The sequence below is a fragment of the Acinetobacter sp. LipI_23 genome (assembly GCF_058243045.1).
In genome coordinates this window covers 288,358-346,028 of record NZ_JBZAYJ010000001.1, presented here as the reverse complement: position 1 = coordinate 346,028, position 57,671 = coordinate 288,358, and the positions used below count along the sequence as shown (strand labels likewise).

46 protein-coding genes and 5 tRNA genes (2 of these 51 only partly in view) are annotated in these 57,671 nt (G+C 43.9%); 30 read left to right on the top strand and 21 right to left on the bottom strand.

The features are described from left to right. From AC4CVD_RS01690 to AC4CVD_RS01660, 7 genes are all read left to right on the top strand, one after another. A protein-coding gene (locus AC4CVD_RS01690) for a primosomal protein N' (protein ID WP_490751847.1) crosses the window boundary here: on the top strand, positions 1 to 874 show its final stretch. The gene continues 1,349 nt to the left of window position 1, outside the view; only the last 874 of its 2,223 coding nucleotides appear in the window; its start codon lies beyond the left edge, outside the window; it ends in the stop codon at positions 872 to 874. Positions 875 to 956: 82 nt separating this feature from the next. Then, positions 957 to 2,798, top strand: coding sequence for a monovalent cation:proton antiporter-2 (CPA2) family protein (locus tag AC4CVD_RS01685; protein ID WP_490751845.1), 1,842 nt, complete (start codon positions 957 to 959; stop codon positions 2,796 to 2,798). A gap of 50 nt (positions 2,799 to 2,848) precedes the next feature. Continuing rightward, a complete protein-coding gene (hslO, locus tag AC4CVD_RS01680) occupies positions 2,849 to 3,724 on the top strand; it encodes an Hsp33 family molecular chaperone HslO (protein ID WP_004978815.1) in 876 nt (291 codons plus the stop codon). Between the two features lie 198 nt (positions 3,725 to 3,922). Further along, positions 3,923 to 4,375 carry a DUF2147 domain-containing protein gene (locus tag AC4CVD_RS01675; protein WP_490751843.1) on the top strand — a complete coding sequence of 151 codons (453 nt, stop codon included), beginning with the start codon at positions 3,923 to 3,925 and terminating at the stop codon, positions 4,373 to 4,375. 144 nt (positions 4,376 to 4,519) lie between these two features. Next, positions 4,520 to 5,473 (top strand): DnaJ C-terminal domain-containing protein, encoded by a 954-nt coding sequence (locus tag AC4CVD_RS01670; RefSeq protein WP_490751841.1) that lies wholly within the window; start codon positions 4,520 to 4,522, stop codon positions 5,471 to 5,473. A 10-nt stretch (positions 5,474 to 5,483) separates the two neighbouring features. Further along, complete coding sequence (locus AC4CVD_RS01665; protein ID WP_004978810.1) at positions 5,484 to 5,840, top strand: chaperone modulator CbpM; 357 nt, start codon at positions 5,484 to 5,486, stop codon at positions 5,838 to 5,840. Between the two features lie 73 nt (positions 5,841 to 5,913). Further along, entirely contained in the window at positions 5,914 to 6,174 is a 261-nt protein-coding gene (locus AC4CVD_RS01660) for an HP1242/YdcH family protein (RefSeq protein ID WP_004692664.1), read from the top strand. A 120-nt stretch (positions 6,175 to 6,294) separates the two neighbouring features. Here the strand turns inward: AC4CVD_RS01660 and AC4CVD_RS01655 are convergent, their stop codons facing one another. The 3 genes from AC4CVD_RS01655 to rpsO all read right to left on the bottom strand — a co-directional run bounded on the left by AC4CVD_RS01655 (position 6,295) and on the right by rpsO (position 10,290). Beyond that, positions 6,295 to 7,530, bottom strand: coding sequence for a magnesium transporter CorA family protein (locus tag AC4CVD_RS01655; protein ID WP_004978806.1), 1,236 nt, complete (start codon positions 7,528 to 7,530; stop codon positions 6,295 to 6,297). A 142-nt stretch (positions 7,531 to 7,672) separates the two neighbouring features. After that, entirely contained in the window at positions 7,673 to 9,760 is a 2,088-nt protein-coding gene (gene pnp / locus AC4CVD_RS01650; RefSeq protein WP_171054252.1) for a polyribonucleotide nucleotidyltransferase, read from the bottom strand. A gap of 260 nt (positions 9,761 to 10,020) precedes the next feature. After that, positions 10,021 to 10,290: a 30S ribosomal protein S15 gene (gene rpsO / locus AC4CVD_RS01645; RefSeq protein WP_004692669.1), complete on the bottom strand. Its 270-nt coding sequence runs from the start codon at positions 10,288 to 10,290 to the stop codon at positions 10,021 to 10,023. Between the two features lie 251 nt (positions 10,291 to 10,541). Here rpsO and AC4CVD_RS01640 point away from each other — a divergent pair, with 251 nt between their 5' ends. Further along, positions 10,542 to 11,840 (top strand): serine hydrolase domain-containing protein, encoded by a 1,299-nt coding sequence (locus tag AC4CVD_RS01640; protein ID WP_490751838.1) that lies wholly within the window; start codon positions 10,542 to 10,544, stop codon positions 11,838 to 11,840. A 688-nt stretch (positions 11,841 to 12,528) separates the two neighbouring features. On the opposite strand, the gene recD is transcribed toward AC4CVD_RS01640, so the two are convergent. The 3 genes from recD to AC4CVD_RS01625 are packed head-to-tail and all read right to left on the bottom strand — an operon-like array spanning position 12,529 to position 21,789. After that, positions 12,529 to 14,313, bottom strand: a complete 1,785-nt coding sequence (gene recD, locus AC4CVD_RS01635) for an exodeoxyribonuclease V subunit alpha (protein WP_490751836.1) — start codon at positions 14,311 to 14,313, stop codon at positions 12,529 to 12,531. A 39-nt stretch (positions 14,314 to 14,352) separates the two neighbouring features. Further along, on the bottom strand, positions 14,353 to 18,105 hold the full coding sequence (locus AC4CVD_RS01630; protein ID WP_490751834.1) for a UvrD-helicase domain-containing protein: 3,753 nt from the start codon (positions 18,103 to 18,105) through the stop codon (positions 14,353 to 14,355). Positions 18,106 to 18,108: 3 nt separating this feature from the next. Next, positions 18,109 to 21,789, bottom strand: a complete 3,681-nt coding sequence (locus AC4CVD_RS01625; protein WP_490751832.1) for an exodeoxyribonuclease V subunit gamma — start codon at positions 21,787 to 21,789, stop codon at positions 18,109 to 18,111. A 178-nt stretch (positions 21,790 to 21,967) separates the two neighbouring features. On the opposite strand from AC4CVD_RS01625, the gene AC4CVD_RS01620 reads away from it, so the two are divergent. Beyond that, complete coding sequence (locus AC4CVD_RS01620; RefSeq protein ID WP_004978793.1) at positions 21,968 to 22,510, top strand: hypothetical protein; 543 nt, start codon at positions 21,968 to 21,970, stop codon at positions 22,508 to 22,510. A gap of 622 nt (positions 22,511 to 23,132) precedes the next feature. Here AC4CVD_RS01620 and pap read toward each other — a convergent pair. Continuing rightward, entirely contained in the window at positions 23,133 to 24,560 is a 1,428-nt protein-coding gene (pap, locus tag AC4CVD_RS01615; protein ID WP_279746360.1) for a polyphosphate:AMP phosphotransferase, read from the bottom strand. 196 nt (positions 24,561 to 24,756) lie between these two features. Here pap and AC4CVD_RS01610 point away from each other — a divergent pair, with 196 nt between their 5' ends. The 16 genes from AC4CVD_RS01610 to AC4CVD_RS01535 all read left to right on the top strand — a co-directional run bounded on the left by AC4CVD_RS01610 (position 24,757) and on the right by AC4CVD_RS01535 (position 42,160). Further along, positions 24,757 to 25,461 (top strand): DUF8198 family protein, encoded by a 705-nt coding sequence (locus AC4CVD_RS01610; protein ID WP_114836923.1) that lies wholly within the window; start codon positions 24,757 to 24,759, stop codon positions 25,459 to 25,461. 167 nt (positions 25,462 to 25,628) lie between these two features. Further along, the gene (gene ubiE, locus AC4CVD_RS01605) at positions 25,629 to 26,573 is read left to right on the top strand and encodes a bifunctional demethylmenaquinone methyltransferase/2-methoxy-6-polyprenyl-1,4-benzoquinol methylase UbiE (protein ID WP_058868807.1); all 945 of its coding nucleotides are present in this window, start codon (positions 25,629 to 25,631) and stop codon (positions 26,571 to 26,573) included. 23 nt (positions 26,574 to 26,596) lie between these two features. Continuing rightward, a complete protein-coding gene (locus AC4CVD_RS01600) occupies positions 26,597 to 27,268 on the top strand; it encodes a ubiquinone biosynthesis accessory factor UbiJ (protein WP_005400926.1) in 672 nt (223 codons plus the stop codon). Positions 27,269 to 27,280: 12 nt separating this feature from the next. Then, positions 27,281 to 28,900: an ABC1 kinase family protein gene (locus tag AC4CVD_RS01595; protein ID WP_490751829.1), complete on the top strand. Its 1,620-nt coding sequence runs from the start codon at positions 27,281 to 27,283 to the stop codon at positions 28,898 to 28,900. 162 nt (positions 28,901 to 29,062) lie between these two features. After that, complete coding sequence (locus AC4CVD_RS01590; RefSeq protein WP_490751827.1) at positions 29,063 to 30,139, top strand: patatin-like phospholipase family protein; 1,077 nt, start codon at positions 29,063 to 29,065, stop codon at positions 30,137 to 30,139. A gap of 72 nt (positions 30,140 to 30,211) precedes the next feature. Further along, positions 30,212 to 30,388, top strand: coding sequence for a hypothetical protein (locus AC4CVD_RS01585; RefSeq protein WP_490751825.1), 177 nt, complete (start codon positions 30,212 to 30,214; stop codon positions 30,386 to 30,388). A 12-nt stretch (positions 30,389 to 30,400) separates the two neighbouring features. Beyond that, positions 30,401 to 31,621, top strand: coding sequence for an FAD-dependent oxidoreductase (locus AC4CVD_RS01580; protein ID WP_490751823.1), 1,221 nt, complete (start codon positions 30,401 to 30,403; stop codon positions 31,619 to 31,621). 256 nt (positions 31,622 to 31,877) lie between these two features. Continuing rightward, positions 31,878 to 32,660, top strand: coding sequence for a bifunctional phosphoribosyl-AMP cyclohydrolase/phosphoribosyl-ATP diphosphatase HisIE (gene hisIE / locus AC4CVD_RS01575; protein WP_348928595.1), 783 nt, complete (start codon positions 31,878 to 31,880; stop codon positions 32,658 to 32,660). 11 nt (positions 32,661 to 32,671) lie between these two features. Further along, a complete protein-coding gene (locus tag AC4CVD_RS01570) occupies positions 32,672 to 34,174 on the top strand; it encodes an AAA family ATPase (protein ID WP_490751821.1) in 1,503 nt (500 codons plus the stop codon). Positions 34,175 to 34,212: 38 nt separating this feature from the next. Continuing rightward, positions 34,213 to 35,577, top strand: coding sequence for an ATP-binding protein (locus AC4CVD_RS01565; protein WP_490751819.1), 1,365 nt, complete (start codon positions 34,213 to 34,215; stop codon positions 35,575 to 35,577). Between the two features lie 361 nt (positions 35,578 to 35,938). Next, a complete protein-coding gene (locus tag AC4CVD_RS01560) occupies positions 35,939 to 38,779 on the top strand; it encodes a monovalent cation/H+ antiporter subunit A (protein ID WP_490751817.1) in 2,841 nt (946 codons plus the stop codon). A 1-nt stretch (position 38,780) separates the two neighbouring features. Beyond that, on the top strand, positions 38,781 to 39,146 hold the full coding sequence (locus AC4CVD_RS01555) for a Na+/H+ antiporter subunit C (RefSeq protein WP_004692695.1): 366 nt from the start codon (positions 38,781 to 38,783) through the stop codon (positions 39,144 to 39,146). Continuing rightward, a complete protein-coding gene (locus AC4CVD_RS01550; protein ID WP_490751815.1) occupies positions 39,146 to 40,954 on the top strand; it encodes a monovalent cation/H+ antiporter subunit D in 1,809 nt (602 codons plus the stop codon). Before AC4CVD_RS01555 ends, AC4CVD_RS01550 begins: the two co-directional genes overlap by 1 nt. 2 nt (positions 40,955 to 40,956) lie before the next feature. Continuing rightward, the gene (locus AC4CVD_RS01545; RefSeq protein ID WP_004692699.1) at positions 40,957 to 41,478 is read left to right on the top strand and encodes a Na+/H+ antiporter subunit E; all 522 of its coding nucleotides are present in this window, start codon (positions 40,957 to 40,959) and stop codon (positions 41,476 to 41,478) included. Next, a complete protein-coding gene (locus tag AC4CVD_RS01540) occupies positions 41,475 to 41,750 on the top strand; it encodes a monovalent cation/H+ antiporter subunit F (RefSeq protein WP_004692700.1) in 276 nt (91 codons plus the stop codon). The genes AC4CVD_RS01545 and AC4CVD_RS01540 overlap by 4 nt, the downstream gene beginning before the upstream one ends. Before the next feature lie 11 nt (positions 41,751 to 41,761). After that, positions 41,762 to 42,160: a Na+/H+ antiporter subunit G gene (locus tag AC4CVD_RS01535; protein WP_004692702.1), complete on the top strand. Its 399-nt coding sequence runs from the start codon at positions 41,762 to 41,764 to the stop codon at positions 42,158 to 42,160. Positions 42,161 to 42,559: 399 nt separating this feature from the next. On the opposite strand, the gene AC4CVD_RS01530 is transcribed toward AC4CVD_RS01535, so the two are convergent. The 11 genes from AC4CVD_RS01530 to tpiA all read right to left on the bottom strand — a co-directional run bounded on the left by AC4CVD_RS01530 (position 42,560) and on the right by tpiA (position 49,809). Then, complete coding sequence (locus tag AC4CVD_RS01530) at positions 42,560 to 42,964, bottom strand: ribosome-binding factor A (protein ID WP_004978763.1); 405 nt, start codon at positions 42,962 to 42,964, stop codon at positions 42,560 to 42,562. Then, complete coding sequence (infB, locus tag AC4CVD_RS01525) at positions 42,964 to 45,663, bottom strand: translation initiation factor IF-2 (RefSeq protein ID WP_078425743.1); 2,700 nt, start codon at positions 45,661 to 45,663, stop codon at positions 42,964 to 42,966. The genes AC4CVD_RS01530 and infB overlap by 1 nt, the downstream gene beginning before the upstream one ends. Before the next feature lie 9 nt (positions 45,664 to 45,672). Then, positions 45,673 to 47,157: a transcription termination factor NusA gene (gene nusA, locus AC4CVD_RS01520; RefSeq protein WP_078425744.1), complete on the bottom strand. Its 1,485-nt coding sequence runs from the start codon at positions 47,155 to 47,157 to the stop codon at positions 45,673 to 45,675. A gap of 39 nt (positions 47,158 to 47,196) precedes the next feature. Further along, the gene (gene rimP, locus AC4CVD_RS01515; RefSeq protein WP_004692708.1) at positions 47,197 to 47,721 is read right to left on the bottom strand and encodes a ribosome maturation factor RimP; all 525 of its coding nucleotides are present in this window, start codon (positions 47,719 to 47,721) and stop codon (positions 47,197 to 47,199) included. Positions 47,722 to 47,949: 228 nt separating this feature from the next. Next, a tRNA-Met gene (locus AC4CVD_RS01510) sits at positions 47,950 to 48,026 on the bottom strand. Positions 48,027 to 48,115: 89 nt separating this feature from the next. Then, positions 48,116 to 48,192, bottom strand: a tRNA-Met gene (locus tag AC4CVD_RS01505). A 68-nt stretch (positions 48,193 to 48,260) separates the two neighbouring features. Continuing rightward, positions 48,261 to 48,337, bottom strand: a tRNA-Met gene (locus AC4CVD_RS01500). Between the two features lie 73 nt (positions 48,338 to 48,410). Further along, positions 48,411 to 48,487, bottom strand: a tRNA-Met gene (locus tag AC4CVD_RS01495). A gap of 49 nt (positions 48,488 to 48,536) precedes the next feature. Beyond that, a tRNA-Leu gene (locus tag AC4CVD_RS01490) sits at positions 48,537 to 48,621 on the bottom strand. 53 nt (positions 48,622 to 48,674) lie between these two features. Then, positions 48,675 to 49,004, bottom strand: coding sequence for a preprotein translocase subunit SecG (secG, locus tag AC4CVD_RS01485; RefSeq protein ID WP_004692710.1), 330 nt, complete (start codon positions 49,002 to 49,004; stop codon positions 48,675 to 48,677). A gap of 13 nt (positions 49,005 to 49,017) precedes the next feature. Beyond that, positions 49,018 to 49,809, bottom strand: a complete 792-nt coding sequence (gene tpiA, locus AC4CVD_RS01480) for a triose-phosphate isomerase (RefSeq protein WP_490751811.1) — start codon at positions 49,807 to 49,809, stop codon at positions 49,018 to 49,020. A 279-nt stretch (positions 49,810 to 50,088) separates the two neighbouring features. Between tpiA and pilB the strand changes: the two genes are divergently transcribed. From pilB to coaE, 4 genes are read left to right on the top strand one after another with little or no spacing between them, the layout of a single operon-like run. Further along, complete coding sequence (pilB, locus tag AC4CVD_RS01475; protein WP_087011197.1) at positions 50,089 to 51,801, top strand: type IV-A pilus assembly ATPase PilB; 1,713 nt, start codon at positions 50,089 to 50,091, stop codon at positions 51,799 to 51,801. Positions 51,802 to 51,831: 30 nt separating this feature from the next. Next, a complete protein-coding gene (locus tag AC4CVD_RS01470; protein WP_004692713.1) occupies positions 51,832 to 53,058 on the top strand; it encodes a type II secretion system F family protein in 1,227 nt (408 codons plus the stop codon). Next, positions 53,058 to 53,918, top strand: a complete 861-nt coding sequence (locus tag AC4CVD_RS01465; RefSeq protein ID WP_279677138.1) for a prepilin peptidase — start codon at positions 53,058 to 53,060, stop codon at positions 53,916 to 53,918. The genes AC4CVD_RS01470 and AC4CVD_RS01465 overlap by 1 nt, the downstream gene beginning before the upstream one ends. An 8-nt stretch (positions 53,919 to 53,926) precedes the next feature. Continuing rightward, positions 53,927 to 54,526, top strand: a complete 600-nt coding sequence (gene coaE / locus AC4CVD_RS01460; protein WP_490751808.1) for a dephospho-CoA kinase — start codon at positions 53,927 to 53,929, stop codon at positions 54,524 to 54,526. Between the two features lie 13 nt (positions 54,527 to 54,539). On the opposite strand, the gene AC4CVD_RS01455 is transcribed toward coaE, so the two are convergent. The 3 genes from AC4CVD_RS01455 to ppnP all read right to left on the bottom strand — a co-directional run bounded on the left by AC4CVD_RS01455 (position 54,540) and on the right by ppnP (position 56,705). Next, a complete protein-coding gene (locus tag AC4CVD_RS01455; protein ID WP_490751806.1) occupies positions 54,540 to 55,457 on the bottom strand; it encodes a DMT family transporter in 918 nt (305 codons plus the stop codon). Between the two features lie 32 nt (positions 55,458 to 55,489). After that, on the bottom strand, positions 55,490 to 56,239 hold the full coding sequence (gene rlmB, locus AC4CVD_RS01450; RefSeq protein WP_004692717.1) for a 23S rRNA (guanosine(2251)-2'-O)-methyltransferase RlmB: 750 nt from the start codon (positions 56,237 to 56,239) through the stop codon (positions 55,490 to 55,492). Between the two features lie 142 nt (positions 56,240 to 56,381). Beyond that, positions 56,382 to 56,705 (bottom strand): pyrimidine/purine nucleoside phosphorylase, encoded by a 324-nt coding sequence (ppnP, locus tag AC4CVD_RS01445; protein ID WP_004692718.1) that lies wholly within the window; start codon positions 56,703 to 56,705, stop codon positions 56,382 to 56,384. A 392-nt stretch (positions 56,706 to 57,097) separates the two neighbouring features. On the opposite strand from ppnP, the gene recN reads away from it, so the two are divergent. After that, positions 57,098 to 57,671: the 5' end (the start) of a DNA repair protein RecN gene (recN, locus tag AC4CVD_RS01440; protein WP_490751803.1), read on the top strand. It continues 1,088 nt past the right edge of the window; only the first 574 of its 1,662 coding nucleotides appear in the window; it begins with the start codon at positions 57,098 to 57,100; its stop codon lies off the right edge, out of view.

The following is a 57,671-nucleotide window of genomic DNA, read 5'->3' as shown; positions in this document are numbered from 1 at the left end:
GCAGGCGAAGTGCCCACATTGCGATGCCAATTTTACCGTGCATCGACAGCCCTATCAGCATTTGCACTGTCACCACTGCGGCACCATCCACCGCATGCCTGAACACTGCCCGCAATGTCAGCATAGCGAACTGAAACCGATTGGTTTAGGCACCGCAAAAGTTGAAGAAAACCTACAAGAACTGTTCCCGAATTTTGACGTGATTCGGGTTGATCGTGACTCGACCAGTCGGGTCGGCAGCTGGCAAAAAATCTATAACAAGATCCAGAAAAGTGAACCCATCATTTTGCTCGGCACCCAAATGCTGGCCAAAGGACATCACTTTCCTTATGTGACTTTGGTGGCGATTTTAGACATCGACTCAGGCTTACTCAGTGTTGACTTTCGTGCCACAGAACGTACTGCACAACTCATCATCCAAGTCGCTGGACGTGCTGGGCGCGGCGAGAAAAAAGGCGAAGTCTATTTACAAACTCTACGTCCAGACCATCCTTTGCTGAATACCCTGCTGGAATCGGGCTATCGCAGCTTTGCCAAGCAAACCTTGAAAGAGCGTAAAGCTGCATGGATGCCACCTTATCGCTATGCGGCTTTATTGCGCTGTGAATCCAAAGACCAAGAATTGAACCAAAACTTTTTACAAGAGCATGCACAAGCACTGCGCCAAGCCTCAGAAAACAGTATTGATATTTGGGGGCCCATTCCTGCGCCGATGGAGCGTAAAGCAGGCCGCTATCAAGCGCATATGGTACTACTGTCCAAAGACCGTGCACGAATGCATTTTTACATTCGTCAGTGGTGGCAAACTGTCTGGCACAATAAACCGCATGGTATGAAATTGAGCCTTGATATTGATCCACAAGAGTTAAGTTAAGACTTGACGTGAATAAGGTTTAGACCTGAGTCGCGTTCTCCCTTAAACTTCCAACATAAAGAAAAAAATTTAGGACAGGGCAATGTCTCTACTGCTTCAAATCACCCTCTTTTTGGCTGCGGCACTGATGATCGTTCCGTTGGCTAAACGGCTGGGGATTGCCACGGTACTCGGCTATTTATTCACGGGTATCTTACTCGGTCCCACTGTATTAAATGTCGTCCATGACCCTGAAGACATTCATAAACTCGCTGAGTACGGCGTGATTTTCTTGATGTTCATTATTGGACTAGAACTTCGCCCGCAACGTTTATGGGAAATGCGTAAATCCATTTTTGTGATGGGCAGTTTACAAGTGATGCTCTGTGGCGTGCTACTGGCGTGCATCGTCTTTTTTGCCCTGCAACAACAGATTGCAGCCAGTGTCGTGATTGGTTTTGCCCTTGCCCTCTCCTCTACTGCGTTTGTGTTGCAACTGCTCAGTGAAAAACAGCAGCTCAATACCACTTTTGGTCAGCAGTCCTTTTCCATTTTACTCTTTCAAGATATTGCCGCGATTCCGCTGATTGCAGTCATTCCACTCCTTGCGGGAACAAACTCAACCCATCATGGCGTGGCCTACTTTGCAGCGATTGTTGCTACCTTTACAGGCTTGTTTTTATTTAGCCGCTACCTCATGCGCCCTTTTTTCCGCTTTGTGGCCAAAAGTGGCGCGCACGAACTGATTACTGCAGTCGGTTTGTTTATTGTCTTAGGCGTGGTCGCGCTGATGGATGTCTTAGGTATCAGTACCACCTTGGGCGCATTTTTAACTGGAGTGTTACTTGCTGACTCTGAATTCCGTCATGAACTGGAAGCCAGTATTGCACCATTTAAAGGTCTACTTCTCGGTCTATTTTTCATGACCGTCGGGATGAGCACGCAAGTTTCGCTGCTGTGGGAAAGCCCAAGTCTGATTGTTGGCGGTGCGTTATTGCTGATGTTGGTCAAACTGCTAGCCTTAACCGCCATCGCTCGCTACTTCGAGTTTTCATGGCGCAATAGTTTGATGCTGGCCACCTGTTTGGCACAAGGCGGTGAATTTGCTTTTGTGGTGCTCAATGTTGCCATGAGTGAACACGTGATTACGCAGGCCATTTTAGAGCCGATCAATTTGATCGTGACCTTGTCGATGATTCTGACGCCTATTCTATACTGGCTGATGAGTTCGTGGGTGGTGCCAATATTCGAAAAAGAAACTACACCTGTCTATGATGAGATTCCTGAACAGCATAACCCGATGATCATTGCTGGCTTTGGCCGTGTCGGACAAATTGTGGCACGACTGGTTCACTTACAGCACCAAACCTTCACGGCGATTGACAGCAATATCGACAAGGTCGATTTCGTTCGCAACTATGGCGGCAAACTCTACTATGGTGATGCCACTCAACCCGATATCCTGCGTGCAGCCGGTATCGAACATGCCAAAGTGTTTGTATTAGCCATCGATGATATTGAAGACTCCATGAATGTGGCACGCCATATCCGACTCAATTATCCAGATTTAAACTTGCTGGTCCGTGCCCGTGACCGACATCATGTGCATTTGTTACGTGACTTGGGGGTAGAGCATATTTGGCGTGAAACCTATTTATCGTCTTTAGGGATGGCCTATTTTGCTCTGCGTAATCTCGGAATTGCAGAACAAGATGCTTATAAGAGCATTGAGTTATTTCGCGATTATGATGAAAAACTGCTCGCACAGCAGCAGAGTATTTATAACGACGAACAGAAGGTCTATGAAACACATCGTAATGCTTTGGCCGAATTAGAACACTTATTTGAAAGTGATACGCAGCTCCGTCAAAGTCCTGTTGGCGTTGACCTACAACGCGAGTTACAACATGACCGAATAGATGTCACACGGGATGAAGTAAAATGACTTGTGTTTTACAATATCGTCACCATTAAGACAGGATATTGGAGAAATTTATGTCTGATTTGCGTCAACGCTTTTATATTGAAGATAGTCCTGTTCGTGGTGAAGTGGTTCATCTAGAAGAAACCCTACAAACCATCTTGGCGCAGCGTGATTATGCACCTGCAGTCCAAGTGCTGTTAGGTGAAATGCTTAGTGCCACGGCATTACTTGCCAGTACTTTAAAAATTAAAGGCCGTATTAGTTTACAAATTCAGGCTTCAGGTAGTTTCAAATGGGCCATGGCTGAATGTAATCACCTTGGTGAAGTACGTGCCTTGGCGGATTATGAAGCAGATCCTCGCTTTAATGCTGCCGACAGCAGCAGTACGGTATTGAGCACCCTCATTAGCCCTGTACTCTTTATTAATATTGAGCCCGAATTTGGTGAGCGTTATCAAGGGATTGTGGCTTTAGACAAGCCAAATCTTGCAGGTTGTTTAATGCAGTACTATGACCTGTCTGCCCAAATTCCAACGCGTATCGTTTTGGCCAGTTCAGCCCAGCGTGCTGGCGGTTTACTTATTCAACTGTTACCACGTAACAGTGAAGAGGAACAAGAACGTGTCGACCAAGACTTATGGCCACGTCTGACCATGTTGACTGAAACGCTCAAAATCGAAGAGTTAACCGATTTAGAGTCCAGTGAAATTCTTTACCGTTTATACAACGAAGAAGAAGTACGCTTACCTGAAGTTGAAGTACTGAAATTTGGCTGTACCTGTTCTAAAGAACGTTGTGCTCAAGCGCTTGAACAAATTGGCGCTGAAGCCGTTCGTGAAACGCTAGAACATCAAAACCCGATTACCATGGATTGCCAGTTCTGTAACACGCAATACAGCTTTAGTGCAGAAGAAGCCTTGGGTTTATTTGGTGAACACTTAAGTTAAGCGCGTCATGTGCAATAAAAAAAGAGCAGCTGAACTGCTCTTTTTTATGCCTTTGTTCTCATAAAAACAAGATAATTCAAATGATTCATCACTTTTATTCATAGATATTTCACTGGTAACACAACTTAAATTTCGTTATAAATAAACCCATAATTTTTATATGTCTTTATTTTTCTCTTCCATTGGGGTTTTATCATCATGAAATTTTCGTGCAGTCTTTTCGTACTCAGCAGTTTATGCGCCTTCTCCTGTTTTGCAGCCACCGATCCCTTGGTTGGCAAATGGAAAACTATCGATGATAAAACAGGATACTCTCTCAGTGATGTCATGATTGAAAAAGACAAAAACAATAGCTATAAAGCAGTCATCGTAAGTACGCGTGAAATTCCAGGTGCGGTAAAAATAGAAAACTGTAGCAAGTGTGATGGTATCCATAAAAATCAGCCCATTGTCGGCATGACAACGCTCAGCCATTTGCAGTTAGACAATGCCAAAGATTCGACCTATAGCCATGGACAGTTCCTCGACCCTTTCACAGGGTTACGTTATGACGCATATGCACGACTCAGTAATAATGGTAAGCACTTACGAATTCGAGGAACGTCGACCGAAAATGGCGGTGGGCGCAACATCACATGGGTCAAATATTAAGTATTCCTCATCCATCAAAGCCCCTTTCATCGGGGGCTTTTTTCTTGTCATGTTTTGAAACAATAAGGAACATATCTTTACTGTTGAAATCTGCTGAAAGGCTGGATAATGATTAAAACTTAATCAATTTATTTAATCTTATTTATGCCGAAGAACCATTATGAAATACTCGGTTTAACGCGAGATGCGACCGCCGAACAAATTAAAAAAGCCTATCGAAAATTGGCACGTAAGTATCATCCCGATGTCAGTAAGGAGCCTGATGCTGAGGCACGGATGCAAGAATTAAATGTCGCCTATGACACCTTAAGTGATGAAACAAAAAAAGCTGAATATGACTTTGAACTCGATCATCCGCAAGGCTCACACCAATTCAACCCCAATGCAGGCTTTGGCGGTTTTGAAGATGCATTTCGGAATGCCCAAGGTGGGCAACAGGCACATGATTTTTCAGGATTTGAAGACTTATTTGGCCGTTTTGGTTCAGGTTTTGGAGGTTCAAACTATCAATATCAACGCCAAAATAGCACACGCCATAAAGGCGAAGACCAACATGCGCGTTTAGAGGTCGATCTTGAGGTTGGATTCCACGGTACCACCCAAACTATTACCTTACAAATTCCTACTTTAAATGCCTATGGTGAAGCGGAAATTCAGCGCAAAACGCTGGAAGTTAAAATTCCCAAAGGCATGAAAGAAGGGCAACAAATTCGCTTAAGTGGTCAAGGACAGTCAGGTATTCAGGGTGGTGAAAATGGCGACCTGTATATCGAAATTTATTACAAAGATACGGAGACCACACGCGTTGAAGGAGTTGATGTCTATCACCAACTGAATATCAGTCCTTGGGAAGCCGCTTTGGGGCAAAGCATCACCGCCGCGCTACCCAATGGTCGGACATTACAAATTCAAATTCCGAAAAATGCCAAAACGGGGCAGCAACTCCGTTTAAAAGATCAGGGGATTCCAGCCAAAACGGCAGGACATTTATATTTAATTTTAAACATTGTTCAACCTCCTGCGCAGAGTGAGCAAGAACAGCAAGCTTACCAAGCCTTTGCTGAAGCCTTCCCTCACTTTAAGCCGCGTCAGTCTTAAGGAGAAAATTATGACGACTATTCAATATCGTGAAATTATTTTAGACGGATGTCGACACGCTGAAATTGTTGATGAACAACATAGCTTTGATTTAAAGCATTTTGCTGAAGCCTGCGGACAAAGTCCTGAATGGGTTTTACAGCTGTTGGAATATGACATTCTGCCTAACCGACCCGATAACCGCATTCACCAATTTTTTGGTGATGATGTCTCACGTGCACGGCGAGCCTATCGCTTACAACGTGACTTTGATGCCAGCTTTACTGCAGTCGCAATGATGCTGGATTTGATTGAGGAAGTTCAAAAACTTCGTCGTGAAGTAAAACATTTACATCTCACTGACCCAGTTCAAACGACTCAACACTAGTTCTATAAAGAAAGATTGGCGCATGCCTTTCTTTCTTTTTTTTATTTTTGAATAAGAGGATTAGACGGCAACCATGAAACTCAAAGTTTGTAATAAAAAGACTAAGCTCATGTTTCCTGAATACCGCGACATGATTCAACAGCTTAGAGAAGACAATCCGCATTTTTCTAAAATGTTTGACGACCATGAAGCTCTCGATCAGGAAATTTGTTTACTCGAACAAGACCCTGTCAGGATTCATCGTGGAGAGATTGAGCCCCTCAAACGGAAAAAGTTGTTCATTAAAGATCAGCTTTACCGGATTTTAAAAGGAGCCCAGTTAAAAACCTCTTAAATTAAATCTCCCTGCGACGCCCACATATCCGAATAATAAATTGAACAAGGATAGCGTCAGCATGTAAAGAAACACCTTAAAGTCCATTGGCTTTAATGGTCTGTGCAGAAAATCACCGAATTATTTTAATTTGGTGATTTTCTCTAAATCTTTAATGGTGCCTTTCACGGTTTGCTTGATCGGCTCATAATCGATAAACCAAAACAAATTCATATGTTGATCCGCATGCTGCTGTGCCAACATATCAATGACACTTTTTTCGCCACGCCCGACCAAATGACGTCGATAAAAATAATACAGTAAGATCAATGTCGTCATTAACATGATGCCCAACATGATCCAAAACCCTGTGGGAGACTTCAGCCCCGGAATAAACTCGAAGTTCATACCATACACCCCTGTCAGCAAGGTCAGTGGCGCAAAGATCGCGGTAATAATGGCTAAAATTCGCATGTTTTCATTGGTTTGATTAGCAATGGCAGAAAAATGTAGATCAATGGCTGCTTGCACTGCATTTCTCAAGCGAATGGTATGCTTTTGAATACGTTCAATATGACTGGTTAAATCATCGACACGTACCAGCATGATGTCTTGTTTTTCACTACGTTTTTTCCCTTTCAAGTGCGAATAATTATCGACAATTTCATCGCGTAATTCCTGCAAAGTCTCGATTTGTTCTTCGCACAAATTTTCCACTTGTTGGAAAGCCATATTCTCTTGCAATAGTTGATGCCACTTGGTAAAGCGACGATGGCCTTGTAAAAGCTCTTGCTGCCAAAACTCCACTCGACGCGTCAGCGGAACACGTAAATCGAGATAACCATCCACCATGTTATTGAGCAGTCTCAAGGTCAAATCTAAAGGTGTTGCGGGTAGTTTTCGTGGCTTATTATGTTCTTCAATCGGACGGCTCAACACCGTTTCCATACGCTGAATATAGCTTTCAACTTCTTTATTGCCCTGCTCTCTAACCGTAATCAAAACTTGCGGCGTAAGCATAAAGCTAATCGGGGTCGTCGCCAGACCAAAGACCCGTTCATGTTTTTCAGCCGCTTGAGTATCAAGCTTGATTTGATCATCAGGTGTGATCAGCTTACGAAAGATCAGCAAGTCGTAATCTTCCAAAGTGTCAAAGGCACAAGGATGTTCTAAATTGAGAATGTCACGCAGATGATATTCATTCATCCACAGTCCCGTTGCCGCATAAATGTCCTGCTGCCAATGTTCTGCCCGATTGACCACATCGTCACGGCTACACTCCACCCAAATAAACTCAGCTTCCTGCTCTGCAATCGGCTGTTTCTGCACATAAGTATGCTGTGCGGTGGGATGTTGATAGAAATAATAGCTTTGCATATCTCATTTATTATTGTTTGTCTTAGCCAGCATGATGCCATAAAAAAAGCCCTGAGCAAGCCAAAGTTTAAATTGGCCAAGCTCAAGGCTTTTCTAAGACAACTCAATTCACATGGCAAAAACCATGTGAATTGACAAGAGATTAAACTTGTTCGATATCTTTCATCGTCAATTTGATACGACCACGGTTGTCTACATCCGCAACTTGTACCTTAATTTCTTGGCCTTCTTTCAACACATCTGCCACGTTTGCAATACGCTCGTTCGAGATTTGTGAAATGTGAAGTAAGCCATCAGTACCTGGAAGAATGTTTACAAACGCACCGAATTCAACGATACGAATGACCTTACCGACGTAAATTGTACCCGGCTCAATTTCAGCAGTCAGTGCTTGGATTTTTGCAACAGCAGCAGCAGCAGCAGCTTTGGTTTCACCAAATACACGAACAGTACCGTTGTCTTCAATATCAATTGCAGCTTTGGTTTCTTCAGTAATAGCACGGATGGTCGCGCCACCTTTACCAATCACGTCACGGATCTTGTCTGGGTTGATGTTGATCACTTGGAATGTCGGTGCATGCATTGAAATTTCAGGGCGAGCACGTGAAATCACTTGGTTCATTTCATTCAAGATATGCATACGACCCGCATACGCTTGGTTCAATGCCGCTTCCATGATTTCTTCAGTGATACCTTCAATCTTGATATCCATTTGAAGTGCAGTAATACCGTTCGCAGAACCGGCTACTTTAAAGTCCATGTCACCTAAGTGATCTTCGTCACCTAAGATGTCAGAAAGAACTGCGAAACGCTCGCCTTCTTTCACTAGACCCATTGCAATACCTGCAACTGGCGCTTTCAATGGAACACCTGCATCCATAAGTGATAATGAAGCACCACATACAGAAGCCATTGAAGATGAACCGTTTGATTCAGTAATATCCGATACGATACGAATCACGTACGGGAAGCGGTCAGCTGCAGGAAGAACCGCTTGAACACCACGACGCGCCAAACGACCGTGACCGATTTCACGACGCTTAGGACCAGATTCACGACCTGTTTCACCGACAGAGTATGCAGGGAAGTTGTAGTGCAACATGAAGTTGTCAGTTTTAGTACCAGCTAGGGTATCAACCATCAACGCATCACGGGTATTACCTAAAGTGGTAGTTACCAATGCTTGAGTTTCACCACGTGTGAATAATGCAGAACCGTGTGCACGGCCTAATACGCCCACTTGAACATCAATGGCACGAACAGTTTTCGTGTCACGACCATCAATACGTGGTTTACCAGACAAGATGTTGTCACGTACCGTACGGTATTTCAAATCTTCGAATAATTCGTCAACTTCAGCAGCAATGCCAGTTTCATCATTTTCAGGAACGAACTGAGCAACAGCTTCTACGTGAAGTGCATCTAATGCTGCGTAACGGTCTTGCTTAACAGCAATGGTATACGCTTCAGAGATTTTCGCTTCAAATGCATCTTTCAATTTGCCAAGAAGCTCTTCATTTTTAACTGGCGCAACCCAAGTTGATTCAACCGCACCCGCAGCAGCAGCAAATTCTTTAATCGCTTGAATTGCGATTTGCATTTCGTCATGACCGAAAAGTACAGCGCCTAACATTTGGTCTTCAGAAAGTTCTTTCGCTTCAGATTCAACCATCAATACAGCAGCTTCAGTACCTGCAACCACAAGGTCAAGATCAGATTCTTTAAGCTGTTCTAAAGTTGGGTTAAGGATGTATTCACCGTTGATTAAACCAACACGTGCGCCTGCGATTGGGCCTGCAAATGGAACACCAGCAATAGACATCGCAGCTGAAGCACCCAACATTGCAGCGATATCACCTTCCATGGTTTTGTCAGAAGAAATAACAGTCGCTGTTACTTGGATTTCGTTGTAGAAACCTTCTGGGAACAATGGACGGATTGGACGGTCAATAAGACGTGAAATTAAAGTTTCAGCTTCAGACTGACGACCTTCACGCTTACCGTAACCACCTGGGATACGACCTGCAGCATATTGTTTTTCTTGGTAGTTAACAGTCAACGGGAAGAAGTCTTGGCCTGCTTTTGCTTTTGGTTGAGCAACGATTGCAACAAGAACCTGTACACCACCCATGGTGATCACAACAGTGTTTGCTTGACGAGCAACACGACCAGTTTCTAAAACAACCGTGTGTTGACCATACTGGAATTCTTTACGAATAATATTAAACATAGACATGTATTTTTCTTTCCTGATTTTTATTCTAGTGGAGACCCCTAAGGTTTGGCATTCACATCGCCATTTCAGGCAACTGTATAAATGACAAAGCTTAGAAGCCGACCTCACCAGAGACTAAAAATATGATTTTAAGACACAAAGAAGGAGCGAAACATTCGCCCCTTCCCCATTACCTCACAGAAGCAAGGTAGACTTTCTTTTTCAGTAATAAAGCATTCAAAATGCGATAGTCCGAAAATAAAAGTTTAATCGAATTAACGACGTAAACCTAAAGCAGCAATCAAGTCGCTGTAACGAGTAGCGTCTTTACCTTTAAGGTAATCAAGAAGCTTACGACGTTGGTTAACCATACGGATAAGACCGCGACGGCTATGGTGGTCGTGTTTATGCTCTTTGAAGTGACCTTGTAAATCATTTATTTGAGCAGTTAAAAGAGCTACTTGAACTTCTGGTGAACCAGTGTCGTTTTCAGCGCGAGCAAATTTAGCAATGATCTCTGCGCGATCTGCGTTTGTTAAAGCCATTCGATTTCTCCGAGATGCTTATAAGTTACATTTGATACAAATCAAATTGATTCTTCAAAACCAAGTTGACTGCCGTGCATCACTACAGCAAGGCATTATTTTAAGGGATCTAGCGCTATATTGCAAAAATGTTTTATGTTCGCAGTCAATTCGGCAACTGACGGCTTTGCACAAATCATGCACAATCATGACAATCCTGATTTTCAATATCAGACTCAGACCTAATAAAAACGAAAAATAGAGAGAAATTTGTGAAAATTTTATCTGCCAATACCTGTTATGTCCCCCATGACCTCAACCACGTGATTCGCTCTAAGGATGAGGTCTCCGCTACCTTGGGTGGCATGAATGACGCACAAATTCAAAGCATTTGGGCCAGTGTAGAGTCCCTATATAAAACAGGAAACTACCCTTTCATCAGTCTCTGTTTACGTCGTCAGGGACAAATATTGTTAAACCGCAGCATTGGTTATGCGCAAGGCAACTCAGCCGATGGTTTAGCGGCAGATGCGAAAATTGGCACACCCGACACCCCAGTTTGCTTATTTTCCGCCTCTAAAATCGTTACAGCCATGCTGATTCATATGTTGGATGAACGCGGCGATCTGAATTTACTCGATCCGATTAGCCACTATATTCCTGAATATGGCTTAAACGGTAAGCGTCGTGCCACCATTTTCCATTTACTCGCTCATCGTGGTGGCATTCCGCGCATTAACAGTAAAGTCACGCCTGAACTGTTGTTTAATCAAGATCAAATTTTAGAACGTCTTTATGCTGCACAACCCGTTTCAGCCTCAGGTACACATCTGGCGTATCACGCCGTGACGTCAGGTTATATTTTAGGGGAAATTATCAAGCGGGTAACAGGTCAAACGGCCCGTGAATTTCTTGCCGAAAATATCGAAAAACCCATGGGCTTAGATTACTTTAACTATGGTTTAAAACCTGAGTATCGAGCGGATGCCGCTTTAAACTATGCCACAGGTCTACATCCACGTTTAGGCACAGACCATTATCTTAATCGGGTACTGGGCGGTGGTTTAGAGTTGGCGGTCGATGTGACCAATGATGTGCGTTTTATGGACACGATTTGCCCAGCGGGCAACATTTATACCAGTGCAGAACAAGCTGGACGTTTCTTTGAAATGCTCTTGAGTGGTGGCGAATACCAAGACAAACAAATCATGAGTGCCCAAACAGTATTTCGCTCGACCTTGGCCACGTCAGGAGTCAGTTTAGATCGGACATTATTAGTCCCGATGCGTTATGCCTTAGGCCCAATGTTAGGGAGTAATCCTATTGGGTTATTTGGACCCATGACTGGGCAAGCCTTTGGACATCTCGGGTTTTCCAATATTCTCTGCTGGGCCGATCCAGAACGTGATATTAGTGTATCGCTATTAACCACAGGAAAATCTGTCGTCGGGACTCACTTACCGGCTTTAGCGAAAACACTTTATCAAATCTCAAAGCATTGTCCCAAAATATTAAAGCATCAACGTCGCTCCTTATTTGCAACAGATAGAACCGAAACAGATGTAGTCTGAGCATAAAAAAAAGCCCAAGTAAACTTGGGCTTTTTTGCGCTGTAGTGTTCTTTTATTTTTGTTCTTGTTGTTTTGGTTATCATTATAATAATGCGCTTTTCCGCGTCTTGTATTAAACATTCCATGTTTAATTATTTACGTCCTTATGTGACACATTTTGCCACACAGAGCTAAAGAGAAAAGTCGCATTTTGCTCATCTCCATGTAAGCGATTGCTTACATTAAACCCTCAATTTCTCCACAATTGAACCTAAATCACATTCTAAAATTCAATAAATTACACTTAAATAAATAAAAAACAGATACTTAATAAATTAATTAAAAGTTACAAACCACAATATATTGCGCCAATATCTACCCAACCGTTCATATATTAATGTATTTGTGTTTCGATAAATGATTGGCTATTTTTTGTCATATTATGCCAATTCAGCAGATATAAAAAAGCCTTGTAGTCTCTCCCAAAACTACAAGGCTTAGCGGCTGTAAGTTTCCTCTTTCACCTACTTCACTGTAAGTTCGCTGTCTACTGACGTTATTATTATCTTTTTGCGATTATACTCAACATTCCGTGTTGAGCTCTTTATGTGAAGCCATCTTCTCAAAATCCTCAGCAAAGCTCTATGCGCAAATCTCCTGAATCCCTGTAAGCCATTTCGTACAAAGCTCCTATTTGTTTATTAAATCTTCACAATTGAATTTGTTGATTAATTTTTCTTGATAGACCACTTTCTCGGGTGGTTCGAGTCACCATAGCATGTACGAATGCATCGGCATCGACCAGTAAACTAACAACTTTTTTCGCCCGCGTAATTGCGGTATAAATCAACTCTTTACTGAGTAATTTTTCAGCCTGCCGATCTAAAACCACCGCGGTATGGGTGAACTCAGAGCCTTGAGATTTGTGAATGGTCAGTGCAAAAGCCGTTTCAATATTTTTGGGTAACCGTGTCGCGGCCACCCATTTATCCAAACTAGGGAAATACACCTCAAACTGCAACTTACCTTGTTGAACGCGCTGTAAACACAGGCCAATATCACCATTTGACAAGCCCAACTGATAGTCGTTATAGGTCATCATCACCGGACGGCCCAAGTACCATTCGCCTTGTTTGATTTGTTTTAATTGTTCCAATAGGCGCTGCTCGATTTGCAGATTGAGCTGTTTTAAGCCGAAATGGCCATGGCGTATGGCGGCTAAAATACGGTAATCATCAAAATGTTGAATCACTTTGGGCACGAGAGACTCATTAGGATTTTGCTGATATTGCTTTAAAGCCTCGACATAGCCCTGAAAGCCGAGCATCAACAGATCATAATAATGTTGTAACTGCTCTGCAGATAAAGCCTGCTCAGGCAACAATTCGAGCTGTAAATAATCGACCTTGACCTGATCCAACTCAACTGCCTTCAACGTCGTGGCATTTACTACTTGCTGTTGAAAAGTATGCAATACGCTCTGTTTTTGGACAGGATGTATCGTTAAGTCAAAACAAGATTGCTGTTGAATAAATTGTGCCAACTTTCCAATCCGCGCATCTGATTTGAAACGACGGCTATTGACTAAATTGACTCTATTTTCAGCCAAAGCTGGAACCTGTTGTAGATCGGCAAGTACAGAACCGACATCGACCGAAGCCAACTGATCGGCGTCTCCCAATAAAATTAAACGGGCTTGATTCGGCATGGCAGCAAAAAGCATCTGCGCCAAATTTAAATCCAGCATGGATGCTTCATCAACGACAACCACATCATAAGGTAAAGGTTGTCTGCTATGAAAACGCGGTTGCTGCGTATTCCCTAAACCCAAAAGTCGATGTAGCGTCACAGGATTTAAGTTTTTCAAATCTGGACTAACTAGGTCTTGTAACTTTTCATCCTGAAAAGAGTTCTGCAGGGCTTCTTTCATCCGCTGCGCCGCCTTACCTGTCGGTGCAGCCATCGCAATACGAATATCAGGCAGACTTTGCTTGAGCACCGCAATAATACGCGCCAAGGTATAGGTTTTCCCTGTGCCTGGACCACCTGTAATGATCGAGAGCGCCTGCTCGGCCACCATCGCCAAAGCCTGTTTTTGGTGTGGATCTTCAAGTAAATGAGCATAAGCTGAAATATCCACTTGCGTTAAGTTTTGCAGTTTTAACCGCGCCACTTGCTGGGCCAAGGACTGCTCTAAAGCCCAATAACGATACAGATATAATTGTTGCTGATCATAAACAAACGGTGATTTTTGCTGCTGTGCCTGCTGTTCATCCATCACCAAATCATCTAAGACTGTGAAGGCTTCAGCTGCAACCGAGATACAACTCTCACCGCGTAGCATTGCTTCAAGGACCTGTTGAATCATTTCACTTCGGGTTTCGGTGAACCCTGTTTTACTTAGCGGTGACTGTTGAATAAACTGACTCCAACGCGTTAACCATGTGTCTACCACGGCAGCCTGATCAATACTGGCTTTACGAACATTTTCCACACGGTTATCCTCAAAGTTATCCACAGCTTAATTGTTTGTTTATGAGTGACTAATTTCACTTAATTCAGAAGTTTTGCCTACATGATTTTCAGTAGAAGTATCCTCAGCAAAATAACCCAAGATGGCATCTAGTCTTAAAATAAACTCTGGGCTAGCACGCCAACTTAAAACCCCTTGATCGGACTGCCCATTCATTCCTCTCAAATAAAGATAACTCGCCTGACCCAGATGTTCTTCAATGTCATAGTCCAACAAATTCACTGTTAAATAGCGATGTAAAGCCACCAAATATAAGCCCGCCTGCAACCAATAACTGGCATGTGACATATTCAATTGGATTGCATCATGATTGTAGCTCTGCTGATCCACCCCTAAGAAGTTACTTTTATAATCGGCGATGTGATAACGCTGACCATCAAAATAAACCAAGTCAATCGAACCAGTCAGATAACGAGCAGAATTGGCTTCATTTAAGTCGAGCAGATCAATGCCGTATTCTTGAAATAATGCCTGTATGCGTTTAATCGCGAGCACATGATCGGACAATGACAAATAAAAAGGAAACTCAGCCAAGTGTTCATCGGCTTTGAGTTGCTTCAACTGAAAACCAGCATGCAAAGGCGTTTCTAGCACATCTACTAACCACGCTTGCATCCACTGTACCAATTGGATTTCATCATCCTGTCCAAACTCGTTTTGATATTTGCCCAATAACTCTTGCCACAGTAAGGGACTATCATTTTTAAAACGACGATGAATTTCCAGTCCCCAGTCACGCGAGTCCTGGAAATCAATGTGCTCGAAAATTTCGTGCAGGAAGGTTCCCGCAGTCGTCCCCATTGGAAACTGCCGTTTAATCCACGCCAAAGGCTGACTCAGCTCCACATCTTCAAGCACAGGATGATTAATCTCGTCATCCGCACTACCCACTTTCTCGCTCAAAACCGCTAAGGCATCCATTGCCTCTTTGCGACTCAAATGCTGTGCCAACGCACTAAAACTGGTTTTGGAACGTGGATAAAAACGCTGTTCAGGAAAGGCCAAGGCTTGCAGTTGAATGATCTCTTGCTGCTGGGCTGGCTGTAAACGGATCGGCTTTTCAGTCAGCAGCACCTCATTACCACTAGCAGGATGTTCAAACAGATTACCTGCTTGACCACGCCAAAACGCCAATGCCGTATTTGATTTATATTCCTGATCTTGCAGTAAGGCATACACGCGGTGGCTGGCGCGGGTCAGTGCGACATACCATAAGCGATGCTGTTCTGCTTCGGCTCGCTCATTGTGTTGCTCAATCGCGGCTGGGTCTAATAGGTTGGCATCATTTACTGCCACGATGCGCTGTAACTCGCTCTGCCCTGTCGTCGGATTGATCTGTTCCAGTGTTGAAAAGTTTAAGGTTTTATTCATTTCCTTAAAGTCTTTGTCGGCACCCAGCAAGAACACAATTTTAAACTCTAGACCTTTGGACTGATGAATAGTCATCAGCTGTACGCCTGTGGCATTGGAGAGTTTGCGTTCCAACTCCCACTCACGTTCCGCAGGCAAATGTAACTGTTTGAGATACCAATGATACAGTTTCTGCGCGCCTTGGAACTGCTCACTATGTTGGCTCAACAACTCAGTCAAATGTCGAAGATTGACCACAGTCCGTTCGTTGTCTCGGCTTTGGTAAGCCACCAAGTTTTTCCACACTTTAAAAAGGTTTAAAACGTATTGCCATGCACTTAAAAAGCCTTTATTGATCCACATGTCGCGGATGTCATCAAAATCCGCCATAAACTGGCTCAGACCGTTGGCTTGTTTTTCCAGTTCTAGTAACTGTTTTAAATCAATCGCCAACAGCCGGCTCAAAAGCGCACGGCGAACCTTGGCTTCATCAAAAGGATGCATCATTGCGGTCAATAACGCACCGACATCTTTCGCGACCTGACTTTCAAACACACTGCGTTTAGACGGACGATTGACCAAAATTCCCAAACGCTCTAGTTCAAACTGAACTTTGTCCAAGCCATCATGGTTTTTCGACAACACCGCGATATCATTTGCCCCCATAAACTGTGGCGGATCATCTGCCACATACAGTTGCTGTTGAATGCCTTGGTTGATTAAATCACGAATTTTCCATGCCACTTGTTGAGCTTCATTTTTTTTATCTTCAAGTAACAGCCAACGCAGCGGTACATGGTTTTCACCCTGTGCATCGACCAAAGCAGGATGTGGTCGAGTCCCTGCTTCGACAGGTTGGTAATAGACCTGCTCACCAAAGTCCTGTTGGCGTTGAAATAAAGCATCCACCACCTGTACCAGCTTTTGCACAGAACGATGATTATATTTCAAACTATACTGCCGACCTTGCTTTGCCAAAACATCTAAACGTGCCTTGTTATACGTCAGCATGTCCCCCCCACGAAAGCCATAAATGGCTTGTTTCGGGTCACCGACCATAATCATACAGCCTTGATGATAACGCTGTGCATCACGCCAAATCCGCGCCAACATATCATCTTGGTCTTGGTTGGTGTCTTGAAACTCATCCACTAAAATGAGCGGATAACGTGCCTGTACAAACTGGGCAAAGCGCCGGCCTTGTTCGCCCTGTAAGGCTTCTGACAAGGTACGGATTTGCTGGGCAAAAGTCGTTTCACTCTTTTGCTGCAAGACTTGTGGTAATCGCTTTTTCACCTCAGAACTTAAGTGATATTTTAAATACGCATCCAACACATCCAAATTGAGCTCTAGCTCTGCCAACGCGTCTAAGAAACTGCGGACCTGTCGCCACACAGGATGCTGCTCAAACTGTTCTAGTACATCTACAGCACATTTGTTTAAGACTTTTTTCGTCGCAAGGTCAGTCAGATGTTTTAAGGTTTTTTCAAAATGTGGCGCGAATAAAGCATAAGCTCGTTGCTCTTTCAGGGCGGTCAAAAAAGCAGGTAAGTCCTGACATAAAATACGCTCCATCAAAGCATCGGTGCGCCACTTCTTCCCCAACACCGCATGGTATTGGCCCTCAGGGGCATAATAGTCTTTCAAGCTTTCAATCTGCGCCACATCCAGCGCGGTAAATTGATCAATGGCCTGCTCAAATTGCGTCAAATCAAGCACAGGTTTTTCCACCTGTTGAAACTGTGCCGATGCAAAGTTCAAACTATTTTCAACAATCGGCACATAAGCCTGTTCAGTCTTTAATTTTTGTTTTAACAGTAAATAATTCACCACAGGCTGTGGCTGTGCCTGAATCCACTCACGTAACACATCATGAATGAGCTGCTGAGTATAACTCTGCGCATCATCGGTAATATCCGCACGCTCAATCTTGCCACTTTCAAAAGAAAACTCACGCAGTAACTTTTGGCTAAAACTGTCCAGTGTGCCGACGAACAGCTCATCTAACTGATCAATCACCAACTTCAAACGCTCTTGGGCAAAACCGACCCGTTGTGCATAGTCTGTGAGCACCTTGGTAAAAAGCGGATCTTGTTCAGCGGCAATTTTGGCCTGTATCTCTCGCTCAGTCAGACTCTGACAACCTTCAAAATAACGTAAAGTTTCGATCAAACGAGCCCGAACGCGACTTTTCAGCTCCGCAGCGGCAGCACGGGTGAAGGTGGTTGCAATGACCTGATTCGGCAAATAGGCCCCAAGAAAAATACGCACCATCAAACTGGATAAAGTAAAAGTCTTGCCTGTGCCTGCTGAAGCTTCAATCCAATGCAAGCCCTGAAAGCTCATATCGGCAATGGGTTGATAAGACATGTTCGATGTAGAGACCTGAGACTGTGCTGTCATGACTTAGTCCTCAAGGCTTTGCTGATGCAAAAATATCGGATGATATAGTTCATAAGAAAACTGCTCGCAGGCATGGGCAAGTAATGCCTTGGCATCCTGCTCTTGTAGAATAAACTGCCAGTCGCGGTGTGCTTTATTGGCTTCGTTTTCAGTCATTGAAAAACCACTAAAGCGACCATCTTCTTCCCAAACTTTATAAATGGCGTCCATGTCGGCAATCACCATCTGTCCCTGATCATTCAATTGCCATTCATGGGTTTTATCTTTTTCTGCAATTTTCAGTAACAAGGCCGCAGGTAAAACCAAAGGCTGAGTTTGTGCATACTCCCATGCTTTCAACCAAGGTTTGAGCCATTCACGCGCCTGATTTGAACTCACACCAGTACATAAAATGGTTCGGTCACTAAACACCACGATGCGTTGATATTGCTGTCCGCCCTCACCCAAATTGACATAAGCCAACCACAGTAAATACTCTAACCAAACTTTGGCACGGCGCTTTGCCCGAGCACTGGATGCTTCTACACTGACCCATTTTTCAGCACTAAATTTGGCTAGGGTGACATTGATCTGTAAATGTTCATTCACCTTCCAGACTTGTTGGGTCGTGGCTGTAGCCTCAGGCGCATAACGTTGTAAACGTGTCAGCAAGCGCTGCTGTTCAAGCACGCTCATTTGCCAGACCCCATCTTGGACTTTACCAATCGGCAGTTGATCCATCAGAAGATTGGCATCTGCCGCTGCCTCATGTTGTTGTAAAAAATGACGAATGGCATAACGTCCTAAACCATCGAGCAGTAACGGTTCTTGCGTTGCAGGAATCTCTTCTGGTTTTAAGTTTTCCACGCCTAAAGTCTTGAGATACAGCCTTGCAGGGAAAGTGATGTCCTGAATCCACTGCTGACTATCAAGAACTTGAATATCTTGCTCTAATTTTGGATAAGGCGTGTTAACCCAACTACTCCGTTGCCCCGATGCATACTGTAGTTGTTTCGCGACCTGAAACCATTGATCCTGAAAACGAATACTGTGCTCAGACTCAAAACCACGCGGATCAAAAGGCAATAAAGGATGGACATGATACAGCGATGCCAACTGTGCAGGGACAGTCACACCATGCTTATCAACCGTTGCATTGACCCTCTTGCTTTGTATGTCAGGCTGCACAATAAAGGCCATATGCTGAATCAGTTCTTGCAATACCGTAGACGGATCACGGACTTCACCATCGTTGATATCAAAGCCATTATAAAATAACCATATGTTCTCTTGTGCCAACAACAAGGCATCTAGAAAAGCCCCTTGATCATCTTCCAAACGGGAACGATCCCCCAGTTGTGGCTTCAGCAAGTCCATCAGGTCAAAAGGCAAATGCGCACTGCGGTTGGGAAACTTGCCACTGTCCAAGCCCAACATCACGATCAACTTATACGGCACAGGTCGAATCTGGCCAATTTGACTAAACGTGATCTGCCCCGTGGGTTCTGCATAGTCCAGTTGCGCTTCTAAGGTCTTTTGGATTTCTTCTAATACATAAGGCAAAGGTAAACTTAAACTGCGCAGTGCATGATGGTCGTGTTCGTCATAGAAACTCGCCAAGGTCAGCATACGTTCTTGTTTTTTGACCATCTTATACACTGCGGCCAAAGACTCGACACCTGCGGCTTCAAACTCGCGAATATCTTCCATCAAACTATTCAGCCAAGTTTCCGCAGTTGTCCGTTGTCCAGTTTCATGCGCGATCATCCACTCGGAACGGTGTTTAAAATCTTGATAAATTTCAATCAAAACACCAATCAGCTCAAAATCACTCGACTGTACTTGGGCATAGCTCAAGGTCTCATGAAACAGCACATGTTCTGGTACAGCGACGCCTAACGCCAAACGATCTAAGGCAAACTTCAGACTATAACGATAGTCATCATCACCTTCGGCCAGACTACGTTTTAAATGCTCGGCATCCAATCCACGTTTAAAGCCCGCGTTGATCAACAGCTCCGTCATTCGCTCGATCATATTCATGTCTAAGCCGTAACGTTGTTGCGTTGCATTTAAACTGAGCCAATCAGCAAAGTCCTCAATACTGAAACGCCCCCGCACCAAGACCATCCGTCCCAGCACAGCACGCCAGGCATTTAAGGCATCGAGTTGAGTCACGCCTGCCAGCTTAATCGGCAGATAAATACTGTCTTTACTGAGTTGGTGACCCTTTTGCAAAGCTTCACGCTCATGCGGAGGAGGCGCAAAAACACTGCGAATAAAAGGTTCTAGCTCAGTCAAACTGGGCGTCAACACTAAAATATCGCTTGGACGTCGCGGTGCATCAGCCGTGCCCTGAGCCAACCAATGCGTCAGTTGATCTTTGAGGACTTCAAGCTGTCTAAGGCTGGAGTGACAGACATGAATCTGTATCGAATCATCTTGTTCAGCCAAGGCATACTGATGCTGCGTAGGTTCTACCAAATACAGGACATCAGACTGAATTTTACCAAGTAAAGTTTCTGGATATTCATCGACAAAGATATCGGCCCAGACGCCGTCTTCACCTGAAGAAAGGCTGGAAAGTAAAGAGAAATGGTCGCGCGCTTGTTTACCAAATCGGGTCAGTAAAGGATGGCGAGACTCTCGGGTTTCTGCATTAAAATTGAGGGTAAACTCATCAAAAAACTGCTGAATCTCGGCATCATTGGCATTTGGATTTTTTTCAATAAAACGCTGCTTCACCCGTGCGTCATAACGCGCTTTCCAATTGGGATCGACACTGTCCGCCCAATATTCTTGCGATGGGTTATAGTGAAAAATAAAGATCTCGAGGTATTGTCCCAATCGATGTAAAAACTCCAATTGCCTTGGCGGTAAATCTAAAACCGTAAATACCACCAACTGTGCAGGCAACTTTTTAAGTGCAGCGTCTCGGGTCTCTGCTTGATCGAGTAAGCCCCAAAATGCAGTATCAATACGCTGAATTTGTTCAAAGTCAGCATGGAACACCACTTGCCAGAGCCAACGTTGCCATGCTTCCAATTCATAAGCTTGATTGAGTTGAAAAGCACTGAGTTCTTGCTGAGTTTTAAAGAACATCTGCTCCAAATCGAGCGGCTGGTTTTTGCCCCACGCTTGTAACCAATTGGTCTGGCAACGGCAACTTTGCGGTGGGCAGCCTTTGGTGCAATGCCCACGATAATCCATATAAAAACTAAACAGCCGTGAAACCTGCTCCGCGACCCAATACAGCATGCTTTGCTTTTTGAGCTGTTTATCGATGCCTTGTTGCAAACGGTCAGCGCTGGCATAGATCCGCTGAATAATCGGATACAACGGATGAGCAACCTCTAAAGGATTCAGCTCGGCTTGTATAAATTCTTTTAAGGCTTGAAAGACACGCCATTTAATAATCAATCGCGGAATATTGGCTTTACGGACTTCATCTTTTTGGTCGACCAAAACCCACTGATAAGCCGACCATTGAAAACCACGAATACGATGATGAAACTGCGTGTTGGCACTGATGCCCTGCTGTTCTGCCAACTTTTGTGTTAGCCAAGCCTCAACCGCAGGTGAAGGTACAATAAAATGCTGTGCTTGCAGCACTTGAAAGGCATTTTTGGCCGGTTTAAAGACGGTTTTTTGCATGGCTTGCAACAGAACATCAATACGCTGACTTTGTATTACGTGTATCGCCATGTTTCCTCTCAAATAACCATCTTATGAAAAATCTACAAAAGTACACAGATTATTGACTATACTTCTGGTTCTGTCTATGTCACTTTGATGACATATTTCTATTTAAAATTTGCTTTAAAATACGTACTTTAAGCAAAACTAGAATCAATGTGAATCAGGATATTTTAGGATTTAGAAAATGAAATTAGAGCATATTCCAGAAAAAATTGATCCCTCTTTAAATTTAGAACAAATCCGTGAAGAGTGTTTGGATTTAGTCAAAAAGCGCGCCTATTTTTCCGCAGGTGCAGCGGTTATTCCAGTCCCTTTCCTTGATGTGGTGATTGATGTGGGCATATTGTCGCAGTTGATTCCCGAAATTAACGCCCGCTTTGGTTTAACCCCAGAGCAAGTCAGTGTCTACGACCCAGAAACCAAGCAAATACATTGGTCAGAACTGCGTAAACGTGGCGTGGAGTTCTCTGGACTGGTGGTGGCACGTACAGCCGTGAAGAAATCCCTCAATAACATGGCAGCCAAATACATCACCAAACAAGTCACCAAATTCATTCCCTTAGGTGGACAAATGATTGCGGCCAGCTTGGGTTATGTCGTGATGAAAAAAATTGCGGAAACCCATGTGGAAGAGTCGTATAAGCTCGCCAAAGGCATTCAACTGAAACAAGCCGCTGAACAAGGAATTCCTGTTGCAGCGCCAGTGACTCAAATTCCCTTAAGTTAAAGAACTAAATCCGCCTCTAAAAAACGGTCAAATGACCATAATGCCAGTCCACTAAAAAGCCGACTGGCATGTCTTTTTAAACTCTAAATTCTCATCGATACACAACAACGTCATTCGCAACCTGCTCAGCCTTTAAAATGGACTGTTTTTGCAATAAAAGTTGTTTTATATACAAAAATTGAACAGGTTTTGCGAATGACAAATGTTTTTGGTTCTTTTGGCTAAACAAAAGAACCAAACGAACTCCAAAAATTAGACTTTAAGCGGTAAGACTCCGCAATAAAGAGCTAAAAATGCAACCTGAAATCGACTTAAATATTCCACCAACTTATTGAAAAATAACTATCTTGGCAGAGTCTTATCAGGCTCTTATCCAATTTCATCACTATCCAGAGGCTCGCCCTACTTTTCTTTCGGGAAAAGTAGGCAAAACCATTTTCATCTGCAAAACCTGTTCTCTTTTTGGATTTATTAAAATAAATCGCAGACATTATTTTACTTACACCATGCAGGTTGCAAATGACATTTCCGTGTATCGTATTTTTGTCGAGCTCAGGTTAAAAGGTTAATACGAAACTACTTAACCAACTCACATTAGCTCAAATGACCGTTTTTAAGCTTTTTAATCTGTATCGCGATCCGCTTTGAGCTGTTTTAAAATTGCCCTTAAGACTTCAATTCGGGCCTGTTGTTTATCATTGGTGGAAATAATATACCAAGGCGCATAACCCGTATCGGTATGTGCAAACATATCCGCGGCTGCCTTTAAATAGTCATCCCATTTGTCGCGATTGCGCCAATCTTCTTCGGTAATTTTAAAACGTTTATGCGGAGTACTTTCGCGGGCTTTAAACCGCGCTGCTTGTTCATCTTTATCTATCGCCAGCCAAAACTTAATCAGCACGGTTTGACTGTTACTGAGGTTTTTTTCAAAACGATTGATTTCCGCATAAGCGCGTTGCCATTCCACCTCGGTTGCGAAGCCTTCTACCCGTTCTACCAAAACGCGTCCATACCATGTCCGATCAAAAATAGTGATGTCATCCGACTGCAATTTGCTCCAAAAACGCCACAGATAAGGACGACGTAACTCATATTTTTCAGGTGCGGCAATGGTATGAATTTCATATTCTCGTGGGTCGAGCTTTTTCACAATGCGCTTAATCGCCCCCCCTTTACCCGCAGCATCCATACCTTCAAAAGCGATCACCACTTTACGGTCATCACAGCGGATGGCATCGGCCACTTGTTTGGTGAGTTTTTTCAATTCTACTTTATAGTTCGCATCCTCAGCTTGAGGGACTTCAAACTGAGTCAGAATATCTGGTATTGGTGCTTGCTGCCATTTTAGCGCGGCCTTTTTTTCATGCTCTGGACAGTGTCGCAGCGCTGTTAAAATCGCTTGTGCAAAATTGTGATTACGCAAATCTTCATCTTCACCATCAATGATTTGCCAGTCATCGGTGAAGCGCGTACGTAGCTTTTGTAAGGTGTCATATTGTTTTTTATTGCGCCAGTCTAGCCCATGCAACTTATGCCAATGCACTTCGCTCTGGTCCATATCATCCAGACGCTTTTGCAGAGACTTCCACGACAAATCGAACCAAACTTTTAAGACATCTACGTTGTTGTTTTTTAAGTCCTGTTCAAAAGCCCGCATATTGCTGACGTATTCATCAAACAAAGTGTCGTCCAAAGGCTTTGAAGCATGCATGGCCGTAGCCAACAAGTCCCCATACCAATTACCAAACCACACCATAATTTGCCCTTCGGCAGGTACAAATCGAGTATAGGGCTGCCAAAAAGGCTGTTTTAGATTAAACAGATGCGGTGGATCGGCTTTGACATATAAAAAACGCGGATCGACCCATTCGCGCAGCTGTTTCACCGCTTCGCCTTTACCCGCAAGTTCAATTCCACTGACCAAAATCACTAAACTTTTTGCATTGCTCTGATCACGGGTATTCATCAACGCATATTGCGCTTCAATTAAGTCCAGTGAAAGCTGTTCTTCATTCAGCACTGTACTGACGATCGTTTCTGTATCCATTGCCCCCTCCTTTTTTCTATTTAATCAGATCACTAGATCCTAAAAAATGATGGTCTAGATGATTTTCATATGTATCTTTTGACTACTTCTACATCAAACTGACCACAAATAAATAGTTTTTTTGTCACTTTGTCATAGCGAGTTCCGTCATCACGCACTAAGATTTAGCTATCTTTAAATAGAACTGAGACAGCAAATGTCCAAACTCGCCGCCCTCGATGAGCTTTTAGAACAGTATTACCAATTGCATTATCATCAAGATTCGGTGCTCTTCCAACGTTTACAAGATGTGCAAACTTGGCAAAAACAGCGAATGCAGCGTACCCACAACAAAACTTTCACAGAAAAGCAAAATCTGTTGATGGCCGAGTATTTTATCAACCGTTTATATGGTGGCCCAGATTTTGATGCTTTGGCGGGACAAATTGCCCGCTTGAGCAAATATGCGCACAAAGCAGAGAAATTAATTCCTGAAAATGCCATTAAAACCGGTACCTCTGGGGTTGAGTTGGCGATTTTGGCGGTGCGACTGGATGAACAAGTAGCAATGCAATTGCTGAAAGATCACCATCCCTATGAAGCCTTAACCGATGATTTGATGCGCCAAGCCTACTTAAAACTAGAACAAGGCGAAGAACGCTTGAAACAGCTATATTTACTCGATCAATTGGGTAAGAACCTCGATAAATACATGCGCTCTTTTATGGTCTATACCGCTTTTAAGATGTGTAAAGGGACGGCCAACAAATATAACTTCAATATCATGTATGATTTTATGCAAGATGGCTTTTTGGCCATGAAACCGCTAAAGTCGGCGGAGAAATTTGTGAAAGACTTTACTGCGGTGGAACGTCAAATTATTGATAAAGTACATTCGGGTCATCTATACCCATTTCAGTAAATTTCAGATTATTCCTTGATAAAAATAAGGCAGTGGCTGCATAGCTCTGCTGTTTTTCTGTATATTATTCAGCACAATTGCATGATGGTTACTGTACAACGTCCTAGAATCTGTCATCATGCATGCACTGCAACATTTACCCTATTGCTATGTTAGGAGTGACTCCCATGTCGAATGAAAATCAAACGCCTACCGCTACTCAAGAGTCGGCACAAAACACAGACAAAGTGAGTCCATTTTTAACTGAACCATTACCCCAAGGTACGGCGCAAGGTCAACAAAAATCATTACAACAACAGTTGACTGATACCCCAGTGACGGGTTCTGTACCTAAATACAATCTTCCTCGCGGTGCCAACACAGGTAACGTCGGCAGTACCACACACTTTGGTTACCAAACTGTCAGCAGTGAAGATAAAGCGCAAAAAGTGGCGGAAGTTTTCCACTCGGTTGCCAGCAAATACGACATTATGAATGACTTGATGTCTTTTGGTATTCACCGTCTATGGAAACGCTTTGCGATCAATATGTCAGGGGTACGTCGTGGTCAACGCGTATTAGATATTGCTGGCGGGACAGGCGACTTGGCTAAAGTGTTTAGCCGCGAAGTTGGCCCTACAGGTCATGTAGTACTTTCAGACATTAACGAATCCATGCTCAATGTTGGCCGTGACCGCCTGATTGATGCTGGATGTACCAATGTTGATTTCGTATTAGCCAATGCTGAAACCTTAGAGCCATTTGAAGACAACAGCTTTGACCTACTCACGATCTCATTTGGTCTACGTAATGTGACCGATAAAGATGCAGCACTTGCTGCGATGTACCGCGTGCTTAAGCCAGGTGGTCGCCTACTGGTATTAGAGTTCTCTAAACCTGTATTTGAACCGTTTTCAAAACTGTACGACCTATACTCGTTCACCGCACTGCCGATCATGGGTAAAATTATTGCCAATGACTCAGAAAGCTATAAATATTTAGCCGAGTCCATTCGTATGCACCCAGACCAACGCACGCTAAAAGGCATGATGGAAAATGCAGGCTTCCAAAACTGTGACTATCACAACCTGACAGGCGGTATCGTTGCTGTACACCGTGGTTTTAAACTTTAAAATTAAACGTTTAAGGGCAAATTATGTGGTCGATTCTGGCACTCGGTGCAGTTGAACGATTAATTCATCATGTGATTAATTTGGATGCGATCACTCGCATCCAGCTCAATGAACTACAAGGCAAGATGTTACGTGTGGTGATCGCATCCCCGCAACTGTCTGTAGATGTGTTCTTTGACCAAGCCAAAGTGCGCTTAGAACCTACCGTTACAGGGCATAGTGAAACAGCGTCCATTTTCGAACAACGCCCGTTTGACCAAGCTCAATCTCACACCCCAGCAACCGCAACTTTAACGGTGGCCAATGTGGTTGAGCTGCTCAAGCTATTACTGGCGGATGATATCGGCAATATCCCGCTCCAAGGTGATTATCACCTTCTACAGGATATTCAACGGATTATGCAACACGCTGAGCCTGACTTGGCTGCGTATTTAAGCCCATGGATTGGCCCAAGTTTGGCGCATGAATTGGCTAAAATTCAGCTGGCCCCAAAACACATCAAACAGGCCTTACAAAGTCATTTTTTCTTTGCTGAAGATGCCTTGAAAGAAGACAGTGGTCTATTTGCCCCACGTTGGCAAATGGATGATCTGCATCAAGACACCCGCATTTTTAATCAAAACTTAGATCGTGCCGAAGCCAAAATTCAACAGCTTCAAGCACAGATTGACACTCAAGACTCAACTCAAAACTAGGTATTTACATATATGATTCCGCACGTTTCACGTTTACTCGAACTTTGGCGCATTGCCGCGCACTATAGACTCGACACGTTGTTTCCTGCGGAAGAATTGCCTGAAAAAGCGCGCCATGCGCTGGGTGTAATTCGTATGCACCCTGCGGCATGGTCCAGTCGTGAACGAAAAAATCCACTGAAGCTCAAACAAGCTTTAGAGGAAATGGGACCACTGGCGATTAAAATGGGACAACTACTGTCTACTCGTCGTGACCTAATTCCACCTGAAGTGTTACAACAAATGGTTTTGCTCCAAGACCGTGTCAAACCGTTTGGTTCTGATGTGGCGAAAATGCGCATTCAAGACTCACTGAAAGCCGATGTAAACACGCTGTTTGCTCGCTTCGACGAACAACCCTTGGCAGCAGCCTCGATTGCTCAAGTACATACGGCCGCTTTACATGATGGTCGCGAAGTGGTGGTGAAAGTCACCCGTCCCGCTATTCGTAGTCAAATTTTACAAGACTTTGAAATTTTAGAATGGCTAGGTGATTTTCTAGAAAAACGCCTAGAAGCCGCGCGTGCACTGCACTTATCTGAAATTATTCAGGACTATCGTCAGGTCATTTTAAATGAACTGGATTTGACATTAGAAGCCGACAATACCCGTCGTATGCGCCATTATTTTACAGGCTCAAGCATGATGTATGTGCCTGAAGTCTATATGGATAGCAAGGACGTGATGGTGGCCGAACGCATTACAGGCGTTCCCATTTCAGACATTGAAACCTTTGAAAAACTGGGGATGGATCGTAAAGATTTGGCGGAAAAAGGCTTAACCATTTTCTTTACCCAAGTCTTCCGTGACAACTTTTTCCATGCCGACATGCATCCGGGCAATGTCTTCGTTGAAACCCTAAACCCAAGCCAACCCCGCTATATTGCGCTGGACTGTGCCATTATGGGTGAGTTATCGAAGCACGACCAAATGACCGTGGCACGTATGCTACTTGCGGTCATGAACAGCGACTTTATGCAACTGATTCAAATCGTGCATCAAGCTGGTTGGATTCCCCCGGGTACAGACCAAGATGCACTAGCACGTGAAATGCGTCGCACGGTCGGGCCAATGGTGTCCAAACCCATGCATGAATTGGACTTCGCGGGCATTTTGATTCAAGTGATGGATATTGCACGACGCTTCCATTTGGAAATTCCACCACAGCTGATGCTGCTGCTTAAAACCCTCGTGCATGTTGAGGGTTTAGGGACTGACCTTTACCCAGAGCTGGACATTTGGAGTTTGGCAAAGCCAATCCTGACCGATTGGATCAAAGCGCAAATGAATCCACAAAAGAACCTAAAAGAGCTGGGACAAAAAATTCCAGATTTACTTTTAGGGGCACAAGACTTCCCAACGCTGTTGGTCGATAGCTTAAATGGTCTCAAAAACCAATCAGCTTGGCATGCTAAACAGCTCAATGAACTGCAAAGTATGCGCCTACAAATGGAGCATCAGCAAAAACGCAGTTGGATTTTTGGTAGTCTCATGGCCATTTTGCTGTCGATTGCGATTATCTCGCCTTGGTTTATTTCAGTGATTTTAATTGTACTCACCAGCTTACTGGCGGTGTGGCGCGTGTTTAAATAGACACTTTCTGCTGTATTAAAAGCCTGAGTCTCTCAGGCTTTTTTATGTTTAGGTTTTATGTCGGAAGTGACTCCCAAGTCATTCTTGGATCACTTTTGCCAATGCGCTCATTCTCTCACCAGTTAAAATGACAATACATATTGTCTATTTTGAATGATCACGATGACTCAAATCCTGCATAAACACCCTCCAGCTTTAAGCATTCGTGCAGGTAAATTAGCACGTCAACTCATTCAAAGCGAAGGCTTACAAGCTGAGCAGGTCGATATTGTACCCGGTGCCGCAGGTGGGCCCAAAGGCATCGGGATTCAAGGTTTAGACCAAGCTATTTTTGGTGAATTCTTTGCTCGTGCGCCGCAAAGACGGACTTTGATTGGTTCGTCCATTGGCAGTTGGCGCTTTGCCAGCATCTTAGCGCACGGTGCAAAAGCAGGTACCGAACGTTTAGGTGAACTCTATACCAATCTCTATTTTGACAAAAAAATGCAGCGTCAAGAAGTCAGTGATATTTGCCGTGGCATGCTGCTCGACTTGGTGCAAGGCAAAGAAGCGGAATTGGTCAATCATCCCGATTACCACCTCGCGGTACTGTCGATTAAGGCTCAACACATCTTCCAAAGTGACCAAGTTCTCCCGCTCTTGGCCTCTGTGGCAGGTATCATCGGCACAACCGCTGTTGCGCGAAAGCATAGTCGCCACTTTATGCAACGAGTGATTAGTCAGCCCAGCAATAGCAAACAATTTAAAGTAGAAGATGATTTCCTCACTCATTATCACAGTCTCACCGCTAGAAACGTTCTGCCTTGGTTGATTGCTTCAGCCTCTATTCCAGGCGTGATGGCCGCGATTCGCGATATTCCAGATGCACCACAAGGCAGTTATCGTGATGGTGGTCTGATTGATTATCACATCGATCTGCCTTTTGAGAGTCAAGGCATTGTGCTTTATCCGCACTTTACGGACAGCATTACGCCGGGGTGGTTTGATAAACTGTTTAAACGTCGCGCCAATCCTGAAAACCAAGCCCGTACGCTACTCTTGTCTCCGTCCCAAGACTATTTACAGAGCTTACCTTTAGGACGCCTGCCCGATCGTAAAGATTTCACACTCAAAGGGCTCGAACAAAAACAGCGCATTCAAATGTGGAACCAATGTATTTCTGAAAGTCAGCGCTTAGGCGATGAGTTCTTGGAAATGGTGGAAAAACAGCATTTTGCACAGGGCATACAAGATTTATAAACAAAATTTGCGCATGAATGTAATCTTGTTTAATCTGACCAAATAAAGAAAAATCGAGATTACATTTTTTCTATGCTAACAATAATTTCAAGTGAACAAGAAAAGTATGCTCAAATTATTGAATTACAAAATGAATCTTGGGAACGAAATGTGATTTCAAGCTCTTTAGAGGATTTCATTCAAATCAACATCGACCAATTAAAAAAATCGGATGATATTCGTTATGAATTCATTTTAGACAATGGTTAAATCATTCGATCTATGATTTCTAATCACCCACCCCACTTCGCCATTATTGGTGCAGGAACCGCAGGATTAGCCACTGCGATTTTACTGGCTCGACAAAATATTCAAGTCAGTATTTTAGAGAAAGCCTCAGAACTTGAACCTGTCGGAGCAGGACTGTTACTACAGCCCTCTGGTTTAGCTGTTTTTGAGCATTTAGGCCTTTTAGATGAAGTTTTAAGACTCGGTGCAAAAGTCACTGGGCTCAAAGGCCAGTTGCCGAGTGGAAATTTACTGGTCAATAGTCATTATCAACAAGCGCATCCTGATTTTTATGGTGTAGGGATTCATCGAGCAACGTTATGTCATGTTTTAGAAAATAAATGCCGTGAATATCCAGAACTCATTACGTGGTATATGAATACCGACATTCAAACATTAGAACAAACATCCGATCAAGTTCGAGTTTTGGGTACAAAAGATGGCGAAGCATTTGATCAGGCTTTTGATGCTGTAATCGTTGCCAATGGCGCACGTAGCCTTTTAAGACCCAAAAAATGGGTAAAGGTTGATCAAGCTTATCCTTGGGGAGCAAAATGGACAATTGTTCCTGAATGTCTTGAATTAGATGCAGAAATTTTACATCAGTTTCATGATCGCTCTAAAATCATGATGGGAATCTTACCGACAGGTACAGTGCCACATGAACCCAAGCAAAGACTGTCGAGTGTGTTTTGGAGTCTTCCAAGCCATCAGCTAAATAACTTTCTACACAATTCACAAGCTCACTCAGACTGGTTAAACCAAGTGTCTAAGCGTTGGAAACCTGCTGCGGATTGGTTAGAACAAGTCATTGCCCAGCCTGAACAAAAATCACAATGGTTAACTGCAAATTATCGTGATGTGGTGCTGTCTAAGTTTGGTGAGGGTCGTATTGGTGTGATTGGTGATGCAGCACATGCCATGAGCCCGCAACTGGGGCAAGGCGCAAATATGGCCCTTTTAGATGCATGGGCTTTGGGGCAAGCGGTTCAAAGCGCAAGAAAAAATGAAGCCCTTGATTATGTCCAACTCTGGCAAACTTACCATCAACACCGTCAAAGTTCGACGGCGTTCTATCAATTTTTAAGTCGTTTACTCACACCACTTTACCAATCTGACCTATGGTGGGCAGGTGGTTTACGTGATTTAAGCTTTGCTTGGATGTATCGAATTCCCTATTTCCGTAAAGAAATGGCGGTGACGATTTCAGGTTAAAAATTAGGCATGTTCAGGCAAATGAACTATCAAGATATTGCAAAACAAAACAATCATTCTGTGTAGAATGCGACGACAATCATCTTCATCCGCTTTGGATGGGTGACGGATAGATGAATTCCTAAAATACATCAATTAAGCCACTGTGAGATAACTGTAGAAAGTTTCTCCTTTATTCTGTTTAAATCACGTAGACTATAGACCGCTACGTTGACATCGTAACACTCTCAATATTTATTCGCTTGGTGAAAGAAACATGAACAATTTGCAATGGCTCGATGAAGTAAAATTTAACGAACAAGGTTTAGTCCCTGCCATTGCACAGCATCACCAAACAGGGCGTGTCTTGATGGTTGCATGGATGAACCGCGAAGCTTTAGCGTTGACGGCCGAGAAAAACCAAGCCGTATATTTCTCTCGTTCACGCAACAAGTTATGGCACAAAGGCGAAGAATCTGGGCATTTCCAAACCGTACATGAAATTCGTCTTGACTGCGATGCCGACGTAATCGTGCTGCAAATTGAACAGCACGGTGGGATTGCCTGTCATACAGGTCGTGAATCATGCTTCTACCGTAAACTCACGCCAAATGGCTGGGAAATTATGGATGCACAGCTCAAAGACCCGAACGCGATTTATGGTGAAAAATCGACCAATCCACATACATTGGCGATGAATGCCTCAACGGCGCAGTCTGAGCAAGTTGAAGTTTTGTCTTACCTCGGCCAAATGATGGCTGAGCGTAAAGCAGCGGATCCAGACTCGTCTTATGTTGCAAAGCTGTACCACAAAGGTCTCAACAAAATTTTAGAAAAAGTCGGTGAAGAAGCCATCGAGACTGTGATTGCCGCGAAAGACTTTAAGTCTGAAGCCAATGAAGATCATAAAAATGATTTGATCTATGAAGTGGCGGATCTTTGGTTCCATACGATTGTGGTTTTAGGTTATTTCGACTTAGACCCTCAAGTGGTTCTTAATGAATTGGCACGTCGTCAAGGGCTTTCTGGTTTGCTTGAAAAAGCCAACCGCAGCCACTAAGTTTATTGCCTGTGTCGAATATCATCAAACCGAGCGCGACTTATGAGCAAGCCATTGCCATTGATAACGCGCGTCTGGGCAAATCGTTTAAAGTGATTGCCTATGCAGGCACAGGTAAAACCACCACACTGCAAATGATTAGCGATGCCATGCCACAAAGACGTGGCATGTATTTAGCGTTCAACAAAGCCATTGCCAGCGAAGCGCAAACGAAGTTTCATGGCAATGTCGACTGCCGAACCTTTCACTCGCTTGCTTTTCGCAGTGTTCCACGTGGAGTGACGGACAAACTTCGTCTGCCTCGTTTAAGTCCGAGTTTTATTGCCAAAGAATACCGCCTTGAACCCATCACCCTAAGACGGATGATGGGCGGACGTTATGAAAAATATGTGTTGATGCCATCACGCTTGGCCAGCCTTGTGGCCAATGCAGTGAGTCACTTCTGTTCAACCAGTTCTCAGTACCCAGCGCCGCGACATTTACAAGCACCGAGCTGGTTACACCCTGATGATATCGATTCACTACAAAAGCACCTCTACCCTGCCATTGAACGTCGTTGGTTAGAGTCCATCAATCCCAATCATCAGGCTGGGATTGGTCACGATATTTATTTAAAACTGTGGGCACTGTCTGAACCGAATATCCCAAGTGACTATGTGTTGTTTGATGAGGCACAAGATGCCGATCCGCTGATGTTGGGCATCTTACTGAAGCAGCGTAATACACAAGTGATCTATGTCGGAGATGCACACCAACAGATTTATGCATGGCGCGGCGCAGTCAATGCCATGCAACAACTGCCTTTGCCTGAGTCACGCCTTACCACCTCGTTTCGTTTTGGTGAAGAGATTGCATTGCATGCCAATGCCATTTTAGGCGCCTTGAATGAAACCGTGCCACTCATGGGCAACCCTCTGCTCAACTCCAAAGTGGTCAACAAACCTCATACCAAAATGCGCGATGCGATTTTATGTCGCACCAATGCGCGCGCCATGGAACTGCTGCTTTCAGGATTAGTTCATGGCGACAAAGTCAGCCTACAAGCCGACCATGTCAAACTGAACCGCTTTGTCGATGCCGCAGCGATGTTGAAACAAGGCAAGCGCGTCACCGATGTGCCTGAACTGGCCTGGTTTAATTCTTGGCATGATGTACATGAATACTGCGAAACCAATGACGGCAGTGACATCAAGCCTTTAGTGAAATTGGTGGATGATCATGGCACCGATCCACTCAAAAAAGCCCTTGCAAAGATTACGCCGATTGAACAAGCGGATTATATTATTTCCACCGCACACAAAGCCAAAGGCTTAGAGTGGAACCGCGTTCACATCGAAGATGATTATCAGTTTAAGGTCAACGACAAAGACCATAAAATTAGTGATGAAGAGTTAAGACTGCTTTACGTGGCCTGTACACGTGCTAAAGTAAGTCTAAATATCCATCACATTTACGACCTGATGCAACAGCTGAAAAAACAAATGCCAAGCTCATTACGTAAAGTTGTTGGATAGTCGAATGTAAAAATAGTCACAACCGCTGCGGGTGTTCTATGAAAATTCAATCGATTCACCTGAAACACATCCTGCATTTTGCTGACCTTAAAGTCGATTTTTCTTATCACGATAAACCCGTCACTTTAATTTTAGGCGATCAAGCCTCAGGCAAGACCTCGATCTTACGTTTTAGCTATCAGGCTCTGACTTGGTTTGCGGCCCGTTATAAAGATTTACGCTCTGCAGGTGTGGTGATGTTAGATCACGATATTATGCTGAACCGCCTACAGTCCAAAATTGATATTCAAGTTGCTGTGCCCGCTGAGCTGTATGATCTCAAACCTACGGCAGCCGATACTGCGCCCGAACCCTATACATGGCAACTCTACAAAACCTTAAACCAACAAGGCATTGGCATCAGCCGAGTTGAAACCTTGGAACTCGAACAACTGGTCAATCTATATCAGCAGGCAACGCTACAAGATCCACTGCAAGGTTTGCCGTTGATTGAGTATTATCCTGCGGAACGTTTTGTCAATGAAATGAATATTCTCAGCAAGAACAATCCCCTGATTTTCCAACATGCACATGCCTATGAAATTTCAGCTATTCCCTATACCACCTTTGCGCGCTTCTTTGAGTGGTTTCGTGAAATCAGCGATATTGAAAATGCGCAAACTGCACAGTTTTTACAAACGATATTGCATCAGCCCAAAAGCATGCCACCCGATATTCCCTTAAGCTATAAACTGGCTCAGGCTCAAGCACATATCCAGTCGCTCAGCCTACAAGCACTCAAGCAAGCGTTAGCAACCGTTCTGCCCGAAATAGAAGATATTTATCTGCAATATCATCCCAAGTTACAACTGATGGTGCGCTACCATGGCAACAGCATGCTCTATCAACAGCTTTCCAATAGTATTCGCAACTGGGTGGCGCTCGTTGGCGATATTGTGCGACGTTTATGCCTACTCAATCCTGAAAGCCTGTTCCCCTGTTTAGAAGGTGACGGCGTACTGTTGATTGACGCGATTGATCATCAATTGGATCAAAATATGGCGCAAGTCATTTTAAAACGTTTAAATCATGCTTTTCCTCGACTACAAATTATTGCCTCAGGCAACCGAAGTGAGTTGCTGGAACAAGCCAGTGAGTTTCAATGCCTCAAACTGGAAAATAAGCAATTAAGTCCTATCCAACTCGAACCACTGCAACATCAGTTCGATGTGATTTACCAAAACCTTGCCAATCATGAAGCGATGAGTGGAAGCACCGAACCGATTGCGGCTGAACCCCATGATTTAAGTGTGGCTGAATTATTCACACAGATTCAACAGCAACTCTCTCCCGAACAGCAACAGCATTTGATTGCTTTACTCAGTGCTGAAGATGATGCTTCATCGGCAAATCCATTAACTTAGCCTGCTTCATAAGCATATCTATTTCAACCCTCAAAAACAGGCGACCAATGGTCGCTTTTTTACATTTCTTGCACTGAGAAAGTACCTGTCATCCACCAAGAAATGACCATCACGCGTATAATGTTTTGCGTCAGCGCAAAAAAGATTGATGTTGTTTTAGTCATGTTATATGATCGGTTTTACTTGCAAATTTCTAACTGAAATCGGATTTTGCTATAACGCTTCATGAGTTGCGCAACACAACTTCATTATTTTTAAATTTCACATTGGCTTTCAAGATTGAGACTCTTGGGCTGCTCTTTGCAGTCCTGTAATCCTTGAAAGATGAGATTCACCAATAGGTTTTGACCTATTCACGACAATGGAAACGAGTGTGCTACCGATTATTATATTGTTACCGTTAATACTTGGCACAACCCTTGTCTCATTACTGAAGCAGAGCTCACGTAGGCTAACCGCCTTCGCAGCTGTTGGGGTCAGTATGACAAGTTTAGGCTTATTACTGACCCAAGCACGAGAGGTGTTTAATGGCGCTGTCATTACGCAGTCATGGTCATGGTTGCCGCAGCTTGGAATTGACTTCAGCTTCCGTCTAGACGCATTAGGCCTCCTCTTTGCCTTACTCATTAGTGGCATCGGGACGCTCATTTATATTTATGCCTATTTTTATTTAGGCCCAAAAAACTCTCTCAATAAACTCTATCTACTGCTCATGCTGTTCATGGCAGCCATGCTCGGGATTTCTCTCTCCAATAATTTAATTTTACTCCTCGTTTTTTGGGAGTTAACCAGTATCTCCTCTTTCCTATTGGTCGGTTATTGGAGCAATTACGACGCGGCACAACGTGGCTCACGCATGGCATTGACCATTACGGGTATGGGCGGGTTAGCCATGCTGGGTGGTTTCATCTTGCTCGGCCAAATCACAGGCACCTACGAGATTGATCAAATCTTGACAATGACAGCACAAATTCAAAGTCATGCGTTATTTGTTCCTACGTTGCTGTTGATTTTACTCGGTGCTTTTACCAAAAGTGCGCAATTTCCATTCCATTTTTGGTTACCTAACGCGATGGCAGCCCCGACCCCCGTGTCTGCTTATTTACACTCAGCAACCATGGTAAAAGCGGGTATTTTCTTGGTGGCACGACTGTTACCCATTTTTGCAGGTGCTGCACTGTTCCATAATTTGGTCACCTTTATTGGCCTATTTACCCTGTGTATGGCTGCGTTTTTTGCCATCTTTAAAGAAGACCTGAAAGGCTTATTGGCCTATTCAACCATCAGTCATCTCGGCTTGATTATGTGTCTCTTGGGGATCGGATCACCATTGGCTGTGGCTGCGGCTATTTTCCATATTATTAACCATGCCACCTTTAAAGCAGCACTGTTCATGATCGCAGGTATTATCGATCATGAGTCAGGCACACGTGATTTACGTAAGCTTAGTGGGTTATGGCAACTGTTGCCTTATACTGCGACTTTGACGATGGTCACTGCAGCATCGATGGCCGGCGTGCCCTTGACCAACGGTTTCTTATCTAAAGAAATGTTCTTTACTGAACTGCTTAGCAATCTGTCTGGTCCTGTGCTCATCTGCTCGGCGATTGTCGCGACACTGGCGGGGATTTTTGCAGTCGCTTACTCTGTGCGTTTGGTACATGGGGTTTTCTTCGATGGCCCAGTAGGCAAACAAGTTCCGAACAAAGATGCGCATGAGCCGCCGTTTGGCATGCGTGCACCGGCCACTTTACTGGCGATTTTGTGTATTTTAGTCGGCTTATTCCCTGCCCTATTGGTTGAAAACATCGTCAACAGCACAACACGCGCCAGCACCCAAGTGATGAATTTTGAAGGCACACATCTTGCTCTATGGCATGGTTTTAACATGCCATTGTTGATGAGTGCTATTGCCTTAGTCGGCGGTCTGATTTTCTATTTTAGTCTGGCTAAAGGTGGCAAAATTCGAGAAATTGATCTTGATCCATATTTAGGTCGTCTACAAGGTCGAGTTGCCTTTGACTTATTCCTTAAGTCACTCCTGCTCAACTCGCGCAAATTTAAACGATGGACTGAAAACGGCAAATTACAAAGTTATATTCTTTGGATTGTGATCTTCAGTATTGCCGTAGTCGCACTTCCGTTTTTAGGACAAGGGCTGACCACAGGCACCCGTGAACTCACCCATGCCCCTGCTTTAGCGATCGTACTGTGGCTACTGTTATTCTCTTCGTGCTGGATGATGCTATGGTTCCACCACGAACGGATTAAAGCGGTATTGATCAGTGGGGCGATTGGTTTAGTCGTAACTATGGTCTTTGTCTGCTTCTCTGCGCCTGATTTGGCTTTGACACAAATCACCGTAGATGTGGTCACCACCGTACTGTTATTGATGAGTTTATCGCTTTTACCACAACTCACTCCCTATGAGTCGAGTGTATCACGCCGTTGGCGAGATGCCCTGATTGCGATTGGCGGCGGGCTTGGCATTGCATGGATCACATGGCTTATCTTGACCCGTGATCACAACTCCATTTCATGGTTCTTCATGCAGCAGTCGATTCCATTAGGCGGTGGTACCAACGTGGTCAACGTGATTTTGGTCGATTTCCGTGGTTTCGATACTTTCGGTGAAATTACAGTCCTTGGCATTGCAGGCATTGGTGCACTGTGCCTAATGGATGGTATGCGTACCCACGGCACCACCATGACCAAAGGTCTTAGTTACCGTTTTAATCCATCGCCATTGATGCTTCGTATCACTGCATCTTGGATATTACCGATTGCCTTGGTGGTTAGCCTGTATATCTTCTTACGTGGACATAATCTGCCTGGGGGCGGGTTTATCGCGGGTTTGATTACCGCTTTGGCCTTGATTATTCAGTACATGGCACTCGGTCAAGATCATGCAGAACAGCTGCTCAAAGCCAAGTCTGGTCGTTTGTATGAAATCTGGATTGGAACAGGTCTGGTCATTGCAGGATTAACAGGCTTAGGCGCATGGTTCTGGGGACGCCCCTTCCTCACCAGTGCACACTTTTATGTGTCGCCACCGATCTTAGGCGAAATGCACCTAGCGACAGCTGCACTGTTCGATGTCGGGGTTTATATCACGGTCGTAGGTGCAACCATGCTACTTATTTCAGTACTTGGGGACTCACGTCACTCTAGTATGTCTGGTCCAGTACCAAAGGGGGATTAATATGATTAGTTTAGAACTGTTACTTGCCTCCGCTATTGGTCTGTTGACTGCCACAGGTATCTATCTGATTTTACGTGCCCGTACCTTCCCTGTCGTACTTGGCTTGGCCATGATTGGTTATGCCGTCAATTTATTTTTATTTGCCATGGGACGACTTCAACTTAATGCGCCCGCGGTACTCACTGAAGCCAGCAAAGCCACTGACCCTTTGCCACAAGCCTTGGTGTTAACCGCGATTGTGATTGGCTTTGCCACCACAGCATTTATTGTACAACTGGCTTTACGCAGTCGTTATGAAACAGGAACCGACCACGTTGACTCTAAAGAAGAAATACCACAAATTGACCCACGTGAGGATGAGCCATAATGAATGACTTCATCCAATTTTGGACCGAACACACCCCAATTTTTAGTATTTTAATTCCTGCCATTACTGCCTTTATTTTGGTATTACTGGGTAATCCGGGATCAGGCTCTTTAGCACAAGACTGGCGACAACCTTGGCGTCGAGGCATCAGTTATACCTCTGGTCTGTTGGGCTTATTTACAGCGGTCAACTATCTGATCTTTGCCAGCTCAGAGCAAATCAGTGTTTATAACCTTGGTGAATGGGCAGCACCATTTGGTATTGTTTTGGTCCTCGATCAACTGTCTGCCCTGATGCTGGTTTTAACCTACGGCTTAGCTGTTCCAGTGATGTGGTTTGCCAGCAAAGAATGGGATGAACGTGGCCGTTATTTCCATGCCATGTGCCATTTCCTACTGATGGGGCTAACCGGTGCCTTCCTGACAGGCGACTTATTTAACCTGTTCGTATTCTTTGAAATTTTGTTGATGGCTTCCTATGTCCTGTTACTGCATGGTCAAGGCAAAGCGCGTTTTCAACTCGGCATTCACTATGTCACCATTAACCTGTTGGCATCAGCTCTGTTTCTGATTGGCCTTGGTATGATTTACGGCAGCGTCGGCAGCCTCAATATGGCGGATGTTGCACGTTTGATGCCTCTATTGGAAGGCGATCAACATCGTATTGCTGTTGCTGGTGGGCTGTTGTTGTTTACAGTCTTTGGCATTAAGGCAGCTATGCTACCTGTCGGCTTTTGGCTACCAAAAACCTATGCGGTCGCAACCACTCCTGTGGCGGCCCTGTTCACCATCATGACCAAAGTCGGTATTTATGCCATTTTACGTGTTAATGGCACCGTATTTGACGATGCAATTAGCCGTGAAATCCTGCAATACATTCTATTGCCGATTGGTTTAATTACCTCAGTCTATGGTGTGATTGGCGCGATGGGTGCGGAACGCTTACGTCGTTTCATTGGCTTTATGATTTTGTCTTCTGTGGGCACGATTTTAATCGCCATTTCCCTGTTCAATACCTTGGCATGGGCAGCGGCCCTGTATTATTTGGTGCACAGTACCATTATTGCGGCAGCTTTCTATATTTTAAGTGGTTGGATTACCTCTCAACGCGGTGAGTTTAAAGACCATTTTAAAATTGCACCGCAAATGAAACAGCATAAGGTGGTGGCGTTAACCTATTTCACCATTGCCTTGATGATGGCAGGTTTACCACCCTTTAGTGGTTTCTTGGGCAAAGTGTTTATTCTCCAAGCCACCGCGCACTCACCGTATCAATTGCTGATTATTGTGACCGTTTTAGTGGTGAGTTTATTAAGTATTATTGCGTTTACACGTGTGGGTTTCGTGATTTTTTGGCGCGCAACCAAACCTGAAGATAATCCTGGTGAGGCTGCTTATGCCGCGTACCAAGCTTTGCCTGAACAAGCGCCAAAGCGCAATGACAAAACCATTTATCTATTGTTGGTAGGTTTAATGGCTTATATGGTGTTTGCAGGTCCAATTCAAAAGTACACTTACCAAACGGCTGAGCAAATTCAAAATAATGCGCTCTATGAACAGACTTTGCTCAAAACTGATGAGCATGGACAAACCATTAGCGTACAACCTTTCGACAGTGAAAATTTACCTGAAACCAAATATGGTGGCGAACGGGTGGATCCAAATGCTCATTTGATTCCATATTTAATTTCAGAAGAAACACTGGAAGGCGAACATATTTCCGAATACAAAAAACGCCAAATGCAACAGCAACAACAGGCTGAAGTGAATCCCGATGCTGAAAGCCTACAACCGATGGTGGAGCCTTAAACATGAAAAAAACGTCGTTTTTGGAGCGTTGGTTACCCCACCCTTTTGTTTCGGTGATTGTTGCGCTGAGCTGGGTGATGTTGGCACATAGTGTTGACGCAGCCAGCTTAGTGATGGCATTTTTACTGGCCATTTTTATTCCGCGTCTGATCAGACCATTCATTACGTATACTCCAAATATTGAATGGAAAGCGGCGGTGAAACTATTTTTTGTGGTGTTATACGACATTGTCATGTCGAATATTCAAGTGGCTAAATTGGTCCTTGGTCCGATTGATCGTCTACAACCGAAGTGGTTTCGCGTTCCGCTGGAAACACAACATGAGGAAGTAAACACCTTACTGGCGATGATTATTACCACCACACCAGGCACAGTTTCAGCAGGGATTGATCAAGATCGCGGGGACATTTTAGTTCATGCCCTCAGCACCGATGATGAAAATGCCGAGATTGAAAATATTAAAGCGCGTTATGAAAAACCGTTGATGCAAATTTTTGGCGTCGAAGCAGGAGACAAAGCATGACTATTTTGCCTTATGCCCTCGGGATTTGTTTAATCGCGGTCACCATTTCAATGTTGCTGTGCCTAATTCGTTTAATTATCGGCCCATCGATTGTAGACCGACTCTTAGCACTCGATACACTCTTTTTAAATGCAATCTGCCTCATTATTATATTAGGCATTTACTGGGCCAGCACTTCATTATTTGAAGGTGCTCTTTTGGTTGCGATGCTCGGCTTTGTCTCTACAGCCGCTTTAGCACGCTACTTCACCTCAGGTCATGTGATTGACTAGGAGCGAGATCGATGCAACTTACGATGGAAATTTTAGTCTCCATTTTTCTCATGATCGGCACTTTCTTCATGCTGGTCGGAGGGATTGGAATGGTGCGCCTGCCCGATTTATTCATGCGCCTACATGCCCCAACCAAGTCAAGTACCTTAGGCTTAGGGAGCTTCTTGATCGCGGCAATGATCTATTCTGCATTCCAAGGACGCTTTGGTTTTGCTGAGCTGTTATTAACACTGTTTGCCTTCTTAACCGCACCCGTATCGGCGAATTTGATGGCTCAAGCGGCGCTACATTTGCGCTTACGCTCGCTGAGTGGCGACGTTCCAGAAGCACTCAACCGTCCACTACCTTGGCAACGTACTCGTCGCAGAGCTTTTAGCAATAAGCATGAAGACACTGAACATCGTCTTTAAACGTTTGTATCCTTAAGGATATAAAAATAAATACATTTCTAGCGCTTCGGCACTGATATGGTGCTGTTGCGCTAATTTGAACATTGTACTGATGATAATGTTCGAACGTATTAGATAGTGTCACATCCAGTACATTGACCAACACAGATGGACTGATCAATCTGCTTAATACTCGAGCTTCTCAAAAATTAAAATAATCAAAATATGCCCCCTTGTAAATCATTGCCCATATCTATCCAGTCCACAGCAACTTGATGGTCAAAATAATTCCTAAAAGCTCAACCCTCTATTCCCCTATCATAATCCTATGCAATATCCCCTAAGTCTTGATCTAGCTTCAACCATTACTCCGCATAAAAAAGCCACCCGAAGGTGGCTTTTTGATTCAGTTAGACTGAATTATTCATCATCTTTGTTTGCTTCGTCAGCGGGTAAATCCTTCACTGCTTCAGCAATCAGGCCAAACATATAGTTACCATATGCATTGGTTTTATCGTAATGGAAACGCAAACGCGGTGTAATACGTGTCTTAATACGACGGCCGAGTTCGTGACGCAAGAAACCAGATGCTTTGTTCAGCACATCTAGCGTTTCTTTATTGGCTGCTTCACTTTGCTCATCGCCAAGCTCACGGCCCATCACAGTCACATATACTTCAGCATAACCTAAGTCTGGACTAACCTTCACCGCAGAGATGGTCACGAGACCACCTAAGCGTGGATCTTTCAACTCTTGACGAATCAGTTCAGACAACTCACGTTGTACTGTATCCGCCATGCGCTTAAGACGTTGACTACCCGCCATTAAAGACTCCGTTTGATCAATTGAACATCATAGACTTCGATCTTGTCTTTTTCTTTGATGTCTTTATAACCTTTAACCGCAAGACCACATTCCATACCTGCACGAACTTCTTCAACCACTTCTTTATAGCGACGAAGTGACTCAAGCTCACCTTGGAACACAACCACGTCATCACGAAGGATACGAATTGGTTTATTGCGATGTAACATACCCTCAAGTACCATACAGCCTGCTGCTGCACCAAACTTACTTGAGTGGAACACTTCACGTACTTCAGCCACACCCAGAATTGTTTCACGGTGTTCTGGAGCAAGCTTACCGCTCATCGCTGCTTTCACATCATCAATCAATTGATAGATGATTGAGTAGTAACGAATATCGATGCCGTCAGCATCCGCTTTTTGACGCGCTGCGTTATCCGCACGTACGTTAAAGCCAAGAAGAACTGCTTCAGAAGATTCAGCTAGTGTCACGTCAGATTCAGTGATCGCACCAACACCTGAGCCAATGATACGAACTTTAACTTCGTCTGTTGCAAGGTCAGCAAGAGCAACATGTAATGCTTCCAATGTACCACGTACATCAGTTTTCAATACCACATTGACGATAGGCACATCTTTCTTGCCCATAGATGCCATGATATTTTCAAGACGCATTGCACTTTGACGCTCAAGACGTTTTTGACGTTCACGATCCATACGCGCATCAGCAACTTCACGTGCTTTCTTCTCATCGCTTACAACAAGAACTTCATCACCCGCCATTGGCGCTTCAGGTAGACCTAAAATTTCAACTGGAATCGAAGGACCTGCAGATTGAATACGTTTACCGTTTTCATCTGTCATTGCACGAACGCGACCGTAAGATGCACCCGCAAGAACCAGGTCACCTACTTTCAATGTACCGTTTTGAACAAGGATAGACGTTACCGCACCACGGCTGTTGTCTACACGTGCTTCAATCACGACACCTTGTGCAGCACCCTCTTCAGATGCTTTCAATTCAAGCAATTCAGCTTGGATTGAAATCAAATCTAGAAGCTCATCGATACCTTGACCAGAATGTGCTGAAACCATTGCAACAGGTACATCACCGCCCCATTGTTCTGGCACGATTTCTTTTACTGTCAATTCGTTCAATACGCGATCTGGATCAGCCGATTCTTTATCCATTTTGTTGATTGCAACAATAATTGGTGTACCAGCTGCACGTGCATGATCAATTGCTTCCGCAGTTTGTGGCATAACACCATCATCTGCTGCTACAACAAGAACCACGATATCAGTCGCTTTCGCACCACGTGAACGCATTGCAGTAAATGCAGCATGTCCAGGGGTATCAAGGAAAGTGATCATACCTTTGTTAGTTGTAACGTGGTACGCACCGATATGCTGTGTGATACCACCCGCTTCACCAGCTGCAACTTTCGCACGACGAATACGATCAAGAAGCGATGTTTTACCATGGTCAACGTGCCCCATGATGGTCACCACTGGTGCACGTGTAGATTGAGCACCACGCGCGCCTTCAGCTGCTTCAAGTAAGTTATCTTCAGCTTGCGTATCCGATACAAGAACAGGGTTATGACCCATTTCTTCTACGATCAATGCAGCAATTTCTTGCTCAATCGCTTGGTTCTGAGTAACCAGCTCACCCATTTTCATGAGTGATTTAATTACTTCACGTACTTTAATCGCCATTTTTGCTGCAAGATCTGCAACAACAATAGTTTCGCCAATTTCAACATCATAAACTTGTTTCTTAACTGGTTTTTCAAAACCATGTTTACCAGCCTGACTTGTTTTCAGACCACGTTTAGGTTGCTTGCTGAAACTTTGCTCTTCCTGACCACGACGACCACCTTTTTTCGGTGCACGTGTACTTGGTGTATTGGTACCACGTTTGATGTCACGGTCTTCTTTCGCAAATGAATCTTCATATGCTTGGCCAACTAGACCCGCAGCAAGTGGAGAATCATCCACAACACGAATGGTCGCAGTTGCATCTTCGTTAGAATACTTAGATGCCATTTGACGCATTTGTTCAAGTGTACGTTGCTGCGCTTCTTCAGCTGCCTTACGACGTGCTGCTTCTTCGGTCGCTTTTAATTGAGCGGCTTGAGCTTCACGTGCTTTTTTCTGTTCAGGTGTTTCAACAACTTTAACTTGTGCTTTAACCACAGGCTTATTGTTTGATTTACGCTTCACAACTACCGCAGCTTTCGCAACTTCTTGCTTCGTCGTTTCTTGCTTTGCAGCAGCACGCATTGCTTCAAAGTTTGCAGCTGCTTTATTTACTGCTGGAGTTTCAGCTTTAGGTTCAACCATAGCTTGAACGTTCGCACGAGCTTGTTGCTCAGCTTGCGCTTTTGCCAAAGCTTCCGCTTTAATTTGTTCTGGATCTGGCTTGGTAAATGTATGTTTCTTGCGAACTTCTACATTAATCGTTTTTGCCTTACCTGAAGTACTCGCTACTTTAGCGGTACTGGTCGTTTTACGTTTCAACGTGATTTTTCCTGCCTGACCATCGTTTTGACCATGAATTTTCTTCAAATGGTGCACGAGGGCATCTTGTTGTTCAGTAGAGATTATATCGTCCGATTTACGCTGTGGTAAACCAGCATCACGAACCTGCTCTAGGACCTTCTCAACAGGGCGGTTCACACTGAGAGCTAACTCTTGTATCGTCTTATCCGTCATGTAGATCTCCTAGTTAAACCATGATTCGCGCGCTTTCATAATAAGTTGACCTGCTTTCTCTGTACCTAGACTTTCAATATCAGCAATATCGTCAGTCGCTTGGTCAGCCAAGTCATCAATTGTGATGACACCACGTGCTGCAAGTGCATAAGCAATCTCTTGCGTCATCCCTTCCATTGCAACGAGTTCCGCGCTTGGATCTTGGATGTTTTCTTGCTGCTGTAATGCATCAGCCAATGTAACTTCTTTGGCACGACTTTGAAGTAATTCAACAACTTCAGCATCTAGCTCGATTTCGTCAAATGTTTCAGCTGGAACATAAGCAATCTCTTCTAAAGAAGTAAAGCCCATTTCAACCAATGCCATTGCCAAATCTTCTTCAATATCTAGACGCGATACAAATAGGTCTAAGTATTGTTGTGCTTCATTTTGCTGACGAGCATGATACTCATCTTCAAGCATCATGTTGAGTTTGTAGCCTGTAAGTTCAGAGGCTAAACGTACGTTTTGACCTTGTGAACCAATCGCACGCGCTAATTGATCGCTAGTTGCGAAAATAATGTCCGCTGTACGTTCTTCTTCATCAATCACAATACCCGATACATCTGCTGGCTCTAAAGCACTTGCAATGTACTGTGCAGGATCATCAGACCATACAACAACATCAATACGCTCACCGTTCAATTCTTGCTGAACTGCTTGGATACGTGTACCACGCATACCAATACATGCACCCACTGGATCAATACGATGATCATTGGTTTTCACAGCAATTTTAGCACGAACACCAGGTTGACGCGCTGCCGCTTTAATCTCAATGATTTCTTCAGAAATTTCAGGAATTTCTTTCTTCATCAAAGCGATGAGCATTTCAGGCTTGGCACGTGACAATTGTAGTTGAGCACCACGACCTTCACGATTCACATTGAACAAAATCGCATTTACACGTTGCTTCGGACGCAAAATTTCTTTTGCAATCATTTCTTCACGTGCAAGATACGCTTCAGCATTGTCACCTAAGTCAATGATAAAGCCATCTTTGGTTTGCTTTTTCACTTCACCGTAGATCAACTCACCCACTTTAGACTCGTAGGCATCTGCAATCAGCGCACGTTCAGCTTCGCGAATCTTTTGAACAATCACTTGTTTTGCAATTTGCGCCGCAATACGACCGAAGTCAATTGAAGGCACTTCAAGCTCACGAATATCACCAATCGACCATTGTGCAGGATCAACATCTGAAATCGCATCTTGACATGCTGGCATTTCATGATCTTCATCCGCAACCACTTCCCATTGACGGAAAGTGCTGTATTCGCCCGTTTTACGATCAATCTCTACACGAAGCTGAGCTTCTTCAGAGTTTGTTCCTTCGTAAAATTTCTTTTTAGTCGCAGCAACAAGCGCTTGTTCTAAGGCTTCGAAAATCGCTTCACGAGGTACACCTTTTTCATTACTAACCGTTTCAACTACGGTAAGAATTTCACGTGCCATAAGCCACCTATTCGTTCAGATTCTTATTTATTAAATGAATTAATCTTGATAGACCAAATTGGCTTTATCAATATTATTACTATCGATTTCAAGCACCTGTTGCTTTTCCACTTCGACTTGAATCATTTCAGCTTCAAGATCTACAGCAACCAATTTAGCTTGGAATTTACGACGGTTATCGACCGCACTGATCAAACGGAAAGCAATCTGTTGACCAATATATGCAGGTAATTGTTCAAGTTGGAAAAATGGACGATCCCAACCCGGAGATGACACTTCAAGTGCATATTCACCTGAAATTGGATCATGGACATCCATCATTGCGCCGACTTGCTGGGTCACGCGTACACAGTCTTGTACACCGATGCCACGGCCCTGCTCTTCTTCACCATCTTCATTGATGATGGGTTCTGCATTTTCGTCGACAGCTTTGTCGATATAAATGCGCAATAAAGAACGTTTTCCTTGAGGAAGGAATTCAATCCCCCAAAGATCAACACCACAGGCTTGCACTGCAGGAGCAATTAAGTCTTGGAGTGCTTGAGTTTTATTTGATAGCTTCATTTACTCTCGTCATTTTTGTGCGATTCAATGGCCGAAACAGACCACTACAAGCCAATACAAACTATAGTAGTAGTGGAACATGACACTTTGACTTTCACCGTATCCGGCTCACATCGACACTACACGATAGCCAATAAAAAAGGGCGTAATCGCCCCAATTATTGCACAGAAAATTAATATCCACTGTGCAAAAAGGCCCACCTTGTTGTGAGCCTCTTTTTAGAAACTTGGTAGCGGGAGCTGGATTTGAACCAACGACCTTCGGGTTATGAGCCCGACGAGCTACCAGACTGCTCCATCCCGCATCAACGTGCAAAAATTATATACAAATATGAACTATTTTTCAATCTAAATACTTCGTACTTGCTCTGATTTAGTTGCACCTAAATCAAATTGGTAGCGGGAGCTGGATTTGAACCAACGACCTTCGGGTTATGAGCCCGACGAGCTACCAGACTGCTCCATCCCGCAACAAAACGCAAAAATTATTCAATTTAATCACTTAAACTGCTTATTTTAGTTTGCATCTAAAATAAGATTGGTAGCGGGAGCTGGATTTGAACCAACGACCTTCGGGTTATGAGCCCGACGAGCTACCAGACTGCTCCATCCCGCATCAAAACGCAAAAACATTCTTAACTTAATCACTTAAGTTACTCACTTTAGTTTGCTTCTAAAATAAGATTGATTGGTAGCGGGAGCTGGATTTGAACCAACGACCTTCGGGTTATGAGCCCGACGAGCTACCAGACTGCTCCATCCCGCATCAACAGAATTTGCTGCATACACCAACTTAATCTTCTGGATTCATAAGTTGGTGCGGAAGGGGGGACTTGAACCCCCACGCCCGAAAGCACTACCACCTCAAGGTAGCGTGTCTACCAATTCCACCACCACCGCAGCTGTGACGCATTCTAGTAGCATCGCCACAAAAAAGAAAGGACTAATTCCAATTATTCGCTTGTTTTAGGTGCAGCTGGCGAAGTTTCAGTCGATTGTGCAGGTGCAGAACTTGTCGTTTGCACTGACTTTAAGCTATAGGCATCTGTGGTTTGCTTTTTGGCAAACACAGCCAACGACAAACTGGTGATAAAAAACAAGGCCGTCAAGACCGCAGTCAATCGGGTCAAGAAATTACCTGAACCTGATGCACCAAATACAGTTGCAGCACCGCCACCACCAAACGAAGCACCAGCATCTGCACCTTTACCATGCTGGACCAAAATCAGCACGATCATCAACACAGCTAAGATAATATGTACTACCAGCACAAAAGTTTGCATGCTGAACTCCTAATTATTTTGTATTTGCAAATGCTTCGACAATTTTATAAAACGACGTTGCATTTAAAGATGCCCCACCGACGAGTGCACCATTGATATCTGGACAGGCCGCTAACTCTACTGCATTTTCAGCTTTTACACTACCACCATATAAAATGGCCATGTTCGCGCCATGACTGGTAATTTGCGTGAGGCCTTCACGGATTTTAGCATGCATGGTTTGCGCGTCTTCTGGTGAAGCAGTTTTTCCTGTACCAATGGCCCAAATTGGCTCATAGGCAATCACAATATGAGGCCACTGCTCTGCCGCTACCACACTGGCTAATTCGCAAATTTGTTGTAAAACGACTACTTCTGCCTGACCAGATTCGCGCTGATCTAAGCTTTCACCGACACAGTAAATGACGTTTAAACCCGCATTTAAGGCATTTTGAGCTTTCGCATTTAAAATTGCTGCGCTTTCAGCAAAATATTCACGACGTTCTGAATGACCAATTAAAACATATTCAATTTGACTATCTTTGAGCAGCTCTGCGCTCACCTCACCGGTATATGCACCCATGTTGCCAAAACGCGAAACATCTTGCGCCACAGTAAAAACTGAACGTGCAGCATTCGCCAATTCAGCCTGCATTGAAGTCAAAGCCAGCGTCACAGGTGCAAGCCCAATATTACATTTTTCTTCTGCTATTTCATTCTCTTGCAAGAGCTGTTTAAATTCTTGAAGCAATTGCTTGGCATCTGCCTGCATTGGGTTCATCTTCCAATTGCCGACAACCCATGGCTTAATCGTCGAACCCGACATACAGCACCCTATTCAAAACAGTTCATTAAAACGGCCTCATTCTACACGGTATTTATTTTTCAAAGATAGTTTTCTTCTAGAATTTCTTCGGCAATCAAAATAATACGAATGAAAATAAAGACATCTTTTTGTAAAAAAATCGCCTGCTATCACGACCAGTTCATGCTTTTAATCGATATTAAGGTGGTGACAACACTTTCAGATATGGTATTTTTGTGCAACAAAAGTATAATTTTACGATACCAATTATAAACAATTGAGAAGTTAAGGATCTGGGGAATGTCAGTATCAAATGGTTTGCCTAAGTTCACAGGCTTCATTCGACGCTTAGTCGAAGACGGACGCATGACTGCTGAAAATATGCAGCAGGCAATGCTCTCTGCAAAAAAGGCTCAGCAAGACATCGTTCCTTATCTGATTGAAAATCATAAACTCTCCCCACAAATGATCGCTGAGACGATTTCTTTGGAGTTTGGAGAGCCTGTTTTTGACTTAAGTGTCTATGATTCTGTACAAATTCTACGGGATCTGGTCGAAGACAAACTCATCACCAAGCATCGTGTATTGCCGATATACCGTCGTGGCAATATTCTCTATATCGCTACCAGCAATCCAACCAACATGGATGCGATGGACGCGATTCGTTTCAATTCTAAAATGAACATTGAAGCGATTATTGTTGAACATCCTCAGCTTGAAAAACTAATCGAACAAAATTTTGCACAAGCCGATAGTTTTGAATTTTCTGATGAAGATATTGATTTAGACTTAGAGCAAGACCATCAGAACTCAAATGACGAAGAAGATGACTCACCTCAAGGGGATGAAGCTCCGATCGTCAAATACATCAATAAATTACTGATCGATGCGATTCGTATGGGCGCCTCAGACTTACACTTTGAGCCTTATGAAAAGTCTTACCGTGTTCGTTATCGTGTAGATGGGGTTCTGCGTCATATTGCCAGCCCACCACTACAACTGGCGACTCGTCTTGCTTCACGTTTAAAAGTTATGTCACAAATGGACATCTCTGAAAAGCGCGTGCCACAAGATGGCCGGATTAAATTAAAGCTGTCAAAAAGCAAAGCCATCGACTTTCGTGTCAACTCACTTCCAACCTTGTTTGGTGAAAAACTGGTTCTGCGTATTCTCGATCCATCCAGTGCTATGCTGGGGATTGATGCTTTAGGTTATGAACCAGATCAAAAAGACCTATTTATGCAGGCTTTAGACAAACCGCAAGGCATGTTGTTAATTACTGGCCCGACAGGTTCTGGTAAAACGGTATCGCTATATACAGGTTTGAATATTCTAAATAAAGAAGACACCAATATTTCAACTGCGGAAGACCCTGTTGAGATTAACTTAGAAGGCATTAATCAGGTCAATGTGAACAATAAAGTCGGCCTCACCTTCTCTGCTGCGCTGAAGTCCTTCTTACGTCAGGATCCTGATATTGTGATGGTGGGTGAGATTCGTGACCTTGAAACGGCTGAAATCGCGATTAAAGCCGCACAGACAGGTCATATGGTCATGTCGACACTCCATACCAATAGTGCACCTGAAACCCTGACCCGCTTACGCAATATGGGGGTTCCCTCTTTTAACATTGCGACCTCGGTCAATTTGGTGATTGCACAGCGTTTGGCACGCCGCTTATGCAGCCAATGCAAAGCCGCTGTCGATATTCCTGAACAAAGTTTGCTCGAAATGGGCTTTACTTCCACAGATATCAAAGATCCAGACTTCAAAGTTTATCAACCGGTGGGGTGTGCTGAGTGCCGTGAAGGTTATAAAGGACGTGTTGGTATTTATGAAGTCATGAAAGTCACGCCAGAAATTTCAAAAATTATTATGGAAGATGGCAATGCCTTACAGATTGCGGAAGCATCTGCAAAATTAGGATTTAACAATTTACGTCGTTCAGGTTTACTCAAGGTTATGCAGGGGGTCACTTCCTTACAAGAAGTGAATCGTGTAACCAGCGAATAGTTGAAATATTGAAAGAATAAGGATAAATGCATGGCTGTCAAAAAAGCACAGATGATGCCAACCTTCAATTATGAAGGGATTGATCGTAAAGGGGCAAAAATTAAAGGGGAATTGCCTGCACGTAATCTCGCCCTCGCCAAAGTTACTTTGCGCAAACAAGGGATTACCATCAAGAGTATTCGAGAAAAGAAAAAGAATATTCTTGAAGGGATAATGAAGAAAAAAGTGACCACACTGGACATCACGATTTTCACTCGACAGCTCGCAACCATGATGAAAGCGGGTGTACCGCTGGTTCAAGGTTTTGAAATTGTGGCTGAAGGCCTAGAAAACCCATCTATGCGTGAAGTTGTCCTCGGCATTAAAGGTGAAGTTGAAGGCGGTAATACCTTTGCGGGAGCACTCAAAAAATATCCGCAATATTTCGACAACTTATTCTGTTCATTAGTTGAATCAGGCGAACAATCAGGTGCGCTTGAGACCATGCTGGACCGTGTAGCGGTCTATAAAGAAAAAAGTGAATTGTTAAAGCAAAAAATTAAAAAAGCCATGAAATACCCAGCAACCGTGGTTGTGGTTGCGGTGATCGTGACCATTATTTTGATGGTCAAAGTTGTCCCTGTGTTCCAAGATTTATTCAGCTCCTTTGGTGCGGATTTACCTGCATTCACTAAAATGGTGGTAAATATGTCTGAATGGATGCAGAAATACTGGTTCATTTTGATTATTGTCGTTGGTGTTGTGATTACCGCTTTACTCGAAACCAAAAAGCGTAGTAAAAAGTTTCGTGACATGTTGGATAAAGCTGCACTGAAAGCCCCGATTTTTGGTGATTTAGTCTATAAAGCAATTATCGCGCGCTATAGCCGCACCCTCTCTACAACTTTTGCGGCAGGTGTACCCTTAATTGATGCCCTCGAGTCTACCGCGGGTGCAACCAATAACGTAGTCTATGAAGAAGCCGTGATGAAAATCCGTGAAGATGTCGCAACAGGGCAACAACTTCAATTCGCGATGCGTGCCACCAATAAATTTCCATCAATGGCCGTACAGATGGTGGCGATTGGTGAAGAATCTGGTGCGCTCGATGCCATGCTGGATAAAGTTGCCACTCACTATGAAAACGAAGTCGATAATGCGGTAGATGGATTAACGGCAATGATGGAGCCTCTCATCATGGCAGTCTTGGGTGTACTTGTAGGTGGCCTAGTAATTGCCATGTATCTACCAATCTTCCAAATGGGTTCTGTGGTTTAATGCAAGAAATAATTTCCTATCTGATCAATACTCCAATGGCGCTGTATTTCGCCGTTGGAGTTTTTAGTTTGTGCATTGGTAGTTTCCTGAATGTAGTGATCTATCGCACTCCAAAAATGATGGAACAAGAATGGCGCACCGACTGCCAACTTCTGCTTCATCCTGAACAGCCGATTATTGATGAAACGAAACTCTCGTTGAGCAAGCCTGCCTCGACCTGCCCCAAATGTAAAAGTGCCATACGCTGGTATCAAAATGTCCCTGTGATTAGTTGGTTACTGCTACGAGGAAAGTGTGGCACTTGCCATAACCCGATCAGTATTCGCTACCCTGCGATTGAACTCCTGACCGCCATTTGTGCATTGGTCGTGGTTGCAGTCTTTGGCCCAACAATCCAAATGTTGTTTGGTCTCGTACTCACTTACATTTTAATCGCCTTAACTTTTATTGATTTTGACACTCAACTTTTACCTGATCGCTATACCCTCACCCTTGCAGCTCTGGGTTTAGGGGTCAATAGTTATGCGATTTACACCACACCAACGATGGCTATTTGGGGCTATATCATTGGCTTTTTATGCTTATGGATTGTCTACTATCTGTTTAAGCTCATCACAGGTAAGGAAGGTATGGGTTATGGCGACTTTAAGTTACTTGCTGCTTTAGGCGCATGGATGGGCCCTTTGCTGCTGCCGCTGATTGTGCTACTTTCCTCTTTCGTAGGTGCCATTATCGGCATCATTCTGCTCAAAGTGCGCAAAGAAAATCAGCCTTTTGCTTTTGGCCCATATATAGCCATCGCAGGATGGATTGCCTTTTTGTGGGGTGAGCAAATTATGAAAATATATTTAGGCAATTAAAATATAATATGTCATTTATTTTAGGTCTGACAGGCGGGATTGGCAGTGGAAAATCTGCCGCAAGCCACTGGTTTGAACAACAAGGCATACAAGTAGTCGATGCCGATGTCGTTGCTCGAGAAATTGTTGCTGTAGGTCAGCCTGCACTTCAGCAAATTCGAATCAGCTTAGGCGAGTGGGCCTTACTGGACAATGGCGAACTGAATCGACGTGCTTTACGTGAACACATTTTTCAGGACCCGTCTGCCCGTAAGCAATTGGAAAAGATCACCCACCCTGCAATTCGTCAGTCCATCATGCAACAATTACAAGCTGCGACCAGCCCTTATGCGATTTTGGTTTCACCACTACTTTTTGAAACCAATCAGCATGAGCTGACACAACATACGCTTCTGATCGATGCTTCAATTGATATCCAGATTCTCCGCGCTTCACAGCGCGACCATCAAACCATTGAGCAAATTCAAACCATCATTAAAGCGCAAATGTCTCGTGAACAAAAACAAGCGTTGGCCGATGATATTGTGGTAAATGATGGACACTTGGAACACTTATACGCACAACTCAGACCGTTGCATTTAAAATATTTAGCCCATTCAGAAATCTAAAAAATGCAGTCGACTATGACTGCTTTTTTTGTTGTGCGAGTTGGGCTTTCAAACTGTCCTGCCGTATCCAACGCCACGGTTGTAAGGCCCCGATCCCCATTCCCAGAAGACCACATAAAATCGCAACACTCAAAGGTTCATTGAGCAAAGGAACCGCAATAATCGCGGCAATAAAAGGCGCCAAAGTCACAATACTGCCTGTTTTAAACGCCCCCAAACGCTTAATGGCTTCCACATAAGTGAGGGTCGCCACGATGACTACGAACACGCCATGAAATACCACCTGAGCAATCAATTGCACAGGTTGCACATGCGCTATGGTTTTGGGTAGGAATAAAACATAAATCGGCACAAAAATAATCGCAGCCCAAATCGCAACACCTGCCATGGAGTGCCATGCCGACAGTTTCCATTGTCTCAATAAAACGGTAAATGTTCCCCACAGCACAGCACTGAGAAAAAACAAGCCATCACCTAAACTAAAAGCAATACCTGTTTCTTGATACATCAGCCCACTCATGGCCGTCAGTGCGAGCAACATAATACTGAGACTGAGCCAAGTATGCCGGTCAAACGGTTGTCGAAATAGCAGATAAGCTGCAACAGCTGTACAAAGTGGAATGCAGCCATTGAGAAAGATCGCAGCATGTGCCGCAGGCACATAATGAAAAGCGCTATAAGCGGTGATGCAGTAGCACACCCCTCCAATCATCGCCAAAATAAAAGGCTCTTTCTTCCACAAAAAGGCGGTATCTTTTTTATAGATCAAGATTGGCATTAAGATGCAAAACGCCAACAGAAAACGTAAGGCGGTAATATCCCACGCACTAATACCCCAATTGGCACTGAGCCGCGCCGTTAAGGTAAATCCCCCCCAAATACACATGGTGATGGCAATAAATACATAGCCTTGTTTTTGAGGGGTCATCATTGGGCTTACATTGAATCAGGAATTAAAAAATCTTAGACATTACGTTGACGGCATGCTTCATACAAAGCCATACCCGTTGCTACACTGACATTCAAACTTTGTAGATTTCCTGCCATCGGAATATAAACCGTTTGATCGCATTGAGACTGGGTAATGGGACGCAGACCAGTATCTTCAGCACCCATCACCACACATACAGCCGTTCCAGTAAAATCGAACTGTTGTAGCGGCAAGGCTTTTTCATCCAACATGGTACCGACCACACGCACATTAAACTCATCTTTAATTTGCGCTAAAGTCCGAGCCAAATTGGTCACTTGGATAAATTTAACTTTTTCAGCACCACCTGCCGCGACTTTGCGCGCGGTCGGGGTCAAACTTGCAGAACGATCACGAGGCACAATCACGGCCTCAACGCCCATTGCAGCCGCGGTACGGATACATGCGCCGAGGTTATGCGGATCGGTGACTTGGTCTAAACCCAGCAATAAACAATTTGGAGATTGTTTCAGTAAGGCTTCTAAATCTTTTTCATTGAAAACTGGATTAGGTCGAACTGCAGCCACGACCCCTTGATGGAACGGTAAGCCAGCCATTTTTTCTAATCGATCACGACCGGTTTGTTGTACGCTAATACCAAACGGTTCAGCCAACTCAAGTACACGCTTTAAACGCTGATCATCACGCCCTTTTAAGGTAAAAAGCGTCAGTACGCGTTCAGGTTCAAGTTCCAACAATGACTCCACCGAATGAACGCCATAGAAATATTCAGGTTTAGCCATGTAGGACCTCTAAAAAAATAAATGACCATCGACACGATGTGCCAAAATAAAAATCCTGTAAAGCTGACTTTACAGGATTGCTGTGCGACGGATAGTTTAACCGATTTCGCTTGAAATTACTTGGCGAGTATCGGTTGAAAGCTTAGCCTTCTAAATGGCACACGTAGTCCAACACTTCGTCGGTTTCAATTTTAAAACGACTATTACCAGGCACATAAAAAGACTGACCCGCGCGGAACAATTCGCTCTCTTCACTGTCTGCAATTTGTACACGGCATTCGCCTGAAATAATTTCCATACGCTCTGCCACATGTGTTTCAAACGTCAAAGCTTGCTCTGTCGGAAGAATGACCCCTAACGTTTTTTTAGTGCCATCTTCAAATTGCACAGTATGACTGATGCATAAACCGCCAAAATAAACATTGGATTTTTTAATGACAGAGACATGGTCGAACTGAGTTGACATGCGTACACTCCAGATAATGCGCATTTATATTCGTATTGATTCGCTAGTTTAAAGATGTGCGATTAACTAATCAATCGATGTTTTATTCCCCTCAATCAGTATTTTGTTAAAGTCCGACCATCGTATAATTGCCTCACTTTCTAGCCTATTTTGGCGTGTTTTTTGCCAATGCGATCCGTTCGCTGAGTCGTACTCTTTCTGTATACATCGCATACCCACATGTTTGTGCTGAGTTTGCTATAACAGTCGGATTTAAAAAAATCTGCTAGGTCGACTTTCAGATTCACGTTAAAATAAGCCGACTTTGCACAAAACGAATAGCGTTGCCGTCTTGTCGGCTGAATAAAACTTCACTATCTTAAACTAAAACTTTTCGCAGCTCGGATGCGTTTATGCTGACACATTTAACTTTAATTAATTTTGCTTTAGCCGATCACTTAGCACTTGATATCGATCAAGGTTTTAATGTCCTGACTGGGGAAACAGGTGCAGGCAAATCATTATTGCTAGATGCACTGTCCGCCTGTCTGGGAGAACGTACCGACACCAACTATGTCCGTTTCGGTTCAGACAAAGCCGATGTCACGGCTATTTTCAGCTATCAAGAGCACAGTCCTGAAGCCTCATGGTTAAAGGCACATGAGTTAGATGATGAGTCAGGAGAAATTCATTTAAGACGGGTTATTTTTGCCACTGGCCGCAGTAAAGCATGGATTAATGGTCGTCCGAGCAGCTTAGCTGAATTGAAAGAAATCGGGCGTTTGCTGGTACAACTGTATAGCCAACACAGTCAACAACAGCTATTAGAACCACCTTATCCAAGACGCTGGTTAGACCTCTATCATAACTTCTACCCAGAAGCGCAAGCTGTGCGTGAAGCCTATAGCACATGGCAAAAAGACATTCGTCAGCACCAAGCCGCATTGGATGCTCAAGCCACGCGTAAACAACGTATGGATACTTTGA

Bases quoted from the DNA above. Each gene is read 5' to 3' on its own strand.
- infB (WP_078425743.1), bottom strand. From the start codon at position 45,663: ATGACGGATAAGACGATACAAGAGTTAGCTCTCAGTGTGAACCGCCCT.
- AC4CVD_RS01580 (WP_490751823.1), top strand. From the start codon at position 30,401: ATGATTTCTAATCACCCACCCCACTTCGCCATTATTGGTGCAGGAACC.
- ppnP (WP_004692718.1), bottom strand. From the start codon at position 56,705: ATGTCAACTCAGTTCGACCATGTCTCTGTCATTAAAAAATCCAATGTT.
- AC4CVD_RS01540 (WP_004692700.1), top strand. From the start codon at position 41,475: ATGACTATTTTGCCTTATGCCCTCGGGATTTGTTTAATCGCGGTCACC.
- AC4CVD_RS01665 (WP_004978810.1), top strand. From the start codon at position 5,484: ATGACGACTATTCAATATCGTGAAATTATTTTAGACGGATGTCGACAC.
- AC4CVD_RS01685 (WP_490751845.1), top strand. From the start codon at position 957: ATGTCTCTACTGCTTCAAATCACCCTCTTTTTGGCTGCGGCACTGATG.
- rpsO (WP_004692669.1), bottom strand. From the start codon at position 10,290: ATGGCTTTAACAAACGCAGATCGCGCAGAGATCATTGCTAAATTTGCT.
- pilB (WP_087011197.1), top strand. From the start codon at position 50,089: ATGTCAGTATCAAATGGTTTGCCTAAGTTCACAGGCTTCATTCGACGC.
- tpiA (WP_490751811.1), bottom strand. From the start codon at position 49,809: ATGTCGGGTTCGACGATTAAGCCATGGGTTGTCGGCAATTGGAAGATG.
- pnp (WP_171054252.1), bottom strand. From the start codon at position 9,760: ATGTTTAATATTATTCGTAAAGAATTCCAGTATGGTCAACACACGGTT.
- AC4CVD_RS01675 (WP_490751843.1), top strand. From the start codon at position 3,923: ATGAAATTTTCGTGCAGTCTTTTCGTACTCAGCAGTTTATGCGCCTTC.
- secG (WP_004692710.1), bottom strand. From the start codon at position 49,004: ATGCAAACTTTTGTGCTGGTAGTACATATTATCTTAGCTGTGTTGATG.
- hisIE (WP_348928595.1), top strand. From the start codon at position 31,878: ATGAACAATTTGCAATGGCTCGATGAAGTAAAATTTAACGAACAAGGT.
- AC4CVD_RS01470 (WP_004692713.1), top strand. From the start codon at position 51,832: ATGGCTGTCAAAAAAGCACAGATGATGCCAACCTTCAATTATGAAGGG.
- AC4CVD_RS01560 (WP_490751817.1), top strand. From the start codon at position 35,939: ATGGAAACGAGTGTGCTACCGATTATTATATTGTTACCGTTAATACTT.
- AC4CVD_RS01565 (WP_490751819.1), top strand. From the start codon at position 34,213: ATGAAAATTCAATCGATTCACCTGAAACACATCCTGCATTTTGCTGAC.
- AC4CVD_RS01545 (WP_004692699.1), top strand. From the start codon at position 40,957: ATGAAAAAAACGTCGTTTTTGGAGCGTTGGTTACCCCACCCTTTTGTT.
- AC4CVD_RS01600 (WP_005400926.1), top strand. From the start codon at position 26,597: ATGTGGTCGATTCTGGCACTCGGTGCAGTTGAACGATTAATTCATCAT.
- AC4CVD_RS01625 (WP_490751832.1), bottom strand. From the start codon at position 21,789: ATGGCGATACACGTAATACAAAGTCAGCGTATTGATGTTCTGTTGCAA.
- AC4CVD_RS01660 (WP_004692664.1), top strand. From the start codon at position 5,914: ATGAAACTCAAAGTTTGTAATAAAAAGACTAAGCTCATGTTTCCTGAA.
- hslO (WP_004978815.1), top strand. From the start codon at position 2,849: ATGTCTGATTTGCGTCAACGCTTTTATATTGAAGATAGTCCTGTTCGT.
- pap (WP_279746360.1), bottom strand. From the start codon at position 24,560: ATGGATACAGAAACGATCGTCAGTACAGTGCTGAATGAAGAACAGCTT.
- AC4CVD_RS01535 (WP_004692702.1), top strand. From the start codon at position 41,762: ATGCAACTTACGATGGAAATTTTAGTCTCCATTTTTCTCATGATCGGC.
- AC4CVD_RS01530 (WP_004978763.1), bottom strand. From the start codon at position 42,964: ATGGCGGGTAGTCAACGTCTTAAGCGCATGGCGGATACAGTACAACGT.
- AC4CVD_RS01590 (WP_490751827.1), top strand. From the start codon at position 29,063: ATGACTCAAATCCTGCATAAACACCCTCCAGCTTTAAGCATTCGTGCA.
- AC4CVD_RS01670 (WP_490751841.1), top strand. From the start codon at position 4,520: ATGCCGAAGAACCATTATGAAATACTCGGTTTAACGCGAGATGCGACC.
- AC4CVD_RS01595 (WP_490751829.1), top strand. From the start codon at position 27,281: ATGATTCCGCACGTTTCACGTTTACTCGAACTTTGGCGCATTGCCGCG.
- AC4CVD_RS01465 (WP_279677138.1), top strand. From the start codon at position 53,058: ATGCAAGAAATAATTTCCTATCTGATCAATACTCCAATGGCGCTGTAT.
- nusA (WP_078425744.1), bottom strand. From the start codon at position 47,157: ATGGCACGTGAAATTCTTACCGTAGTTGAAACGGTTAGTAATGAAAAA.
- AC4CVD_RS01455 (WP_490751806.1), bottom strand. From the start codon at position 55,457: ATGATGACCCCTCAAAAACAAGGCTATGTATTTATTGCCATCACCATG.
- AC4CVD_RS01620 (WP_004978793.1), top strand. From the start codon at position 21,968: ATGAAATTAGAGCATATTCCAGAAAAAATTGATCCCTCTTTAAATTTA.
- AC4CVD_RS01630 (WP_490751834.1), bottom strand. From the start codon at position 18,105: ATGACAGCACAGTCTCAGGTCTCTACATCGAACATGTCTTATCAACCC.
- AC4CVD_RS01550 (WP_490751815.1), top strand. From the start codon at position 39,146: ATGAATGACTTCATCCAATTTTGGACCGAACACACCCCAATTTTTAGT.
- AC4CVD_RS01655 (WP_004978806.1), bottom strand. From the start codon at position 7,530: ATGCAAAGCTATTATTTCTATCAACATCCCACCGCACAGCATACTTAT.
- rlmB (WP_004692717.1), bottom strand. From the start codon at position 56,239: ATGGCTAAACCTGAATATTTCTATGGCGTTCATTCGGTGGAGTCATTG.
- AC4CVD_RS01555 (WP_004692695.1), top strand. From the start codon at position 38,781: ATGATTAGTTTAGAACTGTTACTTGCCTCCGCTATTGGTCTGTTGACT.
- rimP (WP_004692708.1), bottom strand. From the start codon at position 47,721: ATGAAGCTATCAAATAAAACTCAAGCACTCCAAGACTTAATTGCTCCT.
- ubiE (WP_058868807.1), top strand. From the start codon at position 25,629: ATGTCGAATGAAAATCAAACGCCTACCGCTACTCAAGAGTCGGCACAA.
- coaE (WP_490751808.1), top strand. From the start codon at position 53,927: ATGTCATTTATTTTAGGTCTGACAGGCGGGATTGGCAGTGGAAAATCT.
- AC4CVD_RS01585 (WP_490751825.1), top strand. From the start codon at position 30,212: ATGCTAACAATAATTTCAAGTGAACAAGAAAAGTATGCTCAAATTATT.
- AC4CVD_RS01610 (WP_114836923.1), top strand. From the start codon at position 24,757: ATGTCCAAACTCGCCGCCCTCGATGAGCTTTTAGAACAGTATTACCAA.